We start from the raw sequence: 57,671 nt of genomic DNA, 5'->3' as shown, positions 1-57,671 counted from the left end.
GCGCGCCGTCGGCGATGAAGATGGGGCCGGTCAGGTTGCTGCTGTCGCCGTTCAGGATGATCGAGCCAACGCCCGTCTTCACAAAACCTTCCGTGCCTTGCAGCGGGTTGTCGATGATGTCGACGAACTGGCCGGCCGCATACGTGCCGTCGCCGACGACGATCACGGGCGGGTTGCCGCCCGTGCCCGCCAGCGTGATCGGCGCGCCTTGCAGGCGATAGCGGTCGGTGGCGAACTGCAAGCCCGACGCACGCACCGGACCGGCGCTGCCGTCCACGGTGACCGTGCCCGCCGCGCCCGTGAAGATCGCGTAGCCGCCGCTGGGCAGGGCGCCCGTGGCGTTGGTCGGGCTGCTCCAGTTGCCGCTCGCCGCGGTCCACGTGCCGCTGCCGCCGCCCGCAGTGGCCGCGGAGGCCGCGCCATTGCCGTTCCACAGATTGGTGGTGCTGGGACCCAGGACCAGGTTGATGTGCTTGTCGCCCGTCAACGTCTGGATCGTCGCGGCCGGCGCCGAGTCGCCGGAGACCGTGCCCAGCGTCAGGCCGCCACTCAACGTGCCGCCGTACGACATGATGCGGTAAAAGCCCGCGTTGACCCCGTGCGTGCTGACCTTCACGTTCAGCGTCGCGTTGTTCAGGGCAACGTTGCCGCCCACCTTGATGTTGTCGCCCGTGCCGGGTTGCGTGATGGGCAGTCCGGCGTAGCCGGTTTCGAAATCAAAGACGCCGTTGTTGATCGACAGATTGCCGTTCACCACGAGATTGCCGTTGGAGACGCCCGTCGGCGTGTCCACCCAGTATCCCGGCGCAACGCGGGAATCTCCCGTCACGTTCAAGTCGCCACCAATCGACCCGAAACCCGCTACCGTGCCGTTCGACATGGCATTGACGTTGCCGCCGATCGCCACGCCCGCACCGCCGCCATTGCCGCCGATAACCGCCGTGCCGCCGTTGACATCAATGCCGCCGGGAAAGTTGGCCGACCCGTCAAACACCTGCGTATTACCCGACCCGATGGTCAGGTCCGCAGCGGTGACGTTCCCCACATAGGACGCGCTCAGGGCGAGCGTCGCCGTCAGCCACTTCTTTGTGCCGTATGCCAAAACTTCAATCCTCCGGATTAATCGAGCTTCCTTTCACACATTGCCGATATGTTTAAAAAGTATCGGCAAGTAATAATGCAGCCGGCGTGAATTTAGGGTCAGCTCTCGAAAAAAGGAGGCACTGTATAACGGTTCTTTTTACGTCCCCGTTAATAAACGGGGTGATATCCCGTTAATTATCAAAATAGGTCTACGGAATACGACCGATATTTGTAGAAACCACGACGGACGGGTTATCCGAAGTATTTACATTCGTTGAATGGATACCATCTCTGCGCGGCATAACGCTTGATTTGGATACCATCCTTTGTCCTGCCTGTGCCCATTACCGGAACGCGATTCACATACGTTTCGGAAACAAAATGACACGACGGATCGGTCGACCATTACCTTCTTGATTAATCCGGCCGGCGCTGCGTGCCCAAGCTAAAAATGCGTTTCAGTCGGCTGATTAATGCCGCTGGTGAAGAAGCTGTACGGATTCTCACGGTTCTGGAGCCGCATTCAGGACACCGCGTGGCAACGCCGTGCCCCGCCATCAAGCGTTCCACGGACCGCTTCAGTCCACCATTTCGCTGCTCAAGCTGCCGGATCCGCTGCAAGTCGTCCCGGCTTTGGACGGCTCGCAGATAAGCGCGCAGCCCGTCGAACGGTGGCCGTGTCTCACTGCGGCAGTCGGGCGTATCCATGTTCTCTCCACCCGCCTATTCCGCGGGTGAGCCGGCGGCCACGGCATCAGGCAGCGGAAACGTCACGCTTAAGCACACGCCACGCCCCTCGGCGCCGTCCTCCAACGTGACGCGCGCATTGTGCGAGCGGGCGATCCTTGCCACCAGGGCCAGCCCCAATCCGCTGCCGTGGCTTGGCGCACCGGGCCCGCGGTAGAAGGGGTCGAAGATGCGCTCGCGCAGCGGCCGTGCGATGCCCGGGCCGTTGTCCGACACCGCCAACGTGACGCTGTCGGCCGCCCGCTCCACCACCACCCGGATCGAACTGCCGTCGCCGCTGTACCGGCCTGCGTTGTCCAGCAGGTTGCGCACCAGGATGCCCAGCGCGTCGACCTGACCCAGGATCTGGCCCGGGACGGCATCCACGGTGAGCTGCTGGCCGCGATGGACAAACGACGCCTGCATGTCCCGCAGGACAAAGCCCACGACGGAAGCGAGATTCACGGGTTCGAGCACGATGTCGTTCCTGTCGGTGCGCGCCAGGTCCAGCAGCTGCTCGACGATGCGCGCGCTGCGGCGGGTCGTCTCGGCGATCTTCTGCATCAGCATCTTCGCTTTGACGGGATCGTTGACCCGATATGCCGTGTCCGCGTACACGGCCAGCACCGCCAACGGCGTGCGCAGCTCGTGGGCAGCGTCGCCGATGAATCGCCGCTCGTTCTCGACGAGCGTCAGCACCCGACGCTGCCGCTCGTTGATGGCGCGTATCAGGGGTCCCACTTCGGCGGGCACCGCGCGTTCGTCAACCGTCACGCCGTCGGTCACGCTGGCCTGCGCGATCTCCCGGCCGGCGCGGCCAAGCTTGCGCGTCGAACGGCAGACCACGAACATCGTGACGCTGCCGATCCCCGCAAACATCAGCAGCGTGATGATCGAGCCCAACTCGAAGCGGTCGGCAAGCCCCGCGTAGAACGCGCGCGTCGGCGTCGCGGCAACGATCTCGAAGCGGGCCGTCTCGTCCAGTCCCGCATAAACGCGCCAGGTGTCGCCGCCGAAGAGGACGCACGAGAACCCAATGGAATTGACTTGCGCCATCTGCGTGCGCGGCGCGTCCGTCGACGCCAGCACCAGCCGGTTCGTCACGCGGTCCCAGACCTGGATCTCGGTCTTGCCGATGGACTGGCGCAACAGGAAGGGGGGCACCGGCAGGTCGCGGGTGATGTCCTGCGTTACCGGCACCATCGCCAGAAAGAACGCAACGCTGTCGACCACTGCCCTCAGCTCATGATCGCGCGCCCCGGACTCGCTCCGCGTCAGGCTGTTCCAGTACAGACCGAACTGCACCAGCCACGACACCAGCAGCGCGCTGAAGATGCCCAGCAGAATCTGCGCCCGCATCGAATTCGTGACCCGGCGCATCAGCTGCTGTCCCGGGCGAGGCGATAGCCTTGGCCGTGCACGTTCTCGATGGCGTCCTTGCCCAGCTTGCGCCGCAGGGCGTGAATGAACACGGCGATCGTATTGCTTTCGCCGGGCCGGTCGGCGCCGTAGAGATGCGCGCGCAGTTCTTCGGTGGACACCAGCCGGTCGGGATGCCTGAGCAGCATCTCCAGCGTGCGGAACTCCTGCTCGGACAGGCGCGTCGGTGCCTCGTCGACAAAGGCCTCGCGGCGCCCCGGGTCCAGCTTCACATGACGCCAGGCCAGCACCTTGTCGCCCGCCACGCCGCTGCGCCGGAGCAGCGCGCGCATGCGTGCAAAGAGCTCTGTGGGCTCGAACGGCTTGATGACGTAATCGTCGGCGCCCAGATCCAGCCCCTTGATGCGGTCGCTCAAGGCATCCCGCGCGGTGATCAGGATCACCGGCACCGCGTCGCCACGCCGGCGCAGAAAGCGCAGCACGTCCAGCCCCGACCCGCGATGCAGACCGATATCGAGCAGCACGATCGTGAAGGCATGCTCCAGAAGCAGCACCTTGGCGGCGTCGACTTCCTGCACCAGCGTCACCGCAAAGTCCAGCTCCTCGAGGGCCAGCGTCAGTGCGTCCGCGAACATCGCGTCGTCCTCGACCAACAGCACCCGCATGTCAGTTCCCCTGTGTGGGCGTTGGCAGCCTCTGCGCGGCGCGGCGGGCTTGCCGCGCATGCCGCATCATAAAGGTCTGCCGCCGGCTCAGGCGTGCGCGGGCGCGGCCAGCGCCAGCGGCTCGTAGCGCGCGCCCGGATGCGCTGCAGTGGTTCGCCGTTCCGTCTTGAAGCGCGCCACGGCCTGCAGCAGCTCCTTCGCCTGCGTGGCCATTGCGCCTGCCGCCGCGGCCGATTCCTCGACCAGCGCGGCGTTCTGCTGCGTCATCGTGTCCATCTGCGACACCGCCACGTTCACCTGTTCAATGCCGCTGGTCTGCTCCGCCGAGGCCGAGGCGATTTCCACCGTCACCTCTTTCAGGCGGGCCACCGCGTCCAGCACCTTCTGCATCTGGTCGCCCGCCGTGGCCGCCAGCGACTCGCCGCCTTGCACCGCGCGCTTGGAATTCTCGATCAGGCCCTTGATCTCCTTGGCTGCCGTCGCGCTGCGTTGCGCCAGCGCGCGCACTTCGGTGGCCACCACTGCGAAGCCGCGGCCCTGTTCGCCGGCCCGCGCGGCTTCCACCGCCGCATTCAGCGCAAGAATGTTCGTCTGGAACGCGATGCTGTCGATCACCGAGACGATTTCGCCGACGCGCTCGGCATCGGTCGAGATCGCACCGATCGCGTCCACCACCTGGCCCACCACGTGGCCCGCCTCAACCGTGAGCTGGCTGCAATCCACGGCGAGACTGCTGCCGCTGGCCGCGTTGTCCTGGTTCATCCGCACGGTCGAGGTCATTTCCTCGATGCTGGCGGCCGTTTCCTCCAGCGACGCGGCCTGTTCCTCGGTACGCTGCGACAGGTCGGCGTTGCCTTCTGCAATCTGGGCGGACGCCGTCGAGATGGATTCCGCCGCGCTGATGATGGTCCCCACCGTCGTCGCCAGTTGCATGCGCATCGTCTCCAGCGAATACATCAGGCTCGACCTGTCGCGTCCGTCCAGCGTGAGCGCCGTGGTGAGATCGCCGCTTGCAATGGCGCCCGCCAGCTTCTGCGCATCGGCAGGCTCGCCGCCAAGCTGACGCAGGATGCTGCGCGTGATCAGCCAGGCCGACAGCACACCGGCCAGTACGGCGATCGCCATGATCACGACGATTGCATGGCGCAGGCGTGCCGACGTCTGCGCGGCTTCTGCGGCCGATTCGTCACTGAGTTTGGTTTCCATGTTGGCTAGCGCCATCAACTGGTCGAGCCAGGCGTCCTGCTTGCCGCGCAGCTCTTCACGCAGAATCCGGGCGGCTTCCTGCGCATTGTTCTGGCGCCCGGCTTCAAGGGCGCGCATGTAGATGGGCGTCGCTTCCTGCTGCGCACGCTGCGCGGCGGCCAGCAGATCGGTCTCGGCGGGCAGCGTCCCTTCGTCCTCGGCAAACATCTTCGCAAGCTGTTCGCTGGCTTGGCGATAGCGCGTCGCCATGTCTTCCGATCGGGTGATCTCATTCGCCACGGCTTGCGGGTCCGTGTACAGCACGATGTTGCGCACGACGATGGCCCGGCCCTGCACCAGCTCGCGCATCTGCAACGCCAGCTTCAACTGCTGATTGTTCACGTTGACGATGTCGGACATCGACTTGTCCAGCGTCCGCACGGCATACAGGGACAGGCCCCCAAGCACCAGCAGCGCCAGGATAAGCAAGAGGAAACCGATAGCGAGGCGAGACCTCACTTTCATGGTTGCAAGATTCATCATTCGCCTTTGTTGTGATCGGCAACCGGCTCATGACTACTCGCGCTATTGCAGCGCTGGCCCCACTGACAGGCGCCGCGCCGGCTGACGAGCGCGACTATAGCGAGGCAACAATTAATGAATCGTTAAGCCCCGCCAAGGCTAGAAGCTGTGCCGCAACCCCAGCGCAATGGTCTGCGGGCTGGCGCCGGCAGTCACGCCAAGTTCATTGATGGCGAAATCGTAGGCCGCGTTCGAACGGTTCTTGATCTTCGAGTAGTACGCATACACGGACGTGCGCTTGGACAAGGGCTGCTCGTAGCCGAGCGTGTATTGGACCGCGCCGGTGTTCTCGCCGCTACGGACATAGCCCACCTGTTGCGTGGACGGCCCGGTGCCGTTGGCGGCGTAGCCGACGGACGCGTTGAGGCTGCCTGAACCCAGCTTCTGCACCAGCGACACGTAGTAACCCTTGCGGCGCAGATCGCCGGTGGCCGTCTGGTAGCGCAACTGCTCGACGACGAGGTTGATCGTGGTGGTCGGGAACGAATACGAGGCGCCCAGCTTGATGGCATCGTCGTGCGAATCGGCCATCTGGTAGTTCCTGTGCAGCTCATAGGCCGCCACCAGCGCCAGCGGACCTTCCTTGTAGGCCGCGGACCACGAGAAGAGCTGGGGATTGCGCGGCGTCGTCATGCGCTCCTGCGGCAGACCCCAAGTGAAGCCCGCGCTCAGGCCATGCCAGTCGGCCGAGCGGAAATGCAGCGAGTTCTTCTGGCGCCGGTCAAACGAACTGGTGTTCTCGACGTTGCCCGAGCTGGAGGCCGAACCGTTGCCCATCAGCGCCATGTACCCGGCCGTCATCGGGTAGTACGGGTCCATTTTCATGGTCGACTCGGTGTAGGCCGTGTGCCAATTGCCCAGGAAGAACGTGCCGTAGGGCGATGCCAGCCCCAGCCGCGTGTTCCGGCTGGCGATCTCGCCTTGCCCGGTGTTGAGCGCGATGCCGCTTTCGATCTGGAAGATTGCCGAGAGACCATTGCCCAGGTCCTCTTCGCCGCGCAGGCCGAAAACCGACCGGTTGTTCGTCATGCGCGAGCCGGAGCCGGCATTGTCGCCGCCGCTGATCCAGGCGTATTCCAGTGCGGTGTTCAGCCGGCCGTATAGCGTGACGGATGACTGCGCCGTCGCGCTGCCCACGGCGCCACACAGCGCGGCCACCGCGCATCCACCAACCAGAACCCGTTTGCGCGCGTCGCGGCCAACCTTCATCTCATGCTCCTGTGCTTTCCGTGGGAATCCTGCGCGATGAACCCATGGGCACGGGATACGAGCGACCCCGGAACTGCAAGGCAGCACGCAAACCGGAAGACGATACGCGTGCATGCCGTGCCGGCGCCATTCGTCGATGGTATAGGGTGACGAACCTAATGTCGGATTGCGCCCCGGCGGGCGCCATGAAAACCTAGCCACCGCGAAATTAATCGAGGAGAGTGGCATGGCTTCGCGTCGACAAGTCCTGGGAGCGGCGTCTTCGCTGGCTTCAGCGTTTGCGCTCAACAGCATGTGGGCAGGCCGGGCGAATGCCGGGTCGCAGAACCAGACCGGCACGCCGCTGGCGGACGGCCCCCCGGAAGTGATCTTCTACAACGGCCGTTTCACCACGCTGGACCGCGCCAACCCGGAAGCGGGCGCCGTCGCCGTGAAGGCCGGCAAGTTCGTCGCGGTGGGCAGCGACCGGGAAGTCCTGCGCCTGGCGGGACCGAACACCCGGCTGGTGGACCTGAAAAAGAAGAGCGTCCTGCCCGGGCTCTACGACAACCACACCCACGTCGTGCGCGGCGGCCTGAACTACAACATGGAGTTGCGCTGGGACGGCGTGCGGTCCCTGGCGGACGCCATGGAAATGCTGCGCCGCCAGGTCGCCAACACGCCCGCGCCTCAATGGGTGCGCGTGGTGGGCGGATTCACCGAGCACCAGTTCATTGAAAAGCGCCTGCCGACCATCGAGGAAATCAATGCGGTTGCGCCGGACACCCCCGTGTTCCTGCTGCATCTGTACGACCGCGCGCTGCTGAACGCCGCGGCGCTGCGCGTGGTGGGTTACACCCGGGACACGCCCGACCCCGAAGGCGGTCAGATCATCCGCGATTCGAACGGCAATCCGACGGGCCTGCTGCTGGCCAAGCCCAATGCCACGATCCTGTATTCCACGCTGGCCAAGGGCCCGAAGCTGCCGTTCGACTACCAGCTGAATTCCACGCGCCACTTCATGCGCGAGCTGAACCGGCTGGGCGTCACGGGCGTCATCGACGCCGGCGGCGGCTATCAGAACTACCCGGACGACTACGCCGTCATCCAGAAGCTGGCCGACGACAACCAGTTGACCGTTCGCCTCGCCTACAACCTCTTCACGCAAAAGCCCAAGCACGAGAAGGAAGACTTCCTGAACTGGACGTCTTCGGTCAAGTACAAGCAGGGCGACGATTACTTCCGCCATAACGGCGCGGGTGAAATGCTGGTGTTCTCGGCCGCCGACTTCGAGGACTTCCGCGTCGAACGCCCGGACATGCCGCCGGAAATGGAAGGCGAGCTGGAAGAGGTCGTGCGCGTCCTGGTCCAGAACAAATGGCCCTGGCGCCTGCACGCCACGTACGACGAAACCATCTCGCGGGCGCTGGACGTCTTCGAGAAAGTGCATCGCGACACGCCGCTCACCGGCATCAACTGGTTCTTCGATCACGCCGAGACGATCTCGGACAAGTCGATCGACCGGATCGCCGCGCTGGGCGGCGGCATTGCCGTGCAGCACCGCATGGCTTACCAGGGCGAATACTTTGTCGAGCGCTACGGCGCGAAGGCCGCGCAGGCCACGCCCCCGGTCAAGCGCATCCTGCAAAAGGGCGTGAAGACGTCCGCCGGCACGGACGCCACGCGCGTCGCGTCGTACAACCCGTGGATCTCGCTGTCGTGGATGACCACGGGCAAGACCGTGGGCGGCATGCCGCTTTATCCGCACGAAAACCTGCTGGACCGCGAGACGGCGCTGCGCATGTGGACCGAGAACGTCGCGTGGTTCTCCAACGACGAAGGCAAGCGCGGCCGCATCCAGGTGGGCCAATTCGCCGATCTGATGGTCCCGTCCCAGGACTACTTCACGGTGGCGGACGAAGAGATTTCGTTCCTGACGTCCGACCTGACCGTGGTGGGCGGGCGCGTGGTCTACGGCGCGGGCGACTTCGCCAAGCTCGACGAGAACGCGCCGCCGCCCGCCATGCCCGACTGGTCGCCCACGCGCCTGTTCGGCGGCTATGCCGCCTGGGGCGACCCGGAAGGCGCGGGCCGCAATTCGCTGGACTACAAGCGCTTTGCCGCTGCCTGCGGTTGCGCCAGCGCGTGCGGCCTGCATGGCCACAGCCACGCCAATGCGTGGGCGTCCAGCGTGCCGGCCTCCGACCAGAAGTCGTTCTTCGGCGCGCTGGGCTGCTCGTGCTGGGCCGTGTAAGGGACTAATCCATGTCGAGCATTTCAACCTCGCTGGCCGGCATCGCGCGCCCCGTTCTCGGGGGCCGCATTGCCCGCTTTGTCGCCTATCTGGGCTTGTGCGCGGCGTATCTGCAGGGGGGGCTGGTCAAGCTGACCGACTTTCCGGGCGCCATCGCGGAAATGACCCATTTCGGGCTCACGCCCGCGCCGTTCTTTGCCGTGGTCGTGATCGCGCTGGAGATCATCGCCTCGCTCATGATCCTGACCGGCTGGCACCGCTGGATCGGCGCCCTGGCGCTGGCGATCTTCACGCTCCTCGCCACCTTCGTCGCCCTGCAGTTCTGGGAAATGCCGCCCGGCCAGGCGCGCTTCTTCGCCGCCAACTCGTTCTTCGAGCACCTTGGGCTGGTCGGCGGATTCCTGCTGGTGATCTGGCAGGACCTGAACGAACGGCGGTAACGGCCTCTTTTGCAGTGCCCGTCGCGCTGACCGCACCGCCGGTCCAACGGGCACTGCGTCTTCCACGTTTACCTTGCACATCATGGAACAGACACCCGTATCTCCCCGATTCACCGGCCTCCTGGGCTTTAACGCGGGATACGTCGATACGGCGGGGTTCCTGGCGTTGAATGGCCTTTTCACGGCGCACGTGACCGGCAACTTCGTCACGCTGGGCGCCGCCTTCGTCCACGGCACGACCGGCGCCTTTGCCAAGCTCCTGGCCTTGCCGCTCTTCTGTGCCGTCGTCGTCCTGACGCGCCTGTTTGCGTCCGGCCTCGCGGCCGCGGACTCGGCCATGTCGAAACTCATGTGCGCGAAGGTGCTGCTGCTGGCTGCCGCGGCCGCGGTCCTCATCGCCTACGGCCCGTTTTCCGACAGCGACGCGCCCTTTGCCGTGATGGGCGGCATGCTGCTGGTCGCGGCCATGGGCATCCAGAATGCGATCCAGCGCATGCACCTGGGCAGCGCGCCGCCGTCCACACTGATGACCGGCACCACCACGCAGGTGATGATCGACCTTGCCGACCTCTGCAAGGGCGTGTCGGGCGAGGCCCGCACGGCCGCCGTCGGCCGCCTGCGCAAGATGCTGCCCGCCCTGGCGGCCTTTGCGTCCGGCTGCGCCATCGCCGCGCTCTTGTACTGGGCGTCGCTCATGTGGTGTTTCGTCCTGCCGCCCGTCGTCGCCGCCCTGGCCACCCTGGGCATCAAGCGCGCCCCCGCCTGACCCTACCTGAAGGGGGACGCGCCATACCTTCGAACAATGTCGAAATGCGAACGTTTCCCATATCCTGACGTTCTCGTTAAAGCTCGCGGCACAGCGGGCGAATGAGGCATCTTCATGCAGCCAGGCGCTATGCGTCCCCCCCTCTGATTCAATCTTCCAGGTGATTTTCATGTCCCAAGCAAAGCTCGAAGTCCTGACCCCGCAGAACAGCCAGATCATCTTCATCGATCACCAGCCGCAAATGGCCTTCGGCGTGCAGTCGATCGACCGCCAGACGCTGAAGAACAACGTCGTCGGCCTGGCCAAGGCCGCCAAGGTCTTCGGCGTTCCGACCACCATCACCACCGTCGAAACCGAGTCGTTCTCGGGCTACACCTACCCCGAACTGCTGGACGTGTTCCCGAACCAGAAGGTCCTGGAACGCACCTCGATGAACTCGTGGGACGACCAGAAGGTGCGTGACGCGCTGGCGGCCAACGGCCGCAAGAAGGTTGTCGTCGCCGGCCTCTGGACCGAAGTCTGCAACACCACGTTCGCCCTGTGCGCCATGCTGGAAGGCGAGTACGAGATCTACATGGTTTCGGACGCGTCCGGCGGCACGTCCAAGGAAGCGCATGACATGGCCATGCAACGCATGATCCAGGCCGGCGTCGTGCCGGTCACGTGGCAGCAAGTGCTGCTGGAATGGCAGCGCGACTGGGCCCACCGTGACTCCTACGATGCCGTGATGGAAATCGTGAAGGAACACTCGGGCGCCTACGGCATGGGCGTGGACTACGCCTACACCATGGTGCACAAGGCCAAGCAGCGCACGCAGACTGCCCACGACGCCATCGCGCCCGTCGCCGCGCCCGTCATCGCCCGCTGATGCCCCACGGGCCCGCAGCCGCTCTCGCAGCGGCCGCGGGCCTTTTTGCTTTCTTCCGCAGCCTGCCCGCCATGACGACCGCCGACATCCGACCCGCTGACCCAGCCCCGCCTTCCTCTCCCTTCGCCTACTCCGCCTTCACGGTGATCTGGGTGGCTACCGTCCTGTCGAACATCGGCACCTGGATGCACGACGTGGGCGCGGGCTGGCTCATGACCTCGCTGTCGCCGTCGCCGATGTTCGTGGCGCTGGTGCAGACGGCGGGCGCGTTGCCCGTGTTCCTGCTGTCGCTCCTGGCTGGCGCGCTGGCCGACACGATGGACCGCCGCAAGCTGTTGCTGATGGTGCAGATCGCGATGGGCTTCATCGCGCTGGCGCTGGGCCTGGTCGTCTGGTTTGGTCTGACCACGCCGTGGGTGCTGTTGGGCTTTACCTTGCTGATGGGCATCGGCACGGCGCTGTCGGCGCCCGCGTGGCAAGCCATCGTCCCAAGCCTCGTGCCGCGTCCTTCGCTGCAGCAGGCCATCGCGACCAATAGCGTGGGCATCAACGTCAGCCGCGCCATTGGTCCGGCGCTGGCCGGGGTGCTGATCACCAGCCTGGGCGTGGCGATTCCGTTCTTTGTGAACGCGGTCAGCTTCATCGTGGTTGTGGCCGCACTGATCTGGTGGAAGCCGCCCGCGGCCGCTGAAAAACGCCTGCCGCGCGAACAACTGTTTCATGCCATGCGTGCTGGCCTGCGTTTCGCGCTGCACAGCAAGCCGCTCAAATCCACGCTGGTCCGTGCCGTCGCGTTCTTCCTGTTTGCCAGCGCCTACTGGGCCTTGCTGCCGGTGATCGTGCGCCAGGTGTTGCAGGGTGGCGCCTTGCTCTACGGCATCATCCTGGGCTGCGTCGGTGCGGGCGCCGTGATCGGCGCCATCGTGCTGCCGCCGCTGCGCAAGAAGCTGGGCCCGGACCGCAGCGTCATGGCCGGCACGCTGGGCACGGCGCTTACGCTGGTGGTGTTTGCGGTGGTGCCGCATCCCGTCGTCGCCGGCGCGTTCAGCTTTCTGGCGGGCGCGTCGTGGATCATGGTGCTGACCTCGCTCAACGTGTCCGCCCAGGTGGCGCTGCCCGACTGGGTGCGCGCACGCGGGCTGGCGATCTTCGTCACGGTGTTCTTCGGCTCGATGACCGCCGGCAGCATGATCTGGGGACAGACCGCCGTACGCGCCGGCGTTCCCACGGCCCTGCTGATCGCGGCCGCGGGCTCGGTCCTGGCGATGCTGCTGACCCGCAAGGCCAAGCTGCAACTGGGCGCCGACCTGGACCTCGCGCCGTCGATGCACTGGCCCGAACCCCTGATCGGCCAGCACGTCACGCATGATCGCGGCCCGGTGATGATTACCGTGGAATACCTGATCGATCCGGCACGCGGCGCGGACTTCGTGCAGGCCATGCAGCATGCCGGCGCCGAACGCCGGCGCGACGGCGCGTATGCGTGGGGCATTTTTGAAGACGCCGCCCAGCCCGGCCGCTACCTGGAATACTTCCTGGTGATGTCGTGGCTGGAACACCTGCGCCAGCACGAGCGTGTCACCCACGCCGACGAGGACCAGCAGGCGGAAGTGCGCGCCTTCCACATCGGCGACACGCCGCCGCGGGTCTCGCACTTCGTCGCCCCCATCCCGCAATAAGGGGCAGCAGGATGAGACCGGCGCTGCCCGCACACACCGTTACAAGCGAAGCATGATTCCTGACTAGAATTGCGCCGACAGGGATTTTGATGCCGCGTGCCGAGAGGCCGCGGCTTAGGTGTGACATGGACAGCGCTCCTCGCTTCGAGGCAGTCAACGGAGCCCGCTTCGAGGTTCTGTGGGTGGATGGCGACCGGGTCTTCGGGCGCGGCGCCTCGAAGCTGGCCGTCTGGCTCAGGCCTAATGACAGCTCGGAATGCGCGCGGCACCTGCTGGAACAGGAATACGGCCTGCGCGACTACCTGCATCCGGGCTGGGCCGCCGTGCCGACCGAGCTGGCGCGCGTCGGCGGCTCCACCGTCCTGTATCTGCAGGATCCCGGCGGACAACCGCTGGCCACGCACCACTCGCGGGCAATGCCCGCCCCGGCATTTCTCCGCTTCGCCATCGCGGTGGCGATGTCGCTGGGCAAGATGCACAACGCCGGGCTGATCCATCGGAATCTCAAGCCGGCGCACATTCTGTTCAACGAGCAGGACGCGGCCGCTCACCTGACCGGCTTTTCGTTTTCCACGCCGCTTGGCGCCTATCAGACCGCGCCCGCCTCAACGCCGGGCGACATCGTCGGCACCCCGGCCTACATGGCCCCCGAACAGTCCGGCCGCTCCGGCCACCGCGCCGACGCGCGATCCGATCTGTATTCGCTGGGCGTCGTCTTCTACGAAGCCTTGACCGGCGAGCTTCCGTTCCAAGCAGAATCGGCGCTGACCTGGCTGCACAGCCATACGGCGCGCCTGCCCGTGGCGCCCGCCGAGCGCAACCCCGGCATCTGCGCCGAGCTCTCGGCCATCGTCATGAAGCTGCTCGAGAAATCGGCGGACGACCGGTACCAGACGGCGGAAGGGCTTGCCGCGGATCTGCAGTGCTGCCTGACCACGCTGACGGCCGGCCCCAGCGCCGCCCCGGACTTCGTGCTGGGCCGCTACGATCACCCCGGGCGCGTGCGCGTGCCGGCCACGCTGTACGGCCGGGGCACCGAGCTGGACATCCTGCTCGGCGCCATGGGCCGGGTGGCGGGATCGGGCCGCGCCGAAGTGGTGCTGATCTCCGGCGAACCGGGCGTCGGCAAGTCCATCCTCATCGAAGAACTGCATCGCGTCGTCGGCAGCCAGTACACCCTGCTCGCCAAGGGCAAGGGCGATCCTCACAGCCACGCCGGTCCCTACGCCGCGCTGGTCGAGGCGGCGCGAGGCCTGCTTCAGGCCGTGCTTGCCAAGAACGAGAGCGATCTGGGCGAGTGGCGCGAAAAGCTGCGCGTGGTGGTCTCCGCGGGCGGCGACAGCTTGCTCGCGTTGATTCCCGAACTGGCGATGATCGTGCCGGACGCGTCGGGCCTGCTGGCCGAAGGCGACGCCAAGGCGCGGTTGCGCCTGGCCTTTCAGCATCTGTTCTGCGCGTTCTCGTCGCCAGGCCATCCGCTGATCCTGTTCCTGGACGACCTGCAGTCGACCGACGCCGCCACGCTGCGCGTCATTGAACAGCTGGCGCAGATGGATCTGCAGAACATCCTGGTCGTGGGCGTGTACCGCGCCGAAGACATAACGCCGCGCCACGCACTCGCCGCCTTCATTGACAGCCTGCGCGCCAACACGATTCCCCTGACCGAGATCGCGCTCACCAACCTGCACGAGCGCGATTCCGCCCGCCTGATCGCCGATGCGCTGCAAAGCAAGTCGCCGTGGATCGATCCGCTGGTCAGTCTGGTGCAGGCCAAGACGGCCGGCAATCCGTGCTTCATGCTTCGCTTCCTGGCCACGCTTGCGGCCGAGGGACTGCTGCACTACGACCCGCGCCGCCAGCGCTGGATCTGGGATGCGGACGCCATCCGCGAACAGGCCTATACCGACAACGTGGTCGGCATCATCATCCAGCAGGTCGAGCGGTTGCCGGCGGACAGCCGCGAAGCCATTCAACACATGGCGTGCCTGGGACACGACACGTCGCTCGACAAGCTTGCGCTCGCGCTAAACTGGCCGCGACTCGACGTGGCCACCGCCATGCGCGAATGCGAGCGGCAGAGCCTCGTGTTCCGGACCGGCGACGTGTACCGCTTTCCGCACGACCGGGTGCAGGCGGCCAGCTATGCGCTGATTCCCGAACGGCAGCGCGCGGCCACGCACCTGGCGATCGGCCGGCGGCTTGCGCAGGACCTCGAACCCGAACAACTGAAGGCGCAGGCATTTGAACTGGTCGACCAGTTCAACCGGGCATGGCAACTGGTGCACAGCCAGGAAGAACGCGTCCGGCTTGCCCATCTGAACGCCCTGGCCGGCGCGCTGGCCAAGGACACCGCCGACTATTCCGCGGCTATCCGATATCTGGAGGCCGCCTCGGCGTTTCTGTCCGACGACGGCAGGCAGCATCAGCCCGCGCTGGCCTTCACCATCGAGATCACCCGCGCGGAATGCGAGTTCCGCAGGGGCGCGGTGGCGAGCGCCAAGCATCGGCTGGCCCGGCTGGGAGAGCGCGAGGGGCCATTGCCGGAACTGGCCCGCGTGACGCAGTTGCGCGTGGAAGTGTTCATGGCGCTGGGCGAGCGGCACGAGGCCATTGACGCCGGGCTGCACTACCTGCGCCGCGCCGGCATGGACTGGACGGATAGCCCGTCCGATGAAGCCGTCTCCAGCGAGTACGCCGAGTTCAATGCGCTGCGCGACGGCCGGCCTGCGGCTGCCCTGCTCGGCCTCCCTGAGATGCAGGACGCCGACGCGGAAGGCACGATGGGCGTCCTGACCGCGCTCCTGCCCCCGGCCTGGACGCTCTTTGCGAATCTGCGCGAGCGCGTCATTCTGCGCATGGCCAACCTGAGCCTGCGCCATGGCAATACGGATGCATCCAGCCTGGGTTACGCGTGGCTGGGCATGATCCTGGCCGCGCGCACCGGCGACTACGCAGACGGCTACGCCTTCGGCAAGCTGGGCGTCGATCTGGTCCAGCAGCGCGGACAGGTCCGTTTCAGCGCGCGGGTCTATCAGGTGTTCGGCGGCCAGATCGTGCCGTGGTCGCAGCCCGTCAGCCAGGCGCGCGACCTGCTGCAAACCGCCTTCGAACTGGCCAGCCTGCAGGGCGACTGGACCTATGCGTCCTTCGCGCTGAACAGTATGGTCACGCACATGCTGGCCACCGGCGGCGCGCTGAACACCATCCGCGCCGACGCCAGCCGCGGCCTCGCCTTCGCGCGCAAGGCGGGTCTTGAAGTCCTGGACCGGTATACGTCGCAGCTTCAGCTGGCCAAGATGCTGCAGGGTCTCACGACGCAATTCGGCACGCTGGACGACGCCGGTTTCAGCGAGGCTGAATTCGAACGGAAGATCCAGGCCGAGCCCGGCCGGAACGTCACGGCCTGCTGGCACTACCTGCGCAAGCTTCAGGCCCGGGTTTTCGCTGGCGATTTCACCAGCGCTGTGCGCGCCAGCCAGGAAGCCTCCGCGTTCGTCTGGACGTCGCTGGCGTTCATCGAGGAGATGGAATTCCACTTCTATTCCGCGTTGGCCCGCGCCTGGTGTCCCGTACCGGCGTGTCCTTCGGAACGCGCCGCGGCGCTGGCCGCCGTAAAGGTCCATCTTGAGAAGCTCCGTCCGTGGGCCGCATCCAGCCCGTCCAACTTCCAGAGCCAGCAACTGCTGATCGACGCCGAAGTCGCGCGACTGAATGGCGACGTGCTGGACGCGATGCAACGCTACGACGACGCCATCCACTGCGCCAGCGACCACGGCCTCGTGCACGTCGAAGGACTGGCCAATGAATGCGCCGCGCGCTTTTTCGAGGGCCGCGGCCAGCAGCGCATTGCGCACACGTATCTGCAACATGCACGCGCGTGCTACCAGCACTGGGGCGCGTCGGGCAAGGTCAGGCAGATCGACGCCCTGTATCCCACGCTGTTCGTGGACCGTCGCAGCGCCGCGCAGGGCTCCACCATCGAAACCCCGGTAGAAAGCCTGGATCTGGCCACCGTCATCGACATCTCCCGCGCGCTGGCCAGCGCGCTGGACTTGCAGACCTTGCTCGACAAGCTGATGAAGATCGCGCTGGAACAAGCCGGCGCCACGCGTGGCGTGCTTGTCTTGCAATCTGACGGCGAACTGTATGCCCGCGCCATCGCGACCACATCCGGCGATTCCGTGACGATCAGCCAGCGCGCCCAATCGCTGGACGAAGCCGGTCTGCCGCAGCAGATCGTGAACTACGGCTGGCGGACCGGCGAGACCATCGTCCTCGACGACGCGTGGGTGACGGGCGCATTCACCGGCGACCCGTACGTGCGCGCCGCGCGGCTGCCGTCCGTGTTGTGTCTGTCGTTGACCACCCAGTCCAAATCCATTGGCGTGCTGTACCTGGAAAACACCCTGGCGCGCGGCGTATTCGCGCCGCACCGGACCGCCGTGCTGCGCCTGCTGGCATCGCAAGCCGCCATTGCCATCGAACGCGCGCGCCTGTATCGCGATCTGGCGCAGCGCGAAGCCCGGATACAGCGGTTGGTCGAAGCCAACATCATCGGCATCTGGTTCTGGCGCGACGACGGACAAGTGCTGGAAGCCAATGACCTGTTCCTGTCCATGACCGGCTACGACCGCGAGGACGTGGGCGCGGGCCGGCTGCGATGGACGGCGCTGGTGTCACGCAGCGGCGCGGTGTCGCTGGATGAACTGTTGCTGCGCGAGACCGCCGAGCCGGTCGAGACCGAACTGATCCGCAAGGATGGCCGCCGCGTGCCCGTGCTGCTGGGCTCCGCCCGGTTCGCCGCCGACGACAACCAGGGCGTGTCGTTTGTCCTGGACCTGTCCGAACGCAAGGCGGCAGAGGCCAAAATGCAGCAGATTCAATCGGATCTCGCGCACGTCACGCGCATGACTACCGTCAGCTCGATGACGGCATCCATCGCGCACGATGTCAGCCAGCCGGTGTCGGCCGTGTTGACCGAAGCGCAGGCGGCGCTGAACTGGATTGCGCGCACGCCGCCCAACACCGAAGAAGTCGCGGAGTCGCTGCGCCGCATCGTGCGCAGCGGCCAACGTGCCGGTTCAATCATTTCGGGGGTACGCGCGCTGATCAAGAAGGCGCCGGCCGCCTTTGGTCCGATCGAACTGAACGGGCTCGTGAAGGAAACCCTGACGCTGCTGCGCAGCGAGCTCGATTGCAGCGACGTCCAAGTGATCCTGGACCTGGCTGATGGAGCGCTGCACACGTCCGGAGACCGCGTTCAGCTGCAGCAGGTCCTGCTCAACCTGTATGTCAACGCGGTCGACGCCATGAAGCACGAGCCCTCTGCGCGGCAACTGACCGTCGTCACCCGGCTTGCCTCAGACGACGAAGTGCTTGTGGAGGTGCTGGATACCGGCAGCGGCATCGACGCGGCGTCGGTGAAGAAACTGTTCGATCCCTTCTTCACCACCAAGACAAAGGGCCTGGGAATGGGTCTTGCCATCTGCCGCGAGATCATCCAGCTGCATCACGGCCAGATGTGGGCGCGGCCCAACAGCCCGGCGGGCGCGGTGTTCTATTTTTCGCTGCCCGCGCAGGCTTGAGTCATTCGCCGTCGCCCGCCCCGGCATCGTCGCGCGAGGCCGGCGCGTGCGCGGCGACGCGCGGATTGACCTTCATGATCATCTGCACCAGCTGGGCAAAGCTGCGCGCCTGCATCTTCCGGTACGCGCTGGCCCGGTGCGCCTTGACCGTCACTTCGCTGATCCCCAACTGCTCGGCGACTTCCTTGTTCAGGCAGCCGGACGCGATCAACTCGATCACCTGCTGCTCGCGCGCGGTCAACGAGCGATAAAGCGCCATGACCTTTTCGAACTCCTGCTCCTTTGCGCGGCGCGCGACGTCCGACTCCAGTGCGCGGTGCACGGAATCCAGCAGCCGCTGCTCGGAAATGGGCTTTTCCAGGAAATCGATGGCGCCGGCCTTCATGGCCTTGACCGTCTGGCGGATATCGCCAAAGCCCGTGACCACCACGATGGGAATGTGATCGCCCAGTTCACGCATACGCGCCTGCAATGCCAGGCCGTCGCCATCCGACAATTGCAGATCCAGAATCAGACAGGAAGGCACCGGCGGCCGCGCCGCCGCCTGAAAGGCACTGATCGAGTCGAAGGTTTCGGCGTAGATCCCGATAGACGACAGCAAGCGAAACAGCGAGTCGCTGACCTCGGCGTGATCGTCCACGATATACACAATCGCAGAGGGCGCGCCGGATTTTTGAATGTTCAACGCTATGACTCCTTGCGGGGCGCGGCGCAATGCTTGCGTCGCATGCCTCATAGGGCAGCCACCAGATACAAATGCTGCGAGTTTAAGCGGTGAGATTTGTCCCCTTTAACTGCGGGAGGCCGAAGCCGCCCAGCAGATTTCCCGCCAGGAGCCCCGCTTCCTCTTTTCGCTAAGGAGATGAAGGGATGCCAAGCCCCCCGCTTATGTGTCCCCGTTAGACGTCCGGCGTGGCGGCCTTCGCTGCGGCAGGCTGACGCGCCATCTCGATAAACGCCCGCTGGTAATCCAGGGCGTCGTCCGCCTCGCGCGACCCCAGGAAGATCTGCTTGGGAATACCGCGCGGACCCAAGCGCACCGGCACCAGATCCATCTTGACCGCGTACTCCTCGACCAGCCAGCGCGGCAGCGCGGCCACGCCGCGGCCGCTGGCCACCATCTGCAGCATGATGTCGGTGGTCTCGATCGCCTTGTGCCGCTTGGGCGTGACGCCGGCCTTCAAGAGGAACTGGTTGTAGATGTCCAGCCGTTCGATATCGACGGGATAGCTGATGAGCACTTCCTGCGTCAGTTGCTCGGGCTTCACGTAGGCCACCGACGCCAGCGGATGGCCCTTCGCCACGACCAGCACCTGCTCGTAGTCGAACACCGGTTCGAACTTCAGGCCCGGCTTGAACAGCGGATCGGGGGTGACCAGCAGGTCGATCTCGTAGCCGAAGAGCGCGCCAATGCCGCCGAACTGGAACTTCTGTTTGACGTCCACATCCACGTCCGGCCACGCCGCCAGATACGGCGCCACCACCTTCAGCAGCCACTGATAGCACGGGTGGCATTCCATGCCGATGCGCAGCGCGCCGCGTTCGCCCTGGGCAAACTGGCCCAGCCGCTCTTCGGCCAGGTCCAGTTGCGGCAGCACCCGGTTCGCCACCGCCAGCAGATATTGGCCCGCCTGCGTCAGGCGCAAACGTCTTCCTTCACGCAGCCAGATATCGGTGCCGAGCTGCACCTCCAGCTTCTTCATGCTGTGGCTCAGCGCCGACTGGGTCAGGTTCAGCACGCCAGCCGCAGCCGTCAACGAACCTTGTTTTTCGACCTGCTGCACGATGCTCAGATGGATACGTTCAAGCATTCTTATGATCTAGATTCATGGATTTGTGAAATAAAACCATTTTACGTCATGGATTTTGATATTTAGCATTGCGTTCTTGTTTGCCGCTGTGTTCCGCACGTTGACCAGATCAACACGCACGTTCCATGGCAAGTCGACTCCCTCCGCGCCGATTGGCTTCATGGAAGCAAAGATGACACACCCCCTACGCTTGGTCGCCGTTTCCGGCGGCATGCAACGTCCCTCCAGGACCACCGCCCTGGCAGAGGAACTGCTGACGCTGATCGCCAATGAAATTCCCTGCGAACCCCGCCTGGTCGAAATGGGCCGGATCGCCCCGCAGCTTGCCGGCGCGACGTGGCGCTCGAACTTGCCCGACTCGGTCGAGCGCGAGTTGACCGCGGTGGAGCAAGCCGATGTCCTCGTGGTGGCAACGCCCGTCTATCGCGGCTCTTATACCGGCCTGTTCAAGCATTTCTTCGATTTCATTCATCAGGACGCGCTGATCGACAAGCCGGTCCTCCTGGCCGCCACCGGCGGCAGCCAACGCCATGCGCTGATCATCGACCACCAGTTGCGGCCGTTGTTCAGCTTCTTTCAGGCGCGCACGCTGCCGCTGGGCATCTACGCCACCGACGAGGACTTCGTCGACTACCGGCTTAAGAACGACGCGCTGATCGAGCGTGCCGGACTGGCCGTCCAACGCGCACTGCCGCTGGTCGAACTGACCCGGCAGATGCGATCTGCCGCGGCCGTGGAAGCCATCGCGGCCTGAAGCCCAGGCCCAGCGGCTTTCGCAGCAAGCCGCGCAGAAACGCCTCCGCGAACGCCGGCCCCGTTCACCCCGAATTCACGCTTATCGCAGCACTTTTGCATCCGACCATCATGAACAAAGACTTCACCTTCAGCATCAAAAGCCTTCGCTTCGATGAAAACTATCAGCCGTCGGACAGCACGCGCATCACGACCAACTTCGCCAATCTGGCCCGAGGCGAAAGCCGCGAGCAGAATCTGCGCAACACGCTGAAGATGATCGACAGCCGTTTCAATGACCTGGCGCATTGGGACAACCCCACGGGCGATCGTTATTCCGTTGAGCTTGACATCATCACCGCCGAGATGACGCTGGGCGCAAACGGCAATGCCAATGCGTTTCCGCTGATCGAGGTGCTGAAGACCAACATCGTCGACAAGAAGACCGGCAACCGCATCGACGGCATCGTCGGGAATAACTTCTCGTCCTACGTGCGCGACTACGACTTCAGCGTGTTGCTGCCCGAATACAACGACAACAAATCCACGTTCAGCACGCCGGACGATTTCGGCGACCTGCACGGCAAGCTGTTCAAGCACTTCGTTGAATCCGAAGCCTACAAGGCGAACTTCAAGAAGCCGCCGGTCATCTGCATCAGCGTGTCCAGCAGCAAGACTTATCACCGCACCGACAACCACCACCCGATCCTGGGCGTGGAGTATCAACAAAGCGAATTCTCGCCGACCGATCAGTATTTCGAGAAGATGGGGCTGCAAGTGCGCTATTTCATGCCGCCGAACAGCGTTGCGCCGTTGGCGTTTTATTTCCAGGACGACCTGCTGGGCGCCTACACCAATCTTGAGCTGATCGGCACCATCAGCACGATGGAAGCGTTCCAGCGCATCTACCGCCCCGAAATCTACAACGCCAATTCCGCGGCCGGGAAGCGCTACCAACCCAGCCTGAAGAACCAGGATTATTCGCTGACGCAGATCGTGTACGACCGCGTCGAACGCAGCCAACTGGCCGTCAAACAGGGCAAGTTTGCCGAGGCGCACTTCATCAAGCCGTACAAGCACGTGCTTGATCAATGGGCTGCCAGCCACTCCCACTAATAAACCGAACACAGACGGACACCCGCCATGAAAAAGCTTTTGCCCACCTCGACCGCCGGCAGCCTGCCCAAACCCTCCTGGCTTGCCCAGCCCGAAAAGCTCTGGTCGCCCTGGAGCCTGCAAGACGAACAACTGACCGAAGGCAAGCAGGACGCCCTGATCCTCGCGCTGAAGGAACAGGAACTGGCCGGCATCGACATCGTCAGCGACGGCGAGCAGACGCGTCAGCACTTCGTCACCACGTTCATCGAGCATCTGGACGGCGTTGATTTCGAAAAGCGCGAAACCGTCCGCATCCGCGACCGCTACGACGCCAGCGTGCCCACCGTCGTCGGCGCCGTCAGCCGCCAGAAGCCCGTCTTCGTCGAAGACGCCAAGTTCCTGCGCCGGCAGACCAAGCAGCCGATCAAATGGGCGCTGCCCGGTCCCATGACCATGATCGACACGCTGTACGACGCCCACTACAAGAGCCGCGAAAAGCTGGCCTGGGAATTCGCGAAGATCCTGAACCAGGAGGCCCGCGAACTCGAAGCCGCCGGCGTCGACATCATCCAGTTCGACGAACCTGCGTTCAACGTCTTCTTCGACGAAGTGAACGACTGGGGCGTCGCGACGCTGGAACGCGCCATCGAAGGCCTGAAGTGCGAAACCGCCGTGCACATCTGCTACGGCTACGGCATCAAGGCCAACACCGACTGGAAGAAGACGCTGGGTTCGGAATGGCGCCAGTACGAGGAATCGTTCCCCAAGCTGCAGAAGTCCAGCATCGACATCGTCTCGCTGGAATGCCATAACTCGCATGTGCCGATCGACCTCATCGAACTCATTCGCGGCAAGAAGGTGATGGTCGGCGCCATCGACGTGGCCAACCACACCGTCGAAACGCCGGATGAAGTCGCCAACACGCTGCGCACGGCGCTCAAGTTCGTGGACGCCGACAAGCTGTACCCGTGCACCAACTGCGGCATGGCGCCGTTGCCGCGCGCGGTGGCCAAGGGCAAGCTGAACGCGCTGAGCGCGGGTGCGGAGATCATTCGCCGGGAACTGTCCGCCTGACGTCGCAGGCGGCAAGCGGCTGGGCGGTGCCTGGCAACCTCCGATCAGTTCGCCTTCGGCCTGCGTGTTGCAATGACCAGGCCCGCGGCGACCATCGCGAGGGCGACCAGCACCGCCATCGGCGGAAGCCGTTGTGACAGGATCGACTCGATAATCGCAGCGGCCACCGGGCCAAGGGCTTGGAAGGCGGTGACCTTGCTTGCCGCCAGCTTGCCCAGCGCCCACAACCAGCAAAAATAGCCCAGACCGCTCGATAGCCCAACGAACGCGACGTTGGCCCATTCCAGCCGATTCAGCGCGGGAATCAGCGGCTGCGACGTGAGGGCGCAGAATCCCAACAAGAACACGACCGCCGAAACCATCGCCAGCCGGCAGGTCGCAAGCGCCGGATAGCGGCGCAGGTATGGCGCGTACAGAATGCTCGTCACGGCGCCGACGACGGTGGCCGAAACCAAAGCCAACACGCCCCAGCCGCTGTTCGCCATGCCTGCCGAGGACTCGGAAGGCATCAGCAGCAGATATGCAACCCCGGCAACCGCGATGCACACGCCAACCAGGCCTCGGCCACTGAATGGCTCCTTGCCTGTGAGCACCGCAAGACACATCGTCACCAGCGGCATCGTGGCAAACACAAGCGCGCACACGGTTGCCGACACTGTCAGCAGCGCATGGTTGAGCAATAGCACCAATACCGCGAACTGAAAAATGCCCAGCGCGGCGATGGCCGCGGCATCCTTGACCCTGAAGGGTGTTCGTGCGGCCGAACCAATCGGCAGCAGCAGGACTGCGGCTCCGATCAGATAGCGCAGAAACGCCAGAGTGGCGGGCGAGACGGCACTGGACACCACGCTTGTGGAAACCATCGCCGCGCCAACGAGCACCCCCACCGCCGCCGCGGCAGCGATCGCGTTGAGCTCGGTCCGCATGGAAGTTCACCCAGGTTGGTGGCTGGACGCGGGTTTAATCCTGGTGAATTGCTGCTCTGTGACGATGCTTCCCCACTGTTGGCCGTCTTCCTCGTGCACGAGCTTGAAGCCCACGGACTCATACAACTTGCGCGCTGCATCGAGGCCCTTGAAGGTCCACAACTGACACTCGGGAAAACCGAACCGGTCACAGAAATCCAGGGCAGTTCCGATCAGCTTTCGGCCGATCCCGCCGCCGCGGCATCCGTCATCCAGGATGAACCAGCGCAGATGCGCCTGGTTGTTGCCGAGGTCTTGGCCGTCTATGGCGATGGAGCCCACAATCCGGTCGTTCTGGATCGCCGTCCACACCCCATTGCACGGCTCGCCGAGCCGCCCCGTAAACTCGGCAATCCCCGCGGCCACCTGGCTTTCGAAGAATTGGCCAAAGCCCGAGTGCTTTGAATAGAAGGCCGCATGCATCTCGGCCACGCGTCCCACCAGGCCGGGTCGATATCCCGACACGATCTGCACCGTATCCAGCGCGGCCGATGACTGCGTCCCGTGGCTGGCCTTGAGCGCTCTGGCGTACTCCGACAACCCTTGCGCGACCGCCTGCTGTTGCGAGGGATTCAAGTGCGCCATCGCCGTGGTGACCTGATTCCGTCCGTAGGCGTGGATACGCTTGACCAACGCCTTGCCCTTGCCGGTCAGCGTCAGTTGCTTCAGTCGCGCATCCTCCGGCGTGGCCGACTCGGCAATCTCGCCCGCGGCGATGAGTTTGGACAGCATGCGACTGACACTGGATTTCTCCAGACCAAGCGCGCTGACCAGGTGGGCCGCCGCCACCATGCCCTGGGCATCGATTTCCAGCAGCGCGTGCACAGCTGAAGCGGAGTAGGCGGTGCCCGCCAAGGTCGGCCGCATGAAGCCCAGCTCGCGCACAATCGTGCGCGACGCGGCTCGGATCTCGTCTATCGATTTGGCGGGCATCTGCATGGCGTATCCCATTATGTTGTATTGCGCAACTTCTATGTTGTGCAATACAACCAAACCTGTCAAGCAGATTTCCACGCCGGGATAACCCGTAATAACAAGAATCTCTCAAATCAGCGGGCATTTGTGATTACTGGCGCTTCAAACCCGCGTGCTAATTTTTCCCTGCAATTCAAAGCTCGCTTCATAACACTCAAGGGAATCACACCATGCACGCCGTGGGAAAAGCATGCCGCAAGGCAGGGATGGCATCGTCCGTTCGCAGCACGTTCTTGAAGTTGATGGCGCCGGCGCTGATCGCCGGGTTGGCGCTGGGCATGACCGCCGCGCCAGTCCGGGCTGCCGACTTCCCGGGCGACAAGCCCATCAGCCTGGTCGTGCCGTTCCCCGCCGGCGGGGGCACCGACTTCATCGGCCGCCTGCTCGCCTCCGAGATGGGTAAAGCACTTAAGACCACCATCGTGGTCGAGAACAAGGGCGGCGCCAACAGCAACATCGGCACCGCGTACGTGACCCAGGCGCGCCCCGACGGCCACACGCTGCTCGTGTCGGGCGTGGGCATCGCCACCAACCAGGGCCTCTACAGCAAGCTGCCCTACAAGCTCGATCAGCTCGACCAGATCGCGATCCTGGCCTTCGGCGCCGACGTGCTGGTGACCGCACCCGGCTTTCCGGCCAAGACGCTGGCCGAGTTCGTCGCGCTGGTGCAAAAAGAGCCCGGCAAATACTCCTACGCCTCGTCGGGCAACGGCACCACTGGCCACCTGGGCATGGAAATGCTCAAGCAGCGCGCCAAGCTCGACATCATGCATGTGCCCTACAACGGCGGCTCGGCTGCCATCAACGACGTGCTGGCGGGTCGCGTGGACGTGCTGTTCGTCAATCAGGACACGGCGCTGCCGCACGTGCGCGCCGGCAAGCTGCGCGCGCTTGCCATTGGCAGCGCCAAGCGCAATCCCACCTATCCCGACACGCCCACCGTGGCGGAAAGCGGCTATCCGGGTTTCTCGTCCGAATACTGGTTTGGCCTGTCCGCCCCGGCCGGTGTGCCGGCGCCGGTGTTCCAGCAACTCTTCGAGGCCACCCGCACCGCCATGCAGTCGCCCGCCATTCAGGAAAAGCTGGGCGCCGTCGGCCTGGTGATTCCGCAGCTCACGGATCGCACGCAATTCGTGACACTGGTTGACGCCGAGGTGCAAAAGTGGGGCGAGGTCGTGCGGGTGTCCGGCGCGCGCATCGATTGATGCGTGACGCTGCACGGTCCGGGCGGCCCGTGCCGTGCGCGATGACATGAAGCTAGATCGGGGCCGCTAGCGCGGCCCCGTTGTCATGCCTGGCCAGCGTTCGCAGGCGCGGCGTCGATCGGCGCCAGGAAGTTCAGGCGCATGAGCGTGTCGCGCGTGATGTCCACGATCGAGTCGATGTGCGCACCATGCGAGGCGGTCAGATACGAGATATAGAAACGCGCCGGCGGAATCGGCGGATCGGCGGGCAGGGCGCGCAACACGCCCATGGTCAGCATGTCCTGCAAAAGCGGCACGGGCAGAATGCCGATGGCGTGGCCCGCCGCGATCAGGCGTGAGATCAGCGCCAGCGAATTGGTGGTGCTGGGCCCAGACATATCGACACCGCCCGACGCCAGCCAGTTTTCAACCACGGTGTAGAGCGTGGAAGGCGGCGAGTGCGTGGCGATGTGATGGCCGCGCGCGTGCTCTGCGCGGAACGGATCGGCCGTGATGTGCAGCGTGGGCGAGGCCACCCAATGGAACGTCATCCAGCCGATGAACACGTCGGTGATGGTGTCGCCCGTGGCCGGATTGGTCAGCAGCGCCATGTCCAGTTCGCCCGCGTTGAGCTTGCTGTTGAGCACCGACCCCACGTCCACCGTCATCTCCAGCGCGAGCGAGGGATAGTGTTCCTTGAGCTGTGCGATCACCGCGGTCAGGCCCACGTTGGCCGAGCACTCGTCCGCGCCCAGCCGCAACTTTCCGCCCAGGCTGCGATCCTTGCCAAAGTGTTCGAGCTGGCGCGTGCTGTGCAACGCGCTCTCGGCATGACGCAACGCCGACTGCCCCACATCGGTCAACGTCACGCGCTGGCGCGAGCGATCAAACAGCTGCACCTCCAACGCGCCTTCAAGTTCGCGGATGCGGGCCGAGACGGCCGGCTGCGTCACGTGCAAATGGCGCGCGGCCGCGTGGATGCTGCCCAGCTTGGCGGTCCAGTAAAAGGCCTCAAGCTGGCTTAGGGTTATCCGCATGATAAGAACTCTTTTTCAAACTGCGCCGAAACTTTGATTATTGGCCCGGAAAGCCCGCGTGATACCTTTTTTTCACCGGCTTCCGAGCCTTTTTCATTGTAGTGAAGACAAGCGATGTATCTGATTCATCCCATGCCCGAGGCCTTGCCGCATGAAGATCTGGCGCTGTTGCTGAAGGCGGAGCCGGCCACCATCGGGCACTTCCAGACCACCGGCTTCATGCGCGGCGACATCCGCGCACATCAGCAGGACGTGCGCATCGCCGGACCAGCCGTGACGGTGCGCATGCCCGGCAACGATGGCGGCATTCTGCATCATGCGATGGCCTGCGTGCGTCCCGGCGACGTGCTGGTGATCGATCGGGCTGGCGAGGCCGTGACCGCAGCCTTCGGCGGCGCGATGGCCTACGCCGCCAAGCAGGCCGGCGTGGCCGGCATCATTGTGGACGGCCTTGTGACCGATCTTGGCGAACTGCGCCAGCACGGCATGCCGGTGTGGTCGCGCGGGCCTTCTCCCATCACCACGCGCTTGCTGGGTCACGAGGGCGAGTTCTGCGGCACGATCCACTGCGGTGGCGTCACGGTGCGGCCCGGCGCGGCCGTCCTGGCCGACGAAAACGGCGTGCTGGTGCTTGATCGCGCCGCCGTGCGCGCCGCCGCGCAGCAGGCTATCGACTTCCAGACTCAGGAGCAGACCACGCTGGCGCGCCTGCGTGCCGGCGAGAAATTCCCCGACATCGTGGGCTCGCGCGCGCTGATCGAACGCGCCATCGCGGCAGCCCAAGGAGCAAACGCATGAGCATCGACCTCGACATCACCGACCTCGCGCAGCGGCTGCGCCGCCGCGAGCTGCGATCCGAAGCGCTGGTGAGTGACTACCTTGCGCGCATCGCCGCGCTCGACGGCTGGCTGCACGCCTACGTGGCCGTATACGCAGACGAGGCGCTGGCCGCCGCACGCGCAGCCGACCTGCAACTGGACCAGGGCATCTGGCTCGGCCCGCTGCACGGCGTGCCGATCGCACTTAAAGACCTGATCGACATCGCCGGCCAGCCCACCACCATCGGCTCGCCCATCCACGCCAACACCACTGCCTCGCACACGGCCGAACTGGTGCGGCAATTGCAGCGCGCCGGCGCCATTATCCTGGGCAAGACCCACATGGTGCAGTTTGCCATGGGCGCGTGGGGGCCCAATCAGCACATGGGCACGCCGCGCAATCCGTGGGATGACCGCGTGCACCGCATCCCCGGCGGATCGAGCAGCGGCTCCGCGGTTGCGGTCGCGGGACGCCTGGCGCCGGCCGCCATCGGCACCGATACCGGCGGCTCGGTGCGCGTGCCCGCCAGTTACTGCGGCATCACGGGCTTCAAGCCGACCGTGGGCCGCATCTCGGCGCACGGCGTGGTCACGCTGAGCCAGACGCTCGACAGCGTAGGTATCTTCGCGCACAGCGCCGCGGACGCGCGCCTGGTGTTCGACGCGCTGGTGCCGGTTGAGCCCGGCGAGTGGCGCGAGCCGCTCGACGCGTCGCGCTTTGGCATTGCCGGCGCCACGCTGGGCCGTCTGCCGGAGGCGTTCCTCAATGACGTCACGCCCGCCGTGCGACGCGCCTATGAAGCCTCCATCGCGCTGTATCAGAGCCTTGGCGCGCAGATCGTCGAAATCACACCGCCCGCCACGCTGTCCGAGTTCAAGGCCGTGACGGGCGACATCATGATGACCGAAGGCGTGGCGTCGTTCGAGCGCGAGATGACCGACCTCGACCTTCCCGTTGACGACTCGGTGCGGCCTCGCCTGCTTGCTGCCCTCGACGTGCCGGCCTTGCGCTACCTCGCCGCGCTGCGCGAGCGCGACCGCCTGCAAGCGGCGATGGAGGCGCGGCTGCAGGGCGTGGCGGGACTGCTGACGCCCACCACGCTCACCACCGCGCTGCCGCTCGACGAGGTCGATCACGGCAACGCGCCCGTCCACTACACACGCATCGGCAATCTGTTGCAGATGTGCGGCGTCTCGGTGCCCAACGGCCGCGACGACGCGGATCTGCCCACCGGCCTGCAGATTCTCTGCCCGGGCGGCGAAGACCGGCTGGCGCTGTATCTGGCCGAGGTCTTCCAGCGTCATTCCGATTGGCATCGCGTGCGCGCCGACACGCGTGCGCAAGCGACCACGGCATAACCCGATGCCGTGGCAGGGCGCGCGCGGCGCGCGTGCCCATACACAAACAGGGGAAAAACATGAAACGAAGCATTCTGGCGGCGCTGCTGGCGGCCGTCGCGACCTCGCTCGCCGCACCCGCACCCGCCCGCGCCCAGAGCGCCGCCTTGCCCGAAACCCACTTCGCGGTCGTCGGCGGCGGCAGCCACAACTACACCTTCGGCGCGGTTGAAAAACCGTTCTGGGAGAAGACCCTGCCCGAAGCCTCCGGCGGCAAGGTCACGGCCGAGCTGATCGGCCTGTCCGAGAGCGGCCTGAAAGGCCCTGAGATCGTGCGCCTGATGCGTGCAGGCGCGCTTGACGTCGGCATGGGCGTGTTCGCCTTCGTCAGCGGCGACGACCCCACCTTCGAAGGCGTCGACCTGCCCGGCATGGCGACCGACTACGCCACCGCGCGCAAAATGGTGGCCGCTTACCGCCCGGTGCTGGAACAGCGCATGCTCAAGCGCCACGGTGTGCGGCTGCTGGCCACGGTGCCGTACACCGCACAGGTGTTCTTCTGCCGCGCACCGGTTAAGACCCTGGCCGATCTGAAGGGCCGCAAGGTGCGCACCCGCGGCAGCAACATGGCCGAATACGTTCGCGCGCTGGGCGCGTCGCCGGTGACCATACCGTTTGCCGAGGTCATCCCCGCGCTGCAGACCGGCGTGGTCGATTGCGCGGTGACCGGCATCGGCTCGGGCAACGCCGCGAAGTGGTACGACGTCGCCAAGAACCTTTATCTACTTCCCATCGACTGGTCCATCGGCTTTTACGCCATCGCCGAACGCCGCTGGCAGAAGCTGGATCCCGCCGTGCAGCAGTTCATGCTCAAGGAGGCGAAGGTGCTGGAAGATCGCCTGTGGGACGAGACCGGCCGCGAGGGCGACTATGCGCTCGCCTGCAACACGGGGCAGGGCGAATGCCGCATCCACACCCAGGCCGACATGCAGGCCACCGCGCCCACCGAGGCCGAGCGCGCCACATTGCGCGAGGTCGCCACCGAGATGGCAAGCCGCTGGGCGCGGCGCTGCGGCGAGGATTGCGCCGCCAACTGGAGCGCGTCCGTGGGCCAGGCCCTGGGCGTGACGCTGCGCTGAACTTCAAGGAAATCTCATGACGACAGAAACGCATGGTTCGCTACGCCTGCTCGACCGCGTGGCCCGCATCGGCGCCTGGATAGGCGGCCTCGGGCTGCTGCTCGTGTCCTGGCTCATCGTGGCCGACCTGATCGCCCGCAAGGTCGCGGGCGTCTCGCTCGGCGGCGCCGACGAGCTGGCCGGCTACACGCTGGCGGTAGCCAGCGCCTGGGCCTTTCCCATCACCTTGCTGCGCCGCTCTCATATCCGAGTCGACGTGGTCTACACGCACCTGCCCGCCAAGACGCGCGTCGTGCTCGACCTGTTCGCGCTCGCTTGCCTGGGCCTGTTCGTGGGCACGCTGACGTGGCACGCGTGGTTTGTGCTGGCCGACTCCATCGCCTTCCAGTCCGTGTCCAACACCCCGCTGCAAGTGCCGCAATGGATCCCGCAATCGCTCTGGTTCGCCGGCTACGCGTTCTTCCTGCTCACCATCGTGGTGCTCGGCGCCTGCGCGCTGGGCCGCGTGATGCGCGGCCGCTGGCAGGCCGTCAATGCGCTGATCGGCATCCACTCGGTGGAAGAGGGCATCGAAGAAGAAACCGCTGACGCACCGGTGCCCGCGCGCACGCAACCCCAGGAGTGAGCTATGTTGATAATGACGATTTCCATGCTGCTCGGCCTGCTGGCGCTGAGCGTCACCGCGGCCGCCACCGTGGGCCTCCTGGGCATGAGCCTGGCCGGCGCGTTTTCGCCGCTGAAACTCACCAACGCCATCGGTGAACTGGCCTGGGGCACCAGCGCCGAATTCCTGCTGGTCGCGATTCCGCTGTACGTGCTGATGGGCGAACTGCTGGTGCATTCGGGCGTGGCCGGCCGCATGTATGGCGCGGTGTCCAAGTGGGTGTCGTGGCTGCCGGGCGGACTGATGAACGCCAACATCGGCGCCTCCGCCCTGTTCTCGGCCACCAGCGGCTCAAGCGTCGCCACCGCCGCTACGATCTCCACGCTGGCGCTGCCGGAGCAGCGAAAGTCGGGCTACAACGCGCCGCTGTTCCTGGGCTCGATTGCGGCCGGCGGCACGCTCGGCATCCTGATCCCGCCGTCGATCAACATGATCGTGTATGCGCTGATCGCCAACGTATCGGTGCCGAAGCTCTATCTGGCCGCGACGCTGCCGGGCATCCTGCTCACCGGGCTGTTCATCGCGCTGATCGTGGGCCTGTGCCTGTGGCGTCCGGGCCTCGCCGGCAAACGCCCCGCGGTCTCGTGGGCCGAACGCCTCGCCGCCCTGCCGCACCTGCTGCCGCCGCTCGCCATCTTCGCGCTGGTGATTGGCGTCATCTACGGCGGCATCGCCACCGCCAGCGAGTCAGCCGCGCTCGGCGTGGTGGCCGCCACCCTGCTGTGCGCCTACAAACGCGTGCTGACGTGGGAAATGCTGGGCCGCGCCTTCGAAGCCACACTGCGCACCACCGGCATGATCATCCTGATCACGCTGGCCGCGTTCTTCCTGAACTTCGTGCTGTCCTCAATCGGACTGACCACCTTGCTGGTCAACGCCGTGACCAGCCTGGACCTGCCGCCGCTGGGCATGATGCTGGCCATCATCCTGTTCTACATCCTGCTCGGCTGCTTCATGGACACGCTTGCCATGCTGGTCACCACCGCGCCGCTCACCGTGCCGATCGTCATCGCGCTGGGCTATGACCCGGTGTGGTTCGGCGTGCTGCTGATCGTGCTGTGCGAAATGGGCCAGCTCACGCCGCCATTTGGAATGAATCTTTTCGTGGTGCATAGCGTGCGCGGGCAGGGGAAGTTCATGGATGTGGTGGTGGGCGTGCTGCCGTTCCTGGCGATGCTGTTGCTGATGATCGTGCTGCTGCTGGCGGTGCCGCAACTGGCGCTGTGGTTGCCGGGGCAGATGGCTACGCTGTGAACGAGGCGCGGCGGGTGCACGCTCGAGCGGAGTACCATTTTTTTTGAGCAGATGCATTAGTCCCGCCGGCAGCCCACGCCAGGCAGCCGGCCGCCTTAACCCTCACCGCGTGGAGTTGAATCGAACACACGGATGTCGCCGTTTCGCGTGGGCGGCCCGAGCACGTTGCGTTGCGGGCCGCACTGGACGTGGGCGTTCCCGCAAGGCCTGAAGCCGAGGACGGGGACTGAACGCCTCGGCAACTCAGACAATGTCTGAAACCCGCCCGGCCATATCGCCCCGGAGCAAGTCCGCCAACCGGTTCAGCCCGTGCGTCAAACGTGTCCGATCAATCGCGCCCCCCAACGACACACGGAGCGCCAAGGGACTGAACGCCCCCGTCGAAAATGACGCCGAATCCGTGACACTCACACCTTGTTCAAGCGCGGTTTGAATCAGCCGGTACAGATCGATATGACCCGGCAACTGCAGCCAGAGATGCAGCCCGTTCGGGTCGGCCTGAATCTCCCCCGGCAGGATCGACACGGCAATGGCTTGCCGATGCTGCAGCTCACGCTTGACCTGCGCCATCCATTGCACCGCAGCGCCCGATTCGATCCACGTCGACGCCATTTCCGTCATCCACGGCGTGGGCATCAGCGCCAGCGAGCGCAGGGCATCAAGCACGGGCGTCAACGGCTCGCTGGCGGGTACGACCAGGTATGCGGTCCGCAGGCCGGGCGCGATGCATTTCGATAGCGTCGACACGTAGTAAACCGGCGTCGACGACGTGTTGGCGGCCACCGAAAACATCGTGCTCGGCGGCTGCTCCGCCAACAGCCAATACGGATCATCCTCAATGACCGGCAGCGAAAATTTCTTGGCCACCCGCAGCAGCTCGGTTCGCCGCTCGGAGGACAGCGTCAGCGCGGTCGGGTTCTGAATCGTCGGATTCAAGTACAGCATTGCCGGACGATGTTTTCGGCACACGCGCTCGAGGTCGGCGGGGTCCATGCCGAATGCATCCGCCTCCACCCCGACGGCCACGCGCTGCAGCAGGCGGGCCGCAGCCAGGAAACCAGGGTAGGTCAGCGCATCGCACGCAATCGCATCTCCGGCCTGGCTCCTGGCCAGAAGCAGGGCGGCGATCGCGGTTTGGGCGCCGGGGCAGACCACGATCCGGTCAGTGTCCACGCTGCCCAGCACCGGCTGCAGCCATTTCGCGCCGGCTGCACGATGCCGTGCATCCCCCGCCCCCACGTGATAGCTCATCAGATCCATCGAGCTTGCCGCGACCTGCGTCGAGCCGCTGCCTTCTGCAAGCATCTGCGAAAACGCGGCACTGCCGAGCAACGGCGGGATGTTCATCCCCAGATCGATCGTGCCGCCCGTTGCCGACCCGGCATACGCCACATAGGTCCCGCCGGCCCCCTGTGCTTCCAGGATCCCTTTCTGGCGAACTTCCGAATACGCCCGCGTGACGGTCGTGAGATCGACGCCCAATGTCTGGGCCAGTTCACGCTGCGTGGGAAGGCGATCACCCGGCCGGAGAACACCATCCTCCACCGCGGTGACGATCTGCGTGGCGATTTGCTGATACCGCGAGCCCGCGCCGGGGGTCAGGGGCCGCACCCACGACAGGCTTGCTTTTTTCAGACGACGGGAGAGAGCCATGTTTGATTTTTTGGGCTTTTGGCCACTTCCGCAGGTGGCAAGGAGGTACGGGCCGGACAATTCAACTGCTTGTATGGATTTTGGCAGTAGAATTGGCAATCTTGTATGGATTTTAGCACTCGCTGCGCGCGTTCCTGATCCGGTTCAGCGCCCGCGCGTAGCGATCAAGCTGCTCAAGCAGCGTTTTGAGGAAATGATGAATTTCTGGGTCCCTTTAGCCTTCGGTACGTTCAAGCTCGGCGTGCTGGGCGTGTGCATGTTCCTCGCCATCAAGTCGCATCGCGAAGGCGCTAGAAAAGAGAAAGAGAAAAAGGAGATGGAACGCCTTGAAAGCCTCAAGGCGCTATCTCAGGAACGTTGAGCAGATCAGCTTCACCCGGAGATAATGCACAGCATTGCATCCAGGCATAAAAAAATGCGGCTCGAGTGAGCCGCATTCGATAACAACAATGCTTAGGACTGCTGCGGTGCCACGAAGTGAGACACCTTCGGCGGCGCATCGCCGATGTGGAAACCGCGCACTTCGGCCTGCTGGTCCGCGTCGGCGTGCGTCACACGCTCATGTTGGCGCAGGTGTTCCAGCCACGACGTCACCAGGAAGTATTCCAGGTAGCGGCCCGGCTGCGCCGCATCTTCAAAGATCCCCCAGGCGTAGGCCCCATCGCGGCGGCGTTCGGCGCCGGCATGCTGCATGGCTTGCACGAAGTCCGTGCCGCGTGCCGGATCGATCAGGTATTCCACCGTGATCATGACCGGGCCGCGGTCATGCGACACCTGCTGATCGATCAGGGGCTCGGGCCAGTGCATCGCCGGCGCGAGGTCCAGGTCGGCGCCCAACTGCAGCTTGGCCTTGCGGGTCAGCAGCATCGCAATCACCGAGCCGGCGGCGGCGATCAGCATCGCGGCGGGGACGCCGGCATACACCGCGGTTTGGCCCCAGATCATGCTGCCCGCCGTCATCGAGCCGAAGAACACCGTCACGAAGATCGCCAGGCCACGAGCACGCACCCAGTCCGGCAGGGCAACCTGCGCCGATACGTTGAGCGAGGTCAACACCATGATCCACGACGCGCCCGCCAGGAAGCTGAACGCACCGGCCACCACGGGATGCGGGATCACCGCAAAGACCACCAGCGTGAGCGCCGTGCCCAGCGTACCCGCCATGACGCTGCGGTCAGGACCGAGTTTCTTGCGCAGCGGCGGCAGCACCATCGCGCCGATCACCGCACCCGCACCGACGCAGCCCAGGATGATCCCGTAGAGCATGGCGCCGCCATTGAGCACCTGGCGCACGATCACCGGCAGCAGGGCCCAGTAGGCGCTGGCAAACAGAAAGAACGCGACGGCACGAACCAACGTGGACTTGAGCGGCTTGCTGTGCAGCGCAAAGCGCAGGCCGGCACGCATGGCATGAAACAGCTGCTCGCGGGGCAGACGCTTTTCGGCGGCAACCGGCGGCTTCCACCAGATCAGTGCGGCCACCACCACGATGAAGCTCAGCGCATTGACGAAAAACGGAATCGCCACGCCCAGGCTGGTGATCAGCACGCCGGCCAGCGCCGGGCCGATCGCACGGCTCACGTTGATGCCCACGCTGTTGGTCGCGATGGCTTGCTGCAGCGAAGGACGCGGCACCAGGCTGGGGACGATGGCCTGCCAGGCCGGCGCCGACAATGCGGTGCCAATGCCCATCAGCAGCGTGAAGCCCAGCAGCACCCACGGCGTGGTCAGACCGAACCAGACCACCAGACCGAGCGCCAGGGCGATGAATCCCATGGCGATCTGCACCATCAGCAACAGCTTGCGGCGGTCCATCGTGTCGGCAAGCGCGCCGGCCAGGAGCGACAGCAGGAAGACCGGCAGCGCGCCCGCCGTCTGCACCAGCGCCACGAACATCGGCGACGGCGACAGCGACGTCATGAGCCATCCCGCGCCCACGTCGTGCATCCACGTGCCGATGTTGGACAGCACCGTGGCAACCCAGATTACGGAGAAGGCGGAATAGGCGAAAGGCGAGGACGGCTGGGCGTCGGCGGGGCGGGTGTCGGCGGTCGTCATGGGAGGCTCCGGGGCTGCCGGTCAATACGAGAAAAAAAGCCCGCGGCATCGGCCGCGGGCCTGGGGATTTAGCGAGCGATAACCGGCGCAGCGACAGGCGCGATCGCCTCATGCTTCGTCTGCGTACGTTGCGCGGCCTTGTGCACCATCGTGTAGGCGTAGTCCACGCCCATGCCGTACGCGCCCGAGTGTTCCTTGACGATTTCCATCACGGCATCGTACGAATCGCGGCGGGCCCAATCGCGCTGCCATTCCAGCAGCACTTGCTGCCACGTCACTGGCACCACGCCGGCCTGGATCATGCGTTGCATGGCCATGTCGTGCGCTTCCTTCGACGTGCCGCCCGACGCGTCGGAAACCATGTAGATCTCGTACTCGCCTTCCAGCATGGCGCATAGGGCGAAGGTGGTGTTGCAGACTTCGGTCCACAGGCCGGCCACGATCACCTTCTTGCGGCCATTGGCGGCGAGCTGGTCGCGCACCTTCTGGTCATCCCACGAGTTCATCGAGGTGCGTTCCAGCACTTTCTTTTCCGGGAAGACATCAAGCAGTTCGGGGTAGGTGTAGCCGGAGAACGACTCGGTTTCGACGGTGGTGATGATGGTCGGAATGTCGAACGCCTTGGCGCCCTTGGCCAGACCCACGACGTTGTTCTTGAGCGTCTGGCGGTCGATCGACTGCACGCCGAAGGCCATTTGCGGTTGGTGATCGATGAAGATGATCTGGCTGTTTTCGGGGGTCAGCACTTCGAGCTTGGCGGTGGTGTTGGTCATGTCAGTGTCCTTGAAGAAGTAGGTTTGGGGTGTTGCTTGCAGCGCGTTGCTGCGATGAACAGAACTATATTCTTCGGGACAATCTGGCGGTAGATGGCGATTTTTGACTTCATCGTTCTTTTTATGGAACGATGGTGTAAGGCTTGTGTTGCGACAGGTGGGCTGCAATGACCATTCAGAAACTGCACAGGGCAATCGGCTAACGCAATCGCCTTCGCCCGAGCGTCTTCCTGTCATTCGTTTGTTGCGGGCGCCGGTGGTTGTAAAAGCGTAAGCAGCCCCGTGGAACGCGGCCGGCATGCTGGATCGTCTAGAAGCGATTCCAATTCATGCATTGTTCTTTCAACGTGCAGCCCACGCGTACGACCATGCCGTTTTGCTGTGGGCAGCGCGGGGTGATGAACTCCCGACGTTCTTACCGCTCGCACACGCCCGTGGGCATTGGCTCGCAATGCTTTCTTAGAGTTATCGAGCCGTCCACGTTCGCTGATCGCACCAAGGTATTAGATGCATATCTGATTTCCGAGCGGCTTCAGGCATTTAAAAAGCGCCGTAGACAAGAGACAAGGGGAGAGACATCCTTATCCGGCGCCAGTTCAATCGTTCCAACATGAAATTCTCGTTGGAATGTAGTGTCTGCAAGCCATCGAACAGATCCACCTCTTGGAATCAGGAGGTAGCTGGCCCAAGGACGTTCCTCTTGCCAAGTTAGGCTGTCCCGGTAAATGTGGGCCGACTGCATTGCGTCCAGGACGTTTCCTCTACTGGCGCGATACTTGGCATCCAGTACTAGAAAGCGCCTACTGTGCGAAGACTCGATTGTTAGCACAATGTCCGGCTCACGCTGGCGCGACAAACTTTTGAATCGCGATGTGGGCATTTGATCCCATGCGTGAAATGTGGGTTGAAGGTGAATAATTGCCGTGCCCCCACCTGCTTGACCGCGCATGCGCAGGGGTTCACGGTCAACGCCTTGCCCGGAAAACTGCCAGCCCGCGTCTGGGACGAGTTGCTTTAGTAGGTTGCATACTTGTAGAAAACACCATCGCTCGTAGATCTGCCAGGTTGGTCCTATCGGTAACGACTCCTCTCCATCCCCGCCAAGCACTCCCCTATTTAGAGATTTCCACGCCAACTGGAACGTTTGGGCGTAGTCCGGTTGCGCAGCAATTGCATTTAAGCCCGCCGCTGAAACCTCAAGTCGGGTTACGGCTTTAAAAACTGGCGCTCGCCTAACTTCCCGCAGCCGACTATCAAATTCAATCAAAATTTGGAGGCGACGGATGGCTCTAGCGCTCACATCCTGGTCCTGATCATTCAACATACGAGAGATTCGATCGCGTAGCGCCGCCACTCTGGCTATCAAGCGATCGACCATGAAAGCGACTGTTCGGTTCGCCGCGTGGTCGTAAGTGTGTTGCACGTACTGTGCGGTCACGGGGGGAAGGGCTCCACACGTGCCCCGATCGGGACCCGACAACTCTGCGGCGAAAGGCGAACGCGAGAGTTCGAGCGCAGCTCTCACATCTAGTCGCCGCATCTGATGTGGGCGAACGACCCGCCGTTGCGATTGGAGTTTTAGTAAGGGTTGCGAGCAAACCACTCGCATTGACGATAGGCAGGGGCCGAGATAGCGCCTCAGGCGAGCATAAGCAACTTCCGTTGATACGGAATCCCCTTCCTGGTCGAAAAGAGGAAGACCACCACCGTCCCCGAGGAGTAACGAGGGCATGGCGGCCAGAATTTCATGAACCATGAACATGAACTCAGATTGACTTAACTTTTCGCCAGAAGGCCCGACCTCTAAGCTGTAGGTGGCTATTGAGCGGCCCTTTTCGTCCAGTATTTCCGCATCAACCCTGCCGCCATAGAAACCAGGCATCCAACGCCAGGTCTGCTGAATTGGGTTTCGGGTCAGAGGAAGATCGTCCACTACAACGGAGGCATGGGGCGTCTCAGTACGAATTGAATAAGCTTCGCCCTCCACAAACCCCGTGGCAACGCAACCGGGATGGACTTGCCATGATTGCCCAGAAAGATCTTCAATCCAGAGCATTGACGTATCACCGCCAGAAGCGGGCGCTGCCCAAACGGCTTAAATCATCGTACAACTGCGTGACTTTGTCCTGCGCCATCGGCAACTGATAGTCGGCAAGTAGCGTCTTGGTTTCCGCCAATGCCGTACGAAAACGCTGACTGTCCTCACCTCTCAGCTTGGGAAGAATTTTGGCATAAATCGCGTGGTCAACCGCCGGCCAAAATTCGATGACCCCTCCAGCGAGCGCTGCCCGCACGTATCCGATCACATCGCCGATGGTTCGCCATCCGAAATGAAGCCGCGCTGGCCGTAACGCAGCACATAGCTGTTTCATCACGCGCTGAAGATTAACGACATGAGTGGGATCTAGGCCGGAACTTTCCCAACCAGGATACGCGTCCGTATTGATTTCCCAGAACTCAATAACCGATGCACGGTCCAGTACCTTGTCGCTCAAACCATGCGTTGTTTCGTCCATGTTGACGGTGCCAACAATCAGTAGGTTAGAAGGATATGCAACGCTCGATGGAATTTCATCGACATCCTCATCCTGAGCATGCAGATCTATCTGATCTCCCGTCTCCATCGCCGAAAGCAGCGGTGCCAAGTACTGCTCGGGGTGAGAAAGGTTCATCTCATCAAGCACGACAGTGTAGGGACGCTCAGGGTCACGAACCGCATCAAGCAGGAAGTTCAAGAAACTTGTTCGCACATACCGTTCTGTGTTTAGTGGATTTACGTATCCCAGCAACGGGCTCGGATCGTGCCAACCCGGCTGCACTGGCAATACGTAAACGCCGTCTGACGTCGCCGAGGAAGATTGCCCGCGCAACGCATGGCCATAGCTTCGAGCCAGTTGCGTCTTGCCGGAACCGCTCAAGCCGCTTAGCACGACGAAATGACGGCGCTCGTGACTCCACAGTGCGGCATCTAATTGCGCCACTAACGTCCTGTCGAAGACCAACGTTTCAGGAAACATCGCCATGATCTGGTCTACGCTCGGCCTCACAAGAGCGCGCAGCGGAAACTCTTGCTCCGGACTGCCTTCCTCGCTCGGCGTACGAGTCGCAGTCAGCACACCGGGCACCCAATGAATTCTCTCTGTCCACTCCCTGCCGCGAGAGGTTAGAGCCAACTTTTTATCGGCGGTGGCCTCAACAAGCTCCATTGCTCGCAACCAGCCTAACATTGCGGTGGGAGCGAAATTAGTCTTCCAGCCCGGATTGACCTGTTGAAGATCGGTGATCAAAGTCTTCTGCTCTCGAGGACCTTTGCCTAGCAATATCAGAAGATTGTCGAGACCGAGAATTTGCGTTAACAACCAATCTGAAACATCGTCGGGATCGCCAGACTCTAAGAACGCCATCCCTCGCGAGGTCAATGTCATTCTGTCGTTATCAGCTGCCAGCACTCCCCATTCTGCGATAAGCGCATTAATGTTCGTGTTCACGGAGCTTGGAGATAACTTCGGATTTACCGCGCGCACATGTTCGCGAAAATCCTCGCGCGAGCAGCCGTCCTTGACAAACTGCAGCATCGCCAGCACAGACGAGATGGAGCCTCCAATGGCAAGCATGCCCCGACGCCGACGCTCGGCAGGTAATGGGCGTAACTGGCCCTGGCCTGACACCTCTCCGGTGTCGATTGTGACCTCATCATCCGTCTGAATTCGGTCTCGCTTGAAAAGCAACCAAGGTAGCTTCATTCGCACCAAATCCAGCGGCTCATCCTGCAAAAATTCGATGCGTGACAAGACGCTATCGATTCGGTCCAGTATTCGCTGGTTGAGTAGCGCACGGCCATCTCTAAGATTGCCCACGCCCATACGCTTACCCAGATTATCTAGCACCTTCCCATCTGCCAGACTTGTAAAGTGCCGCGGCTGCAACGCCGCAAACACACGTGCCAGTTTGAGCCGAGGCACCCTTGAACCCTGCTGCTTTATTCGTTCTACCAGTTCGTCCCAAAGCCGTTGCAACTCCATGGTAAGGGCGCTCTTATCGAGCGCTTCGCTCAGGTTCCGAACCTCCCACAAGCGATTCACGATCGCGACATCCGACCAAAATGCGCGGGTCGATATGAATCCCTGCCCCGTCGCTGAAATTGCCTCGCTGTCCCACACGTTTCGTTGAAAGCTCTCAGAACGAAACACGCTTTCGTCAGCTTGCTGTACTGAGGAGATATGTTCAGCCAACGCCCGTGTCCAATTCCGATAATGTCGGTCATCTCGGTGGGCACCCAATACGTGATTGACTGCGGCGACCAAGGAATCGTCGTCTTGCAAATCCATGCGTAGTTCCTAAGATCAGACAAGCAATGAGCGGGGAGGAAACAGCGCTGACTGTTGCAAACAAGCTAGCGACAATCCCAATTGTAACAATACATTAGAGATTCTAGCTCACATAGAAGTTGCTGCAGACGAAATCACGGCGCACAAAAAAGCACATTGAACTTTGGCGGCGCCATATATCGAACGAGTGCTCGAACATCTAACGTAGCGGTGTTTCAGGGATACGAACGAACGCGTGGGAGCACGCCCAGCCGTTCGTCCTGTCGATGGCTGGCGAATGTTGGCGAGGTACAGGCGCACTTTGCGCCACACTTAAAACGTGTACTTCGCCGTCAGCAAGAACGACCGCGGCGCGCCAAAGTGGTTGTTGTCCTGGGTGCTGCCGATCGCCTGGTAGTAATACTTGTCGAACAGGTTATAGACGTTCAGGCGCAGATCCAGATTTTGTGAGGCCCGATACGCCACCACCGCATCCCACACGCTATACCCCGGCTGGCGCACGTTATACGCGGGCGAACTGATCGCGCTCTGCACACGTACCGCCCCCCCCACCCGCCACGCATTCAGCGAGCCCGGCAATGTGTACATGGTCGAGAGCTTGAACAGATGACGCGGAGTCTGCGTGTCGTAGGGCGCGCCCGCACGGAGGCTGCCCGAATCCTCCAGGTACTTGGACTGGTTGTACGTATAGCCGGCAGCCACCTGCCAGCCCGGCGTGATTGCGCCCGCCACTTCGAACTCCCCCCCCCGGCTTTGCACCTTGCCCGACGGCGCATAGCATTCGATCACCCCCGGGCTGCACGCGGACGTGGCCAGCGCGACCGGTCGGTTGCGCTGTCGGATCTGGAACACCGCCGCGCTGGCGTTGAGCCGTCCGTCGTAGTACGCCCCCTTGATTCCGGCCTCCAGATTGGTGCCGATGACCGGGTCCAGCGGCGCGCCGCTGGTTGACTGACTGCTCTGCGGCTGGAACACGCTGGTCCAGCTGGTGTAGACGGAATGGTGGCGGTCCAGGTCGTAGATCAGGCCCGCGTAGGGTGTCAGCTCGTGCTTGACCTTATAGTTCGCAGGCGGGCTGACGTAGTCGCCGGACTTCAGCGTCATGTCGTACTCATACCAGTCGAGCCGAGCGCCCAGCATTAGCGTCAGCGGGTCGGCAAGGCTCAGGCGGGTGGTGGCGTAGCCGCTCATCTGGCGCTGGTATCCCTTGCGCGACCAGGGGTAGACGAACGCGGGTTTCTCCACGGCGCTGGAGTCCCAGTGTTCCGGGTCGACCGTCATGTTGTAGTCCAACGGCCACCCGCCGGGGCCGTCGTCGTCCTTGTTCTTCAGGAAGCTGCCGCCCAACACCAATTCATGCGTGCGCCCCAGCAGCGAGAAGGGGCCGCTCAGGTAGCCGTCCACGCTGTACTGGGTTTTGTCATAGGCATACTGGCCCAGGCCCTGCCCAAAGAACGTCGAGTCTTCCAGCGGGTACAGATAACTGCCCAGCATGTTCATCCTGGCGCGCAACGTGCGGGCGGTGAGCTTGCCGGACCAGCCGTTATCGAAACGGTGGTCGAGCTCGGCGAAGAAGCTGGTGTTTTCCTTGTTCCAATAGGCCCAGTCCGGCGACAAGCGGATCGAGCGATTGAAGTCGTAGAAGCTGCCGTCTCGGCGCGTGGGCAGCCCATTCCAGTCCGCGCCCGGGTTGTCCTCGCGGTTGTAGTAGCCGCCGACGCTGAGCGTGGTGTTTGCCGTGAGATCGGCTTCGATGGTGCCGTAGAAGAGCTGGCGCTGGTGCTCGTAGGCCTTCTTGAAGGTATTGGAATCCTGATACGCCACCACACCCCGGGCGCGCAGTGTGCCGGCCTCGTTCAGCGGGCCCGAGCCGTCGACTTCGCCCCGGTAATTGTCCCAACTGCCGGCGCTCGCCGTTACCGAGAACTGCGGCACCGCCGTGGCGCGCTTGCGCACCAGGTTGATCGTGCCCGAGGGATTGCCGGCCCCCGTCATCATCCCGGCCGCGCCGCGCAGCACCTCGACGTGATCGTACATAGCCAACGTCGCCACGCCCTGCGTGTCGTAGTCGTAGCCCAGCGGCACCCCATCAGCCAGGAACGAACTGATCTCGAACCCGCGAGAGAAGAACTGCGTGCGTTCCCCGCCGCCGATCTGGCGCGTGGTCAGCCCGGTCGTGTCGCGCGCCACATCGTCCAGCGACTGAACCCCCCGGTCCTCGATCTGCTGGCGCGTCACCACGCTGACCGACTGCGGCGTCTCGCGCGGAGACAGCGCGAACTTGGACGCCGTGGACATGACCGTCGTGGTGTAGGAATGGGTGCCTTCCGTCACGCCCAGCGTGTCCGCTTCCACCGACACCGGCGCCAGCGTCGTCGTGTTAGCCGGGGCTACCGACAGGCTGCCGTCCGGCGTACGCCGCAGCTCCAGCCCACTTCCGGCCAGGGCGCGAGCGGTGGCTTCTTCTAAGGACATCCGGCCAGAGACGGCCGGCGCGGACTTGCCCGCCACAAGATCCGCCCGAAACGAGATCACCGCGCCCGCGATGCGCGCGATCTGGGTCAGCGTCACATCCAGCCGGCCCGCAGGCAAATCGTATTGGCGCAGCGCCTGGGCATGGGCGGTGCAGGCGGCGGCTGCGATGACGCAGGCGGCCGGAAACCTCAGGGAAAGCATGGATCACTCCGTGGTTGCGTGAGTACGCGTTCCCTGTATGTGCATCGGCACCATCAAAAAAACACCCGGCGCGTGAAATAGTCAGGCCAGATCGATCATCACGTACCAGCGGCTCACCCGCTGCATTCGGATCGGCAAGGTATTCCTCAGCGCCTCCAGCGCCCGGTCGCCATCGTCCAGCGGAAACAGCCCCGTCACGCGCAGCCGCGCCGCCTGCGGCGACATCCGCAGCCAGCCCGCCCGGTAACGGGCCAGCGCATCCACCACGGTTTGCAGGGGCTCGTCATGGACTTCCAACTCGCCGTTCTGCCAAGCGGCGGCGTGTGTCTGGCCGTTCTGCACCGCATCCACCTGCCGCGCATCGAACCACACGCTCTGCCCCGGCGCCAGGGGCTGGCGCACGCCTGCTAGCGTGGTCACCACGGCGGTCCCGCTCAATGCCAGACAGAAACTGCGCCCGGCAGCGCAGCGCACCATGACGCGCCCCTGGGCAAGCCTGACCTCGCCTTGCGGCAGCCGCAGCTGCAACTCCTGGCTGCCCCCCAACTCAAAAATCGCCGCCCCGGCCGACACGCGTACCACGTGCGGCCCCTCCCACGACGCCGCGCTGCGCGCATCCAGCTCCATGGTGTTGCCGTCCGGCAAAGCCACCCGCCGGCGCTCACCGGTGCGGGTGACATAGCCCGCCGCCAGAGATTGCAACGGCACATAGCGGTCCGCCACGCCCGCTCCCAGCAGCAGCGCCCCGCCCGCCAGCGCCAGCTTCCCCAGCCGCCGGCGCTGCGCCAGCTGCGGCCCCACCAGCGAACGCCGCAGCGCATCGCCGTCGGCCAGCAGCCCTGGCCGCAGCGCATGCAACGTACCATTGAGCGCTGCGTTCAGCCGCTGCCACGCCGCGCCATGGCCCGGGCTCTCCGCCAGCCATCGTTCAAACGCCGCGCGGTCTGCATCGCTGGCCTGCCCGCTGGACAAGCAGACCTGCCACTCGATCGCCGCCTCGCGGGTGCGCGCATCCAAGGCAGTCATACCCAAAACACCTCGCAGCAACGGTTCAAGGCCTGCACGATGTACTTGCGCACCATGGTCGGCGATACCTTCAGCCGCGCCGCAATTTCCACATGCGTCATCCCATCGAGCTGGCTATACAGAAACGCCATCCTGGCTTTGGTAGACAGCCCCTCGAGCGCCACATCCAGCGCCTGCAAGGCTTGCAGGGTCTGCACCCGCTCCTCGGCCGACGGCTCCAGCGGCTCCGGCTGCAACCGCAACGTCTCCAGCCAGGCCTGCTCCAGCTCGCGCCGCCGCCACAGCCGCCACGTAATGCGCCGGGCGATCGTGACCAGCATGGCCCGCGGCTCGTTTAGCTGCTCCAACGCTGGCAGGCAAAGCAACTGCGTAAACGTCTCGCCCGCCACGTCCTCCGCGTCCTCGCGGTTGCGCAGGCCATTGCGCAGCCGCCGCTCCAGCCACGGGTGGTCATTCTTATAAATGGTGGAAAACCGGCTATCGCGTGTCGAGGCCACGGGCTGCGCTATAAACAAATAGGAATCGTTATCAATTATCGCATAGCGCGCGCCGCTGTTTCCAGTCCCCCCCCCTGTTCCTGCGAAAACTCCCCGCCACGGTACGACTCGGCAATCTCAGCAATCGCTCGCGTGAGATGGGGATGCATGTAGTCGAGGCTGGCGTCGACGATGCCGCACGTCGTTAGGCAAAGCAATCGTGAGGCCCGCGCGACCGACTTTATTTGTCGTTCTCATGCTGAGCAGATCCTCGTGCCAAATGTGAACAGGGCCGCGTATACGCGGCCCTGTTCACGTTTGAATAAGCGCTGCGCTACCGCATCACTCCACCGTTACGCTCTTAGCCAGGTTTCGCGGCTTATCCACATCCGTCCCCCGCGCGCATGCCGTGTGATACGACAGCAGTTGCAGCGGCACCGTATGCAGAATCGGCGACAGCTTGCCATAGTGTTCGGGCATGCGGATCACGTGCATGCCTTCGGCGCTCTGGATCTTGCTGTCGGCGTCCGCAAACACATACAGCTCGCCGCCACGCGCGCGCACTTCCTGCATGTTGGACTTCAGCTTTTCCAGCAGCTCGTCCTTGGGCGCGATGGTGACGACCGGCATGTGCTCGGTGACCAGCGCCAGCGGACCGTGCTTCAGCTCACCCGCCGGGTAGGCTTCGGCGTGGATGTAGCTGATTTCTTTGAGCTTGAGCGCGCCTTCCAGCGCGATCGGGTAGTGCATGCCGCGACCCAGGAACAGCGCGTTTTCCTTGGAGGCGAAACGATCGGCCCAGGCCATGATCTGCGGTTCCAGCGCCAGCACCGAACCGATGGCGGACGGCAGGTGGCGCAGGGCCTTCAGGTGCTCGGCTTCCTGCTCTTCCGTGAGCTTGCCGCGCGTCTGCGCCAGCGCCAGCGTCAAGAGGAACAGCGCGGTGAGCTGGGTGGTGAAGGCCTTGGTCGAGGCCACGCCGATTTCGACGCCGGCGCGCGTGATGTACGACAGCTTGCACTCGCGCACCATGGCGCTGGTGGACACGTTGCAGATGGTCAGCGTGTTTTCCATGCCCAGGGAGCGGGCGTGCTTCAGCGCGGCCAGCGTGTCGGCGGTTTCGCCGGACTGCGAGATCGTCACGACCAGCGAGCGCGGGTTCGGCACGCTGTCGCGGTAGCGGTATTCGCTGGCGATTTCGACGTTGACCGGGATCTTGGCGATGGATTCGATCCAGTACTTGGCGGTCAGGCCGGCGTAGTAGCTGGTGCCGCAGGCCAGGATCAGCAGGGAATCGACTTCCTTGAAGATCTTGTAGGCCTCGTCGCCAAAGAGTTCGGGCGTGATGGACTCGATGTCCTGCAGGGTGTCGCCGACCGCGCGCGGCTGCTCGAAGATTTCCTTCTGCATGTAGTGGCGATAGGGGCCCAGCTCGGCGGCGCCGGTGTGCACGTGCACGGTATGCACTTCGCGATCGACGTTCTTGCCGGCGGCATCCACAATCCAGACGCGCGAGAGCTGCAGGTCGACGACGTCGCCGTCTTCCAGGTAGATGATCTGGTCGGTCGTGCCGGCCAACGCCAGCGCGTCGGACGCAAGGAAGTTCTCGTTCTGGCCCACGCCCACCACCAGCGGCGAGCCTTGGCGCGCGCCGACCACACGGTGCGGTTCATCGCGGCAGAACACGGCGATCGCATAGGCGCCATGCAGGCGGCGCACGGCGTTCTGCACCGTTTCGAAGAGGTCGCCCGAGTACAGGTGATTCACCAGGTGCGCGATGACCTCGGTGTCGGTCTGGCTTTCGAAGACGTAGCCGACGGCTTGCAGCTCGGCGCGCAGTTCGTCGTGGTTTTCAATGATGCCGTTGTGAACGAGCGCGATGCGCGGCTCGTCATTGCCCAAATGCGAGAAGTGCGGGTGGGCGTTGTGCGTGGCGGGTACGCCGTGCGTGGCCCAGCGGGTGTGAGCGATGCCGGTGAAGCCTTGGATCTTGTCCTGCGCAACCTGATCGGCCAGCTCGGCCACGCGCTGCGTGCTGCGCGTGCGGCGCAGATGGCCGTCGGCGTAGACAGCGACGCCGCAGGAGTCATAGCCGCGGTATTCCAGGCGCTTCAGGCCTTCAACGAGGATCGGGGTGATGTCGCGCTGGGCGACGGCGCCAACAATGCCGCACATAGGAGTGACTCCGGGTAAGTTCAGTACCGACGCATTGTGCGCGACCCTTAAAGAAATTTGATTTCTTTATGTTCGACAATTTGGCAGTTAATTCCCTTACATAAATGTGATTAAATTATCTTTCGCCAAGATCGACATTTTGAATTAATCATGCAAAACACGTCCATTCCGCTGCCTGAACTGGATGATCTGGACCGGCGCATTCTTGAACAGTTACAAGAAGACAGCTCGCTGACCAACCAGGATCTGGCGGCGCGGGTGCACGCCTCGCCCCCGACCTGCCTGCGGCGGGTGCGGCGATTGGTGGAAGAAGGGGTGATCGACCGGCAGGTGGCCATCCTGTCGGCCGAGAAGCTGGGCAGCACGCTGACGGCGATTGTGGAGATCACGCTGGACGTGCAGGCGGCTGAAAGCCTGGACGCGTTCGAGCAAAGCATGCTGACGGAGCCGGCGGTGCTGCAGTGCTACCGCGTATCGCCCGGTCCGGATTTTGTGGTGATCGCGCAGGTGAAGGACATGCCGGCGTATCACGCGCTGGTGCACCGCGCCTTCACCGCGCAGGCCAACGTGCGCAACGTGCGCACGTTTTTCTCTGTGCATCGCGCCAAGTTCGAGACGCGGATTGATGTGCGGGGGTGAAGTGCCGGCATAAGGTGCGGCTATCAACAGCCGCAGAGAAACGCGGCAGATGAAGCGGCCTACTTCCGCCCCACCAGCCGCTCAAACTGCGCCAGATACCGGTTCCCCATCTTCTGCACGTCGTGCTCATTGCGCACGTACTCATACGCACGTTCGGTGACCTCGTGCCGGAACGCCGCATCATCCAGGCAGCGCGCCATGCCGGCCGCCATAGCCTGATGATCGCCCACGGCGCATAGCACGCCGCGGCCGTCGGCCAGGCTTTCCTTCAAGCCGCCGGCGTCGGTGGAAACAACGGGCACACGTTGCAGGAAGGCGTCGAGCACACTGCTGCCCAGCGCTTCTTCCTCGGAGCTCATGACGAAGACGTCGAGGATGCTGTAGAAGTCTTCCACGCCCTTGCGAAAGCCGGCAAAGCGGTAGACGTCTTCGATGCCGAGCTTGCGGGCCTCGTCCTTGGCCTGCTGTTCGCGGTCGCCGCCGGCGCCGAAATGCAGGAAGACGAAGTCGCGGCGCGTCTTGGCCAGTTCGCCGACGGCGCGCACCAGCGTAACGGGGTCCTTGTCGCGGATGAGGGCGGCGGAGGTCGCCATGACCTTCTTGCCCTCAAGGTCGAACTCGCGCACCAGGTTGGCGACGTTCTCGGTGTTGATCTGATGCGGTTCGACGGCGCTGCGGATGATGACGGGCTCGATGCCCAGTCGGCGCGGCTCGCCGGCGGCCATCTCGCTGATGGCCACAAACAGATCCGTGTGGCGCCACTTGTACCCGGTCTTCCATTCGTCGCCCGGCTTGACGACAAACGACGTGCGGCGCGAGAACACGACCGGCCGGCGGTGCAGCCATTTGGTCAGCACGGCCCACGTGATGGTGTTGGCGGTCTGCGCGTGGATGATGTCGTAGCGGCCGGCGCCGGCCAGAAACGCGAGCTGTCCGGGCACGTTGCGCACGGTGTGGGCGACGAATCCTTCCTGGCGGGCGCGCTCGGCCAGCGGCGCGCCTTCGCGGCACATCACTTCGACGTCATGCCCGGCCTTGCGGAACGCGCGCATGCAATACAGCGTCTGGCGCTCGCCGCCGCGCCAGCCTTTCTCGAAGTTCAGCTGCAGGATCTTCATGCGCGGCCGATGCCTGAATACTCGAAGCCCAGGCCGCGCACGTCGGCCGGCGTGTACAGGTTGCGGCCGTCGATGATGAGCGGCGTCTTGAGCAGGGCCTTGACGCGATCGAAGTCGGGCGCGCGGAAGACCTTCCATTCGGTGGCGATGAGCAGGGCGTCCGCGCCGTCCAGCGCGTCGTACATGTCGGTGGCGAAGCTGACGCCCTGATGGCCAGCCAGCGCGCGGCCGGCTTCGTGCATGGCCACGGGATCGTAGGCGCGCACCTCGGCGCCGCGGCGCGTGAGTTCGGCGATGACGGTCAGGCTGGGCGCCTCGCGCATGTCGTCGGTGTTGGGCTTGAAGGACAGTCCCCACAACGCAATCTTGCGGCCGCGCAGGTCTTCGCCGAGGCGCTCGATCAGTTTCTCGGACAGGCGGAATTTCTGCGCGTGGTTCGCGGCTTCGGCGGCTTCGATGACGCGCATCGGCAGGCCGTGCTCGGACGCCGTGTTGACCAGCGCCTGCACGTCCTTCGGAAAGCAAGAGCCGCCGTAGCCCGCGCCGGGATACAGGAAGTGATAGCCGATGCGCGGATCGGCGCCGATGCCGCGGCGCACCTGTTCGACGTCGGCGCCCAGGACTTCGGCCAGGTTCGCCATCTCGTTCATGAACGAGATGCGCGTGGCCAGCATGGCGTTGGCGGCGTATTTGGTCAGTTCGGCGGAGCGCACGTCCATCACCATCAGGCGGTCGTGCGTGCGCTGGAAGGGTTCGTAGATGCGGCGCATGACGCCGATCGTGTAGTCGTCGTCGGCGCCGACGATGACGCGGTCCGGGCTCATGAAGTCGTTGATGGCCGCGCCTTCCTTCAGGAATTCCGGATTGGACGCCACCGTGAACGGCAGGTCGACGCCGCGCTCGGCCAGTTCCTTGGCGACCACGGCGCGCACCTTGTCGGCCGTGCCGACGGGCACCGTGGACTTGTCCACGATCAGCTTGCGCGAGGTCATGTGGCGCGCGATGTTCTGCGCGGCGGCCAGCACATACTTAAGGTCCGCGGATCCGTCTTCGCCGGGCGGCGTGCCCACGGCGATGAACTGGACATCGCCAAACGCCACGCTCTGGGCGACGTCATCGGTGAAATGCAGCCGGCCGGCCTGCACGTTGCGGCGCACCAGGTCTTCGAGACCCGGCTCGTAAATGGGGATGCCGCCCTGGCGCAGCAGCGCGATCTTGGCCGCGTCCACGTCCAGGCACATGACATCGTTGCCCATGTCGGCCAGGCACGCTCCCGACACCAATCCTACGTAACCGGTACCCACGACCGTGATTTTCATGCCTGTGCGCCTTCAAATAGGTAATCTTTGCGCCCGGAAAGTGAAACCGGGCGCCGGCCGCCATTATAGAAGCGGCCCGCGCCCGGGGGTCCGAGCGGGTTCCGGGCGGCAATAGCGGCCGTAGCAGCCCTTAAGCCCGCAGCTTGTTGAAGCGGACGGTGTTGACCACCACGGCCAGCGCCGCGCACACCGTGCCCAGCACAAGCGCCAGTCCCGGCCCGTGGGCCGCGCTGACGCTGAAGGCAATGGCCACCAGCGCGGTGCCGAAGCTCTGCCCGAAGACCCGGGTGGTGGCCTGCAAGCCGCCCGCCGCGCCGCTGCGCAGCCGGGGCGCGGCAGAGAGCAGCGCGCGGTTGTTCGGCGTCTGGAAGAAACCGAAGCCCACGCCGGCCACGAACATGCCGGCGATGACCGGCCAGTTCGACACCGTGGACGGCAGGAGCGCCAGCCACAGCATGCCCGCGACCATCGTGGCCGCGCCAATGCCACTGAGTGTGGCGGCGGAATAGCGGTCGGACAGGCGTCCGGCCAGCGGCGCGATGATGGCCGTGCCGACCGGCCACGCCCCCATCAGCATGCCCACTTCCAGATACGGCCGGCCGAGCACCTGCTGGAAGTAGAACGGCAGCGACACATACGAGGCCATCTGCGCGGCGAAGGTGCACGCCGACGCGCCCACCGCGAACGCCAGCGGCCGGATGCGCAGCAGATCCACAGGCACCAGCGGCGCGGTCTGCTGGCTGGCGCGGCGCACCAGCACAATACCCGCCACTGCCGAAATCGCGACCAGACCGATGCCCCGCAGCAGGTCCTCGCCCATCATGTCCACGCCGGAGATGAACACGCCCAGCGTCGCCATGCAGAGCAGTGCGCTGATCCAGTCCAGCTTCACATCGTTGCGCGGCACTTCGGGCAGATGGCGCAGGCCAAACATGGCAAGCGCGCAGATCGGCAGGTTGACGGCAAAGATCCACGGCCACGGCGCGACGGACAGAATCGCCGAGCCGATGGTGGGGCCCAGCACCGACATCACCGCCACCGTGGTGGCGTTGATGCTGATGCCCCGCCCCAGCATCTTGAGCGGATAGATGTTGCGCACCAGCCCGCCGAACATGCACATGAGCGTGGCGGCGCCCAGCCCCTGGAACACGCGCGCGGCGGTTAATTGCCACAGCGTGCCGGCCAGCGCGCAGCCCAGCGAGGCCAGCGTGAACAGCACCAGTCCGAACGTGAACATGCGGCGAAAGCCGATGCGCTCGGCCAGCGCGGACAGCGGCAAGAGCGCCATCACGACGGCCAGGTTATAGGCGTTGACGATCCACACCGCCTGCGCGGGCAGCGCGTTCAGATCCTTGGCGATCGTGGGCAGCGCCACGTTGGCGATGGTGGTGTCCAGCACCGACAAGCTGATGCCCGTCATCACGGTGGCCGCCGCCCAGTACCGGCGCGGCGCCGGCAGGCCGTCGGGCGGCGCGGGCTTGGCCCCGCTGCCCGCGGCCGCTTCCTGTTCCTGCGTCACGACTTCTTGACCGGGCGCTGCCATCCGTCGACGGTGACCTGCTTGGGACGCGACACCGTCAGCTTGTCGGCCGGTGCGTCGCGCGTGAGGGTGGTGCCGGCGCCCAGCGTGGCGCCGCGGCCCACGCGCACGGGCGCGACGAGCTGCGTGTCAGAGCCGATGAAAGCGTCGTCTTCGATGACGGTGCGGTGCTTGTTCACGCCGTCGTAGTTGCAGGTGATGGTGCCCGCACCCACGTTCACGCGCGCGCCGATGTCCGCATCGCCGATGTAGGCAAGATGGTTCGCCTTGCTGTCAGCGCCCAGCACGCTTTTCTTGATCTCGACAAAGTTGCCGACGTGGCTGCGATCGCCCAGCTCGGCGCCGGGACGCAGGCGGGCATAAGGACCCACGCGCGCATCGCGGCCGACTTCGGCCTGCTGCAGGTGGCTGAAGGCTTCGATCTGCGTGCCCGCACCGACGCTGACATCACGCAGCACGCAATGCGGGCCCACGCGCACGCCGTCGGCCAGCGAGACCGGGCCTTCGAACACGCAGCCCACGTCGATGAACACGTCGCGGCCGCAGGTGAGCGTGCCACGCACGTCAAAGCGCGCCGGGTCGGCCAGCGTGACGCCGGCTTCGAGCTGGCGGCGGGCCTGCTCGGCCTGCCAGCGGCGCTCCAGTTCGGCCTGCTGCACACGGCTGTTCACGCCCAGCGTTTCCCAGCCGGCGCCCGGTTGGGCCGCCCCCACGGGCACGTCGTCGACCACGGCCAGCCCGACCACGTCGGTCAGGTAGTACTCGCCCTGGGCGTTGTTGTTGTCGATGCGGGTCAGCCAGTTCTTCAGCTTCGCGGTGGGCGCGCTGAGAATACCGGTGTTCACTTCCTTGATTTCGCGCTCGGCGTCGGACGCGTCCTTGTGTTCGACGATGCGGCACACGTTGCCGTTGGCGTCGCGCACGATGCGGCCGTAGCCGGTGGAATCGGCCAGCACTTCGGTCAGCACGGCGGCGCCCTGGCCGCGCGCGTCCAGCAAACGCTGCAGCGTTTCGGGCTGCACCAGCGGCACGTCGCCGTACAGCACCAGCGTGACGTCGTCCTTGCCGTCGCCTTCCAGCAGCAGCGGCACGGCCTGTTGCACGGCGTGACCCGTGCCCTGTTGCGGTTGCTGCAGCACGAAGTGCAGGTCCGGCTGGCCTTCAAACGCCTGCTTGACGCGCTCAGCGCCATGGCCGACCACCACGATGATGCGCGCGGGCTTCAGTTGGCGCGCGCTGTCCAGCACGTGCGACAGCATGGGTTTGCCGGCCAGCGTGTGCAGCACTTTGGGAAGGTCGGACTGCATGCGTTTACCCAGTCCGGCGGCAAGAATCACAACATTAAGCATAGGTTCCAGTAGGTTGAGAGACGGGCGGGCGGCCTTGCGGCCTACCCGCGTGTCGATTGAAGGATGGGTTCAGGGCTTGCCGTCGGCAGGCCCATTTTTCTTGGCGGTCTTGGCCGTGCGCTTGGCGGCGGCCGGCTTGCGCGCGGCGGCGGGTTTGGCGGGCGGCTTTCCGGTCTTGGCTTCCGGCTGGGCCGACGCCTTGGGGGCCTCGGAATCGGATTTGGACTTGGACTTTGCGGCGTCCGGCGCGCCTGCTGCGCCCGGTGCGCCGGCCGGCATGGATGCAGCGGTAGCCGCTGCGATCTGATTGAACTGCTGCTGCAGCAGGTCCCACCACGCCTTGGACGCTGACTGCGCCGCGGCGCCCATCTGTTCGCTCATGGCGGCGGCCGATTCCGGTCCGCTCCCGGCCGATGCGCCTGCGCCTTCCGGTTGAACACCCGACTGCGCGGCGGCATTTTCCTTTTCACTTGCAGGGGTCGCATTGCTGGACTGCGCAGAAGCGGCACTGGCAGAACCCGCCGTTTTCGGCGCCGGCTTCAACCCCAGCGCAACTTCCAGCGGCGACGCCGCGGCGCCGTCCTGGCTTGCGCCCATATCCATACGCGATGCGCTGTCCACGAAGGCGCGCAAGGTGCTGATCGTGGAGCGCTGCACTTCCATGCCCTGGATGGTGCTCGAGAGCATGCTGAGATTCATGCGCAGCCAGTTTTCCACCGAGCGAAGCTCGGCGATGCGGCGGTCCAGGTCTTCCAAATTCATCGGCGGGGCCATGGGCAGGCTGCTGGCAAGACCGCCGGGACCGGTCAACCCGGCCCACGCCTGTCGCATCATCTCCATGCTGGCCAGCAGCGGGTTGCCCGACAGATCAGAGCTCTGGCCCATGCCGGGCAGGACGAACGGGTTGTTGTATTGGTCGCTCATTCCAGGTGTCTCCATAGTCGGGTGCTTGCTGCCGGCGGCCGGGGTCACCCGGGCAGCAGTTGATTGTTCTCCACGCGCACGTGGTCGCCGGACGCGAACGCGAACGGCTGCGCGCTGCGGAACTGGCGGGTGCTGCCGTCATTCATGCGCACCGTGAGTTCATAGTGCGTCACTGTTTGTTGCTGTCTGATATTACGCTCAACTTCACGGCCTGCCAAAGCACCGCCGACCGCGCCCAGCACCGTCAGCGCCGTCTTGCCGTTGCCTCCGCCAAACTGATTACCCACAACGCCGCCGGCCACGCCGCCCGCGATAGTGCCGACCAGATGGTTGCTGTCGTCCTTGGTGGGCACCTGCACCTGGCGGATGGTCTGGACCACGCCGCAGGTCGCGCAGGCCTGCTGCGCCGGCGCTGCCGCCGCACGCTGGGGCTGGGCGGGTTGCGATGGCTGCGATTGCTGCGCCTGATGCATCTGGCCGGCGGGCCTGCCCGCGCCCGGCGGTGCGGTATTCGCGGCTGTGGGCGGTTCAGCAGCCGGCGCCGGCGCCAGGTTGGCGTCCTCGGGTCCGGCCTCGGCCACGGCGGCCTCCGCGTGCGGATTGGCGGACGGCGACGGCAGCCAGCCCAGCACGGCAGCGACGCCTACCGAACACATGACGATGACGGCGATCGCCGCGGCGGCAAGCAGCGGATGCAAGCCGCGGCGCGGCGACGCGGAAGAGGTCGAGGTATTCATGACGATGCTCCATCGTAACTAACCGGCAGTGGTATAGCACCCGCGCGCGGTTTCGGCATGTTGCGATGGTGACCCTTCATTGCAGGGCAGATGGAGGGTGGACAGGGTGGGGCATTCGTGGACAATAGGCCCCATGGATTCGATCACGCTGACCCAACTGGAACAGGCAATCAACTACTGGCGCAACACGTCGCCATCAGTGGGAGAAGAGTCTCGCCTGTGCCCCGAGGCGGCCGCGCTGGCCACCCCTTACGCGCTGATGATCATCAGCCATCAACGCGAAATCGCCGCCGCCGAACTCGGCGATAAAGCGCGCGCGGCGCTGGCGGCCTGGGCGGCTGCAAAGGTCTGAGCAGGCTGGCGGCCAGTTCCGCCGCAATGAACCCCGCCGTTATCCCTTGAGCAGCGCCTGGATGTCATGCGTCAGGGCGTCAACCCCGACGTTGTTGTTGACCAGCACGCGCGACTCGCCCTTGCCGTCCAGCAGGTAGAACGCGGCCGTGTGGTCCATCGTGTAGTTGCCGTCCTTGGTGGGCGCCTTGGCGTAATACGCCTTGAACGACGCCGCCGCCTTCTTCACCTGGTCCGGCGTGCCGGTCAGCCCCAGGAACCGCGGATCAAATGCCGTGACGTACTGCTTGAGCACCTCGGGCGTATCGCGCTCAGGGTCCACCGAAATCAGCAGCACCTGCACGCGATCGGCGTCCGGACCCAGCTTTTTCATGACTTCGGTCAGTTCGGCCAGCGACGTGGGGCACACGTCTGGACACTGCGTGAAACCGAAGAACACGACCACGACCTTGCCGGAAAAGTCCGACAGCTGGCGCATCTTGCCGTTGTGATCGGGCAGTTCCATGGCGCGGCCCAGCTGCGTGCCGCTGATGTCGCTGCCCTTGAACACGGGTTTGGTCTCGCCGCAGGCAGCCAGGGCGGCGGCGACGGCGGCAGCTGCGCCCAGTCGCAGGGCCAGCCGGCGGCTGGCGGAAAACACGGACATCAACAACCTCCAGGGGATCAGCGCAACAGGCCGACCCAGTGGTCCACCAGCAGCGCGCCAAACAGCAGCGCCAGGTAGAGAATGGAAAAACGGAACATGCTGCGGGCCAGCTCGTCGCTGTAAGCGCGATACAGGCGCCAGGCGTAGGACACGAACATGCCGCCCAGCACCAGGGCGGACAGCAGATAGAGTTCGCCGCTCATGCGGATGGCGTAGGGCAACAGCGTGGTCGCCATCAGCGCCAGGCTGTACAACAGGATGTGCAGGCGGGTGAACTGGTTGCCGTGCGTCACCGGCAGCATGGGCAGGCCGGCCTTGGCGTAATCGTGATTGCGATAGAGCGCCAGCGCCCAGAAGTGCGGCGGGGTCCAGATGAAGATGATGAGGACCAGCACCCAGGCCTCGGCCGGCACCGAGTCCGCAACGGCGGCCCAGCCCAGCGCGGGCGGCATTGCGCCCGACAGGCCGCCGATCACGATGTTCTGCGGCGTGCGCGGCTTGAGGATGATGGTGTAGATGATGGCGTAGCCCACGAACGTGGCGAACGTCAGCCACATGGTCAGCGGGTTGACCATGTTGTAGAGCACGAACATGCCCGCGCCGCCCAACAGGCCCGACAGGCTCAGCACCTGGAATGCCGAAATGGTGCCGCGCGCCGTGGCCCGGCGCGCGGTGCGCAGCATTCGGGCGTCGACTTCCTGTTCGATCAGACAGTTGATGGCGAACGCGGCAGCGGCCAGCAGCCAGATGCCGATCGTGCCGAACAGCACACGGCGCATGTCGGGAATGCCGGGCGCCGCGAGGAACATGCCGATCACGGCGCAAAACACTGCCAGCTGCGTGACGCGCGGCTTGGTGAGAACGAGGTACTGGCGGAGCAATCCGGATTGAGGAGCGGCAAGACTGGTCATAGTGGACCTCATTTTAAACGCGCACCAAATTGGGGTCGTACCGCCCCACCGGCTCGCGGCCGGCCGACGCCAGCCGCACCATCAAAACCACGGCCGCCAGCGTCAGGCCCGCAGCGCCCCCATTGTGCAGCACGGCGATCAGCAGCGGCCACTGGAAGAAGATGGTGGTCAGTCCCGTAAACAGCTGCGCGGCCAGCAGGGCCAGCATCAGCGTGGCCGGGCCGCGCAGGCCGGGCTCGGCGGCGCGCAGCCGCCACGCCAGGATGCCCAGGTAGACGAACACCACGAAGGCAAAGTTGCGGTGCACCCAGTGGATCGCCGTCAGCGCGGGCTGCGAGATCATTTCGCCAGAGGGCAGCTCGCCCAGGCCCCGGATGACGGAATAGCCGCCGTGGAAGTCCATTTCCGGCACCCACACCCCGTGGCAGGTGGGAAAGTCCATGCAGGCGAGCGCCGCATAGTTGGTGCTGACCCAGCCGCCC

The 57,671-nt window shown here is 64.5% G+C and carries 46 protein-coding genes (2 of these 46 cut by a window edge); 18 read left to right on the top strand and 28 right to left on the bottom strand.

The features are described from left to right. The 5 genes from AC6CIE_RS14130 to AC6CIE_RS14110 all read right to left on the bottom strand — a co-directional run. Positions 1-1,102: the start of an autotransporter outer membrane beta-barrel domain-containing protein gene (locus tag AC6CIE_RS14130; protein WP_498092526.1), read on the bottom strand. It extends 1,970 nt beyond the left edge of the window; 1,102 of the gene's 3,072 nt are visible here — the first part of the coding sequence; its start codon is at positions 1,100-1,102; the stop codon falls past the left edge of the window. 704 nt (positions 1,103-1,806) lie between these two features. Beyond that, positions 1,807-3,189 carry a sensor histidine kinase gene (locus tag AC6CIE_RS14125; RefSeq protein ID WP_498092524.1) on the bottom strand — a complete coding sequence of 461 codons (1,383 nt, stop codon included), beginning with the start codon at positions 3,187-3,189 and terminating at the stop codon, positions 1,807-1,809. Then, positions 3,189-3,854 (bottom strand): response regulator transcription factor, encoded by a 666-nt coding sequence (locus AC6CIE_RS14120; RefSeq protein ID WP_279975800.1) that lies wholly within the window; start codon positions 3,852-3,854, stop codon positions 3,189-3,191. The genes AC6CIE_RS14125 and AC6CIE_RS14120 overlap by 1 nt, the downstream gene beginning before the upstream one ends. Positions 3,855-3,941: 87 nt before the next feature. Further along, on the bottom strand, positions 3,942-5,564 hold the full coding sequence (locus AC6CIE_RS14115) for a methyl-accepting chemotaxis protein (protein ID WP_498092522.1): 1,623 nt from the start codon (positions 5,562-5,564) through the stop codon (positions 3,942-3,944). 156 nt (positions 5,565-5,720) lie between these two features. Then, complete coding sequence (locus tag AC6CIE_RS14110) at positions 5,721-6,830, bottom strand: porin (protein ID WP_191576348.1); 1,110 nt, start codon at positions 6,828-6,830, stop codon at positions 5,721-5,723. A gap of 343 nt (positions 6,831-7,173) precedes the next feature. On the opposite strand from AC6CIE_RS14110, the gene AC6CIE_RS14105 reads away from it, so the two are divergent. From AC6CIE_RS14105 to AC6CIE_RS14080, 6 genes are all read left to right on the top strand, one after another. Beyond that, entirely contained in the window at positions 7,174-9,063 is a 1,890-nt protein-coding gene (locus AC6CIE_RS14105; protein ID WP_246282844.1) for an amidohydrolase, read from the top strand. Positions 9,064-9,074: 11 nt separating this feature from the next. Continuing rightward, positions 9,075-9,503, top strand: a complete 429-nt coding sequence (locus AC6CIE_RS14100) for a DoxX family protein (protein ID WP_175185602.1) — start codon at positions 9,075-9,077, stop codon at positions 9,501-9,503. 82 nt (positions 9,504-9,585) lie between these two features. Further along, positions 9,586-10,269 carry a DUF1275 family protein gene (locus AC6CIE_RS14095; protein WP_495602411.1) on the top strand — a complete coding sequence of 228 codons (684 nt, stop codon included), beginning with the start codon at positions 9,586-9,588 and terminating at the stop codon, positions 10,267-10,269. Between the two features lie 169 nt (positions 10,270-10,438). After that, positions 10,439-11,137, top strand: coding sequence for a hydrolase (locus tag AC6CIE_RS14090; RefSeq protein ID WP_175123847.1), 699 nt, complete (start codon positions 10,439-10,441; stop codon positions 11,135-11,137). Positions 11,138-11,208: 71 nt separating this feature from the next. Beyond that, a complete protein-coding gene (locus AC6CIE_RS14085; protein WP_498092520.1) occupies positions 11,209-12,816 on the top strand; it encodes an MFS transporter in 1,608 nt (535 codons plus the stop codon). Positions 12,817-12,941: 125 nt separating this feature from the next. Then, positions 12,942-18,401, top strand: a complete 5,460-nt coding sequence (locus tag AC6CIE_RS14080; protein WP_498092518.1) for an AAA family ATPase — start codon at positions 12,942-12,944, stop codon at positions 18,399-18,401. A gap of 1 nt (position 18,402) precedes the next feature. Here the strand turns inward: AC6CIE_RS14080 and AC6CIE_RS14075 are convergent, their stop codons facing one another. Beyond that, positions 18,403-19,086, bottom strand: a complete 684-nt coding sequence (locus AC6CIE_RS14075; protein WP_498092516.1) for a response regulator transcription factor — start codon at positions 19,084-19,086, stop codon at positions 18,403-18,405. Between the two features lie 214 nt (positions 19,087-19,300). Continuing rightward, complete coding sequence (locus AC6CIE_RS14070; RefSeq protein ID WP_175137101.1) at positions 19,301-20,212, bottom strand: LysR family transcriptional regulator; 912 nt, start codon at positions 20,210-20,212, stop codon at positions 19,301-19,303. Between the two features lie 172 nt (positions 20,213-20,384). Here AC6CIE_RS14070 and msuE point away from each other — a divergent pair, with 172 nt between their 5' ends. From msuE to AC6CIE_RS14055, 3 genes are all read left to right on the top strand, one after another. Continuing rightward, positions 20,385-20,966 (top strand): FMN reductase, encoded by a 582-nt coding sequence (gene msuE, locus AC6CIE_RS14065; RefSeq protein WP_175123853.1) that lies wholly within the window; start codon positions 20,385-20,387, stop codon positions 20,964-20,966. A 110-nt stretch (positions 20,967-21,076) separates the two neighbouring features. Further along, on the top strand, positions 21,077-22,060 hold the full coding sequence (locus AC6CIE_RS14060; RefSeq protein WP_498092514.1) for a DUF1852 domain-containing protein: 984 nt from the start codon (positions 21,077-21,079) through the stop codon (positions 22,058-22,060). Positions 22,061-22,087: 27 nt separating this feature from the next. Next, positions 22,088-23,116 (top strand): methionine synthase, encoded by a 1,029-nt coding sequence (locus AC6CIE_RS14055; RefSeq protein ID WP_498092512.1) that lies wholly within the window; start codon positions 22,088-22,090, stop codon positions 23,114-23,116. A 44-nt stretch (positions 23,117-23,160) separates the two neighbouring features. On the opposite strand, the gene AC6CIE_RS14050 is transcribed toward AC6CIE_RS14055, so the two are convergent. Both AC6CIE_RS14050 and AC6CIE_RS14045 read right to left on the bottom strand, forming a co-directional pair. After that, positions 23,161-24,042 (bottom strand): DMT family transporter, encoded by an 882-nt coding sequence (locus tag AC6CIE_RS14050; RefSeq protein WP_175123856.1) that lies wholly within the window; start codon positions 24,040-24,042, stop codon positions 23,161-23,163. 6 nt (positions 24,043-24,048) lie between these two features. Further along, on the bottom strand, positions 24,049-25,020 hold the full coding sequence (locus tag AC6CIE_RS14045) for a bifunctional helix-turn-helix transcriptional regulator/GNAT family N-acetyltransferase (RefSeq protein ID WP_175123857.1): 972 nt from the start codon (positions 25,018-25,020) through the stop codon (positions 24,049-24,051). A gap of 242 nt (positions 25,021-25,262) precedes the next feature. Between AC6CIE_RS14045 and AC6CIE_RS14040 the strand changes: the two genes are divergently transcribed. Beyond that, positions 25,263-26,261 (top strand): Bug family tripartite tricarboxylate transporter substrate binding protein, encoded by a 999-nt coding sequence (locus AC6CIE_RS14040; protein ID WP_498092510.1) that lies wholly within the window; start codon positions 25,263-25,265, stop codon positions 26,259-26,261. A gap of 83 nt (positions 26,262-26,344) precedes the next feature. Here AC6CIE_RS14040 and AC6CIE_RS14035 read toward each other — a convergent pair whose 3' ends face one another. Continuing rightward, on the bottom strand, positions 26,345-27,277 hold the full coding sequence (locus AC6CIE_RS14035) for a LysR family transcriptional regulator (protein ID WP_175123859.1): 933 nt from the start codon (positions 27,275-27,277) through the stop codon (positions 26,345-26,347). Between the two features lie 114 nt (positions 27,278-27,391). On the opposite strand from AC6CIE_RS14035, the gene AC6CIE_RS14030 reads away from it, so the two are divergent. From AC6CIE_RS14030 to AC6CIE_RS14010, 5 genes are read left to right on the top strand one after another with little or no spacing between them, the layout of a single operon-like run. Then, positions 27,392-28,075 (top strand): RraA family protein, encoded by a 684-nt coding sequence (locus AC6CIE_RS14030; RefSeq protein ID WP_175123860.1) that lies wholly within the window; start codon positions 27,392-27,394, stop codon positions 28,073-28,075. After that, on the top strand, positions 28,072-29,454 hold the full coding sequence (locus tag AC6CIE_RS14025; RefSeq protein WP_498092508.1) for an amidase: 1,383 nt from the start codon (positions 28,072-28,074) through the stop codon (positions 29,452-29,454). The genes AC6CIE_RS14030 and AC6CIE_RS14025 overlap by 4 nt, the downstream gene beginning before the upstream one ends. A gap of 59 nt (positions 29,455-29,513) precedes the next feature. Further along, a complete protein-coding gene (locus AC6CIE_RS14020) occupies positions 29,514-30,572 on the top strand; it encodes a TRAP transporter substrate-binding protein (protein ID WP_498092506.1) in 1,059 nt (352 codons plus the stop codon). A gap of 16 nt (positions 30,573-30,588) precedes the next feature. Further along, a complete protein-coding gene (locus AC6CIE_RS14015; RefSeq protein WP_498092504.1) occupies positions 30,589-31,197 on the top strand; it encodes a TRAP transporter small permease subunit in 609 nt (202 codons plus the stop codon). A 3-nt stretch (positions 31,198-31,200) separates the two neighbouring features. Then, a complete protein-coding gene (locus AC6CIE_RS14010; RefSeq protein WP_498092502.1) occupies positions 31,201-32,490 on the top strand; it encodes a TRAP transporter large permease in 1,290 nt (429 codons plus the stop codon). A gap of 243 nt (positions 32,491-32,733) precedes the next feature. Here the strand turns inward: AC6CIE_RS14010 and AC6CIE_RS14005 are convergent, their stop codons facing one another. Continuing rightward, positions 32,734-34,143: an aminotransferase-like domain-containing protein gene (locus AC6CIE_RS14005; RefSeq protein ID WP_498092500.1), complete on the bottom strand. Its 1,410-nt coding sequence runs from the start codon at positions 34,141-34,143 to the stop codon at positions 32,734-32,736. Between AC6CIE_RS14005 and AC6CIE_RS14000 the strand changes: the two genes are divergently transcribed. Further along, on the top strand, positions 34,142-34,504 hold the full coding sequence (locus tag AC6CIE_RS14000; protein ID WP_498092498.1) for a hypothetical protein: 363 nt from the start codon (positions 34,142-34,144) through the stop codon (positions 34,502-34,504). The genes AC6CIE_RS14005 and AC6CIE_RS14000 overlap by 2 nt on opposite strands. Before the next feature lie 92 nt (positions 34,505-34,596). Here the strand turns inward: AC6CIE_RS14000 and AC6CIE_RS13995 are convergent, their stop codons facing one another. From AC6CIE_RS13995 to glmS, 8 genes are all read right to left on the bottom strand, one after another. Further along, a complete protein-coding gene (locus AC6CIE_RS13995; protein ID WP_367351258.1) occupies positions 34,597-36,201 on the bottom strand; it encodes an MFS transporter in 1,605 nt (534 codons plus the stop codon). A gap of 68 nt (positions 36,202-36,269) precedes the next feature. Continuing rightward, positions 36,270-36,974 carry a hydrolase gene (locus AC6CIE_RS13990; RefSeq protein WP_105236975.1) on the bottom strand — a complete coding sequence of 235 codons (705 nt, stop codon included), beginning with the start codon at positions 36,972-36,974 and terminating at the stop codon, positions 36,270-36,272. Positions 36,975-37,506: 532 nt separating this feature from the next. After that, positions 37,507-38,706, bottom strand: a complete 1,200-nt coding sequence (locus AC6CIE_RS13985) for a DUF2357 domain-containing protein (protein ID WP_498092851.1) — start codon at positions 38,704-38,706, stop codon at positions 37,507-37,509. Between the two features lie 331 nt (positions 38,707-39,037). Continuing rightward, complete coding sequence (locus tag AC6CIE_RS13980; RefSeq protein ID WP_498092496.1) at positions 39,038-41,302, bottom strand: McrB family protein; 2,265 nt, start codon at positions 41,300-41,302, stop codon at positions 39,038-39,040. A gap of 312 nt (positions 41,303-41,614) precedes the next feature. Next, the gene (locus tag AC6CIE_RS13975; RefSeq protein WP_498092494.1) at positions 41,615-43,978 is read right to left on the bottom strand and encodes a TonB-dependent siderophore receptor; all 2,364 of its coding nucleotides are present in this window, start codon (positions 43,976-43,978) and stop codon (positions 41,615-41,617) included. An 81-nt stretch (positions 43,979-44,059) separates the two neighbouring features. Then, positions 44,060-45,004, bottom strand: a complete 945-nt coding sequence (locus tag AC6CIE_RS13970) for a DUF4880 domain-containing protein (protein ID WP_498092492.1) — start codon at positions 45,002-45,004, stop codon at positions 44,060-44,062. Beyond that, positions 45,001-45,501: a sigma-70 family RNA polymerase sigma factor gene (locus AC6CIE_RS13965; RefSeq protein WP_246282826.1), complete on the bottom strand. Its 501-nt coding sequence runs from the start codon at positions 45,499-45,501 to the stop codon at positions 45,001-45,003. The genes AC6CIE_RS13970 and AC6CIE_RS13965 overlap by 4 nt, the downstream gene beginning before the upstream one ends. Before the next feature lie 321 nt (positions 45,502-45,822). Continuing rightward, positions 45,823-47,655 carry a glutamine--fructose-6-phosphate transaminase (isomerizing) gene (glmS, locus tag AC6CIE_RS13960; protein WP_191576302.1) on the bottom strand — a complete coding sequence of 611 codons (1,833 nt, stop codon included), beginning with the start codon at positions 47,653-47,655 and terminating at the stop codon, positions 45,823-45,825. A gap of 150 nt (positions 47,656-47,805) precedes the next feature. Between glmS and AC6CIE_RS13955 the strand changes: the two genes are divergently transcribed. Then, on the top strand, positions 47,806-48,294 hold the full coding sequence (locus AC6CIE_RS13955) for an Lrp/AsnC family transcriptional regulator (RefSeq protein WP_175123873.1): 489 nt from the start codon (positions 47,806-47,808) through the stop codon (positions 48,292-48,294). 59 nt (positions 48,295-48,353) lie between these two features. On the opposite strand, the gene AC6CIE_RS13950 is transcribed toward AC6CIE_RS13955, so the two are convergent. The 6 genes from AC6CIE_RS13950 to AC6CIE_RS13925 form a co-directional block, all read right to left on the bottom strand. After that, positions 48,354-49,412 carry a glycosyltransferase family 4 protein gene (locus AC6CIE_RS13950; protein WP_175123874.1) on the bottom strand — a complete coding sequence of 353 codons (1,059 nt, stop codon included), beginning with the start codon at positions 49,410-49,412 and terminating at the stop codon, positions 48,354-48,356. Then, positions 49,409-50,731 carry a UDP-glucose dehydrogenase family protein gene (locus AC6CIE_RS13945; RefSeq protein WP_498092489.1) on the bottom strand — a complete coding sequence of 441 codons (1,323 nt, stop codon included), beginning with the start codon at positions 50,729-50,731 and terminating at the stop codon, positions 49,409-49,411. Before AC6CIE_RS13945 ends, AC6CIE_RS13950 begins: the two co-directional genes overlap by 4 nt. Positions 50,732-50,861: 130 nt before the next feature. Continuing rightward, on the bottom strand, positions 50,862-52,250 hold the full coding sequence (locus AC6CIE_RS13940) for an MFS transporter (protein WP_367351248.1): 1,389 nt from the start codon (positions 52,248-52,250) through the stop codon (positions 50,862-50,864). After that, positions 52,247-53,620, bottom strand: coding sequence for a bifunctional UDP-N-acetylglucosamine diphosphorylase/glucosamine-1-phosphate N-acetyltransferase GlmU (gene glmU / locus AC6CIE_RS13935; RefSeq protein WP_498092487.1), 1,374 nt, complete (start codon positions 53,618-53,620; stop codon positions 52,247-52,249). Before glmU ends, AC6CIE_RS13940 begins: the two co-directional genes overlap by 4 nt. Positions 53,621-53,689: 69 nt before the next feature. Beyond that, a complete protein-coding gene (locus tag AC6CIE_RS13930; RefSeq protein WP_498092485.1) occupies positions 53,690-54,544 on the bottom strand; it encodes a PhaM family polyhydroxyalkanoate granule multifunctional regulatory protein in 855 nt (284 codons plus the stop codon). A 44-nt stretch (positions 54,545-54,588) separates the two neighbouring features. Next, positions 54,589-55,281 (bottom strand): outer membrane lipoprotein, encoded by a 693-nt coding sequence (locus AC6CIE_RS13925; protein ID WP_218342362.1) that lies wholly within the window; start codon positions 55,279-55,281, stop codon positions 54,589-54,591. Between the two features lie 133 nt (positions 55,282-55,414). On the opposite strand from AC6CIE_RS13925, the gene AC6CIE_RS13920 reads away from it, so the two are divergent. Further along, positions 55,415-55,633, top strand: a complete 219-nt coding sequence (locus AC6CIE_RS13920; RefSeq protein ID WP_175123880.1) for a DUF3717 domain-containing protein — start codon at positions 55,415-55,417, stop codon at positions 55,631-55,633. 39 nt (positions 55,634-55,672) lie between these two features. Here the strand turns inward: AC6CIE_RS13920 and AC6CIE_RS13915 are convergent, their stop codons facing one another. The 3 genes in view from AC6CIE_RS13915 to AC6CIE_RS13905 are tightly spaced (at most 17 nt apart) and all read right to left on the bottom strand, a layout consistent with a single transcriptional unit that may run on beyond the window. Continuing rightward, a complete protein-coding gene (locus tag AC6CIE_RS13915) occupies positions 55,673-56,278 on the bottom strand; it encodes an SCO family protein (RefSeq protein ID WP_175123881.1) in 606 nt (201 codons plus the stop codon). A 17-nt stretch (positions 56,279-56,295) separates the two neighbouring features. Next, on the bottom strand, positions 56,296-57,189 hold the full coding sequence (gene cyoE, locus AC6CIE_RS13910) for a heme o synthase (RefSeq protein WP_175123882.1): 894 nt from the start codon (positions 57,187-57,189) through the stop codon (positions 56,296-56,298). A gap of 13 nt (positions 57,190-57,202) precedes the next feature. Beyond that, positions 57,203-57,671, bottom strand: the 3' end of a protein-coding gene (locus AC6CIE_RS13905; protein ID WP_175137074.1) for a COX15/CtaA family protein. Its footprint extends 569 nt past the window's final position; 469 of the gene's 1,038 nt are visible here — the last part of the coding sequence; the start codon falls outside the window, past its right edge; the stop codon is at positions 57,203-57,205.

The organism is Achromobacter sp. GQ309, from assembly GCF_059759315.1.
The sequence above is the reverse complement of the archived record's forward strand: the minus strand, read 5'-3'. Positions and strand labels throughout refer to the sequence as shown.

Excerpts from the sequence above, each read along its gene's own strand:
- AC6CIE_RS14125 (WP_498092524.1), bottom strand. The coding sequence starts at position 3,189 with ATGCGCCGGGTCACGAATTCGATGCGGGCGCAGATTCTGCTGGGCATC.
- AC6CIE_RS14120 (WP_279975800.1), bottom strand. The coding sequence starts at position 3,854 with ATGCGGGTGCTGTTGGTCGAGGACGACGCGATGTTCGCGGACGCACTG.
- AC6CIE_RS14115 (WP_498092522.1), bottom strand. The coding sequence starts at position 5,564 with ATGAAAGTGAGGTCTCGCCTCGCTATCGGTTTCCTCTTGCTTATCCTG.
- AC6CIE_RS14110 (WP_191576348.1), bottom strand. The coding sequence starts at position 6,830 with ATGAAGGTTGGCCGCGACGCGCGCAAACGGGTTCTGGTTGGTGGATGC.
- AC6CIE_RS14100 (WP_175185602.1), top strand. The coding sequence starts at position 9,075 with ATGTCGAGCATTTCAACCTCGCTGGCCGGCATCGCGCGCCCCGTTCTC.
- AC6CIE_RS14095 (WP_495602411.1), top strand. The coding sequence starts at position 9,586 with ATGGAACAGACACCCGTATCTCCCCGATTCACCGGCCTCCTGGGCTTT.
- AC6CIE_RS14090 (WP_175123847.1), top strand. The coding sequence starts at position 10,439 with ATGTCCCAAGCAAAGCTCGAAGTCCTGACCCCGCAGAACAGCCAGATC.
- AC6CIE_RS14085 (WP_498092520.1), top strand. The coding sequence starts at position 11,209 with ATGACGACCGCCGACATCCGACCCGCTGACCCAGCCCCGCCTTCCTCT.
- AC6CIE_RS14080 (WP_498092518.1), top strand. The coding sequence starts at position 12,942 with ATGGACAGCGCTCCTCGCTTCGAGGCAGTCAACGGAGCCCGCTTCGAG.
- AC6CIE_RS14070 (WP_175137101.1), bottom strand. The coding sequence starts at position 20,212 with ATGCTTGAACGTATCCATCTGAGCATCGTGCAGCAGGTCGAAAAACAA.
- msuE (WP_175123853.1), top strand. The coding sequence starts at position 20,385 with ATGACACACCCCCTACGCTTGGTCGCCGTTTCCGGCGGCATGCAACGT.
- AC6CIE_RS14060 (WP_498092514.1), top strand. The coding sequence starts at position 21,077 with ATGAACAAAGACTTCACCTTCAGCATCAAAAGCCTTCGCTTCGATGAA.
- AC6CIE_RS14055 (WP_498092512.1), top strand. The coding sequence starts at position 22,088 with ATGAAAAAGCTTTTGCCCACCTCGACCGCCGGCAGCCTGCCCAAACCC.
- AC6CIE_RS14050 (WP_175123856.1), bottom strand. The coding sequence starts at position 24,042 with ATGCGGACCGAGCTCAACGCGATCGCTGCCGCGGCGGCGGTGGGGGTG.
- AC6CIE_RS14045 (WP_175123857.1), bottom strand. The coding sequence starts at position 25,020 with ATGCAGATGCCCGCCAAATCGATAGACGAGATCCGAGCCGCGTCGCGC.
- AC6CIE_RS14040 (WP_498092510.1), top strand. The coding sequence starts at position 25,263 with ATGGCATCGTCCGTTCGCAGCACGTTCTTGAAGTTGATGGCGCCGGCG.
- AC6CIE_RS14035 (WP_175123859.1), bottom strand. The coding sequence starts at position 27,277 with ATGCGGATAACCCTAAGCCAGCTTGAGGCCTTTTACTGGACCGCCAAG.
- AC6CIE_RS14030 (WP_175123860.1), top strand. The coding sequence starts at position 27,392 with ATGTATCTGATTCATCCCATGCCCGAGGCCTTGCCGCATGAAGATCTG.
- AC6CIE_RS14025 (WP_498092508.1), top strand. The coding sequence starts at position 28,072 with ATGAGCATCGACCTCGACATCACCGACCTCGCGCAGCGGCTGCGCCGC.
- AC6CIE_RS14020 (WP_498092506.1), top strand. The coding sequence starts at position 29,514 with ATGAAACGAAGCATTCTGGCGGCGCTGCTGGCGGCCGTCGCGACCTCG.
- AC6CIE_RS14015 (WP_498092504.1), top strand. The coding sequence starts at position 30,589 with ATGACGACAGAAACGCATGGTTCGCTACGCCTGCTCGACCGCGTGGCC.
- AC6CIE_RS14010 (WP_498092502.1), top strand. The coding sequence starts at position 31,201 with ATGTTGATAATGACGATTTCCATGCTGCTCGGCCTGCTGGCGCTGAGC.
- AC6CIE_RS14000 (WP_498092498.1), top strand. The coding sequence starts at position 34,142 with ATGTTTGATTTTTTGGGCTTTTGGCCACTTCCGCAGGTGGCAAGGAGG.
- AC6CIE_RS14005 (WP_498092500.1), bottom strand. The coding sequence starts at position 34,143 with ATGGCTCTCTCCCGTCGTCTGAAAAAAGCAAGCCTGTCGTGGGTGCGG.
- AC6CIE_RS13995 (WP_367351258.1), bottom strand. The coding sequence starts at position 36,201 with ATGACGACCGCCGACACCCGCCCCGCCGACGCCCAGCCGTCCTCGCCT.
- AC6CIE_RS13990 (WP_105236975.1), bottom strand. The coding sequence starts at position 36,974 with ATGACCAACACCACCGCCAAGCTCGAAGTGCTGACCCCCGAAAACAGC.
- AC6CIE_RS13985 (WP_498092851.1), bottom strand. The coding sequence starts at position 38,706 with ATGCCCTCGTTACTCCTCGGGGACGGTGGTGGTCTTCCTCTTTTCGAC.
- AC6CIE_RS13980 (WP_498092496.1), bottom strand. The coding sequence starts at position 41,302 with ATGGATTTGCAAGACGACGATTCCTTGGTCGCCGCAGTCAATCACGTA.
- AC6CIE_RS13975 (WP_498092494.1), bottom strand. The coding sequence starts at position 43,978 with ATGCTTTCCCTGAGGTTTCCGGCCGCCTGCGTCATCGCAGCCGCCGCC.
- AC6CIE_RS13970 (WP_498092492.1), bottom strand. The coding sequence starts at position 45,004 with ATGACTGCCTTGGATGCGCGCACCCGCGAGGCGGCGATCGAGTGGCAG.
- glmS (WP_191576302.1), bottom strand. The coding sequence starts at position 47,655 with ATGTGCGGCATTGTTGGCGCCGTCGCCCAGCGCGACATCACCCCGATC.
- AC6CIE_RS13955 (WP_175123873.1), top strand. The coding sequence starts at position 47,806 with ATGCAAAACACGTCCATTCCGCTGCCTGAACTGGATGATCTGGACCGG.
- AC6CIE_RS13950 (WP_175123874.1), bottom strand. The coding sequence starts at position 49,412 with ATGAAGATCCTGCAGCTGAACTTCGAGAAAGGCTGGCGCGGCGGCGAG.
- AC6CIE_RS13945 (WP_498092489.1), bottom strand. The coding sequence starts at position 50,731 with ATGAAAATCACGGTCGTGGGTACCGGTTACGTAGGATTGGTGTCGGGA.
- glmU (WP_498092487.1), bottom strand. The coding sequence starts at position 53,620 with ATGCTTAATGTTGTGATTCTTGCCGCCGGACTGGGTAAACGCATGCAG.
- AC6CIE_RS13930 (WP_498092485.1), bottom strand. The coding sequence starts at position 54,544 with ATGAGCGACCAATACAACAACCCGTTCGTCCTGCCCGGCATGGGCCAG.
- AC6CIE_RS13925 (WP_218342362.1), bottom strand. The coding sequence starts at position 55,281 with ATGAATACCTCGACCTCTTCCGCGTCGCCGCGCCGCGGCTTGCATCCG.
- AC6CIE_RS13920 (WP_175123880.1), top strand. The coding sequence starts at position 55,415 with ATGGATTCGATCACGCTGACCCAACTGGAACAGGCAATCAACTACTGG.
- AC6CIE_RS13915 (WP_175123881.1), bottom strand. The coding sequence starts at position 56,278 with ATGTCCGTGTTTTCCGCCAGCCGCCGGCTGGCCCTGCGACTGGGCGCA.
- cyoE (WP_175123882.1), bottom strand. The coding sequence starts at position 57,189 with ATGACCAGTCTTGCCGCTCCTCAATCCGGATTGCTCCGCCAGTACCTC.